Origin of the sequence: Thalassospira sp. GO-4, from assembly GCF_023588965.1 — a bacterium.
Taxonomy (GTDB): Bacteria; Pseudomonadota; Alphaproteobacteria; order Rhodospirillales; family Thalassospiraceae; genus Thalassospira; species Thalassospira povalilytica.
The window spans coordinates 807,400-865,070 of the sequence record NZ_CP097807.1 but is presented as its reverse complement, the minus strand read 5'-3'; the positions used below and the strand labels follow the sequence as shown (position 1 = coordinate 865,070).

Annotated in this window: 52 protein-coding genes and 1 tRNA gene (2 of these 53 only partly in view); 24 read left to right on the top strand and 29 right to left on the bottom strand. The window is 53.2% G+C overall.

Annotation, left to right across the window (positions count from 1 at the left end; all coding sequences use genetic code 11):
* From M9H61_RS04145 to M9H61_RS04135, 3 genes are all read right to left on the bottom strand, one after another.
* A protein-coding gene (locus M9H61_RS04145) for a septal ring lytic transglycosylase RlpA family protein (protein WP_250283560.1) crosses the window boundary here: on the bottom strand, window positions 1–845 show its 5' portion. Its footprint begins 202 nt before the window's first position; 845 of the gene's 1,047 nt are visible here — the first part of the coding sequence; the start codon lies at window positions 843–845; its stop codon lies off the left edge, out of view.
* 73 nt (window positions 846–918) lie between these two features.
* Window positions 919–1,923, bottom strand: coding sequence for a lytic transglycosylase domain-containing protein (locus tag M9H61_RS04140; RefSeq protein ID WP_068519064.1), 1,005 nt, complete (start codon window positions 1,921–1,923; stop codon window positions 919–921).
* 21 nt (window positions 1,924–1,944) lie between these two features.
* Window positions 1,945–2,769, bottom strand: a complete 825-nt coding sequence (locus tag M9H61_RS04135; protein WP_250283558.1) for a YdcF family protein — start codon at window positions 2,767–2,769, stop codon at window positions 1,945–1,947.
* Between the two features lie 162 nt (window positions 2,770–2,931).
* Between M9H61_RS04135 and M9H61_RS04130 the strand changes: the two genes are divergently transcribed.
* Window positions 2,932–3,021, top strand: a tRNA-Ser gene (locus tag M9H61_RS04130).
* 222 nt (window positions 3,022–3,243) lie between these two features.
* On the opposite strand, the gene M9H61_RS04125 is transcribed toward M9H61_RS04130, so the two are convergent.
* The gene (locus tag M9H61_RS04125) at window positions 3,244–3,468 is read right to left on the bottom strand and encodes a hypothetical protein (protein WP_068519066.1); all 225 of its coding nucleotides are present in this window, start codon (window positions 3,466–3,468) and stop codon (window positions 3,244–3,246) included.
* 339 nt (window positions 3,469–3,807) lie between these two features.
* Here M9H61_RS04125 and M9H61_RS04120 point away from each other — a divergent pair, with 339 nt between their 5' ends.
* Complete coding sequence (locus M9H61_RS04120) at window positions 3,808–4,146, top strand: zinc ribbon domain-containing protein YjdM (RefSeq protein WP_250283556.1); 339 nt, start codon at window positions 3,808–3,810, stop codon at window positions 4,144–4,146.
* A gap of 84 nt (window positions 4,147–4,230) precedes the next feature.
* Here the strand turns inward: M9H61_RS04120 and M9H61_RS04115 are convergent, their stop codons facing one another.
* Both M9H61_RS04115 and M9H61_RS04110 read right to left on the bottom strand, forming a co-directional pair.
* Window positions 4,231–6,471 (bottom strand): TRAP transporter fused permease subunit, encoded by a 2,241-nt coding sequence (locus M9H61_RS04115; RefSeq protein WP_250283554.1) that lies wholly within the window; start codon window positions 6,469–6,471, stop codon window positions 4,231–4,233.
* Window positions 6,472–6,584: 113 nt separating this feature from the next.
* Window positions 6,585–7,559, bottom strand: a complete 975-nt coding sequence (locus M9H61_RS04110) for a TAXI family TRAP transporter solute-binding subunit (RefSeq protein ID WP_206927595.1) — start codon at window positions 7,557–7,559, stop codon at window positions 6,585–6,587.
* A 297-nt stretch (window positions 7,560–7,856) separates the two neighbouring features.
* On the opposite strand from M9H61_RS04110, the gene M9H61_RS04105 reads away from it, so the two are divergent.
* The 9 genes from M9H61_RS04105 to M9H61_RS04065 all read left to right on the top strand — a co-directional run bounded on the left by M9H61_RS04105 (window position 7,857) and on the right by M9H61_RS04065 (window position 17,735).
* A complete protein-coding gene (locus tag M9H61_RS04105; protein WP_250283552.1) occupies window positions 7,857–9,803 on the top strand; it encodes a methyl-accepting chemotaxis protein in 1,947 nt (648 codons plus the stop codon).
* Window positions 9,804–10,228: 425 nt separating this feature from the next.
* Window positions 10,229–10,990: an ATP-binding cassette domain-containing protein gene (locus tag M9H61_RS04100; RefSeq protein ID WP_206927795.1), complete on the top strand. Its 762-nt coding sequence runs from the start codon at window positions 10,229–10,231 to the stop codon at window positions 10,988–10,990.
* A gap of 86 nt (window positions 10,991–11,076) precedes the next feature.
* Window positions 11,077–11,874 (top strand): lysine/arginine/ornithine ABC transporter substrate-binding protein, encoded by a 798-nt coding sequence (locus M9H61_RS04095; protein WP_068519072.1) that lies wholly within the window; start codon window positions 11,077–11,079, stop codon window positions 11,872–11,874.
* Between the two features lie 112 nt (window positions 11,875–11,986).
* On the top strand, window positions 11,987–12,679 hold the full coding sequence (locus M9H61_RS04090; protein ID WP_250283550.1) for an ABC transporter permease: 693 nt from the start codon (window positions 11,987–11,989) through the stop codon (window positions 12,677–12,679).
* Window positions 12,680–12,682: 3 nt separating this feature from the next.
* Window positions 12,683–13,426, top strand: coding sequence for an ABC transporter permease (locus tag M9H61_RS04085; protein WP_101246208.1), 744 nt, complete (start codon window positions 12,683–12,685; stop codon window positions 13,424–13,426).
* Window positions 13,427–13,551: 125 nt separating this feature from the next.
* Entirely contained in the window at window positions 13,552–14,691 is a 1,140-nt protein-coding gene (locus tag M9H61_RS04080; protein WP_250283549.1) for a succinylglutamate desuccinylase/aspartoacylase family protein, read from the top strand.
* 237 nt (window positions 14,692–14,928) lie between these two features.
* A complete protein-coding gene (gene deoC / locus M9H61_RS04075) occupies window positions 14,929–15,762 on the top strand; it encodes a deoxyribose-phosphate aldolase (RefSeq protein ID WP_250283547.1) in 834 nt (277 codons plus the stop codon).
* A 58-nt stretch (window positions 15,763–15,820) separates the two neighbouring features.
* Entirely contained in the window at window positions 15,821–17,044 is a 1,224-nt protein-coding gene (locus M9H61_RS04070; protein ID WP_250283545.1) for a phosphopentomutase, read from the top strand.
* A 4-nt stretch (window positions 17,045–17,048) separates the two neighbouring features.
* Window positions 17,049–17,735: a DsbA family oxidoreductase gene (locus M9H61_RS04065; RefSeq protein WP_250283543.1), complete on the top strand. Its 687-nt coding sequence runs from the start codon at window positions 17,049–17,051 to the stop codon at window positions 17,733–17,735.
* Window positions 17,736–17,790: 55 nt separating this feature from the next.
* Here M9H61_RS04065 and mfd read toward each other — a convergent pair whose 3' ends face one another.
* Complete coding sequence (mfd, locus tag M9H61_RS04060; RefSeq protein WP_250283540.1) at window positions 17,791–21,288, bottom strand: transcription-repair coupling factor; 3,498 nt, start codon at window positions 21,286–21,288, stop codon at window positions 17,791–17,793.
* Window positions 21,289–21,295: 7 nt separating this feature from the next.
* Window positions 21,296–21,568, bottom strand: coding sequence for a succinate dehydrogenase assembly factor 2 (locus tag M9H61_RS04055; RefSeq protein WP_068519078.1), 273 nt, complete (start codon window positions 21,566–21,568; stop codon window positions 21,296–21,298).
* 233 nt (window positions 21,569–21,801) lie between these two features.
* On the opposite strand from M9H61_RS04055, the gene recG reads away from it, so the two are divergent.
* Window positions 21,802–23,889, top strand: a complete 2,088-nt coding sequence (recG, locus tag M9H61_RS04050; protein WP_250283539.1) for an ATP-dependent DNA helicase RecG — start codon at window positions 21,802–21,804, stop codon at window positions 23,887–23,889.
* A gap of 60 nt (window positions 23,890–23,949) precedes the next feature.
* Here recG and M9H61_RS04045 read toward each other — a convergent pair whose 3' ends face one another.
* Complete coding sequence (locus tag M9H61_RS04045) at window positions 23,950–24,816, bottom strand: DUF502 domain-containing protein (protein ID WP_250283538.1); 867 nt, start codon at window positions 24,814–24,816, stop codon at window positions 23,950–23,952.
* A gap of 200 nt (window positions 24,817–25,016) precedes the next feature.
* Here M9H61_RS04045 and M9H61_RS04040 point away from each other — a divergent pair, with 200 nt between their 5' ends.
* Together M9H61_RS04040 and M9H61_RS04035 are read left to right on the top strand one after the other, a co-directional pair.
* On the top strand, window positions 25,017–25,292 hold the full coding sequence (locus M9H61_RS04040; RefSeq protein WP_114113258.1) for a hypothetical protein: 276 nt from the start codon (window positions 25,017–25,019) through the stop codon (window positions 25,290–25,292).
* Complete coding sequence (locus tag M9H61_RS04035; RefSeq protein WP_068519082.1) at window positions 25,273–25,725, top strand: NUDIX hydrolase; 453 nt, start codon at window positions 25,273–25,275, stop codon at window positions 25,723–25,725. Before M9H61_RS04040 ends, M9H61_RS04035 begins: the two co-directional genes overlap by 20 nt.
* A 121-nt stretch (window positions 25,726–25,846) precedes the next feature.
* On the opposite strand, the gene rpoH is transcribed toward M9H61_RS04035, so the two are convergent.
* Complete coding sequence (rpoH, locus tag M9H61_RS04030; RefSeq protein WP_068519083.1) at window positions 25,847–26,716, bottom strand: RNA polymerase sigma factor RpoH; 870 nt, start codon at window positions 26,714–26,716, stop codon at window positions 25,847–25,849.
* A gap of 621 nt (window positions 26,717–27,337) precedes the next feature.
* Here rpoH and M9H61_RS04025 point away from each other — a divergent pair.
* The gene (locus tag M9H61_RS04025; RefSeq protein WP_250283536.1) at window positions 27,338–27,871 is read left to right on the top strand and encodes a YchJ family protein; all 534 of its coding nucleotides are present in this window, start codon (window positions 27,338–27,340) and stop codon (window positions 27,869–27,871) included.
* On the opposite strand, the gene M9H61_RS04020 is transcribed toward M9H61_RS04025, so the two are convergent.
* The 11 genes from M9H61_RS04020 to M9H61_RS03970 form a co-directional block, all read right to left on the bottom strand.
* The gene (locus M9H61_RS04020; protein ID WP_250283534.1) at window positions 27,852–28,271 is read right to left on the bottom strand and encodes an NUDIX hydrolase; all 420 of its coding nucleotides are present in this window, start codon (window positions 28,269–28,271) and stop codon (window positions 27,852–27,854) included. The genes M9H61_RS04025 and M9H61_RS04020 overlap by 20 nt on opposite strands.
* A 356-nt stretch (window positions 28,272–28,627) precedes the next feature.
* Window positions 28,628–29,152 carry a single-stranded DNA-binding protein gene (gene ssb, locus M9H61_RS04015; protein ID WP_068519085.1) on the bottom strand — a complete coding sequence of 175 codons (525 nt, stop codon included), beginning with the start codon at window positions 29,150–29,152 and terminating at the stop codon, window positions 28,628–28,630.
* Window positions 29,153–29,210: 58 nt separating this feature from the next.
* The gene (locus M9H61_RS04010; protein ID WP_250283532.1) at window positions 29,211–29,684 is read right to left on the bottom strand and encodes a GAF domain-containing protein; all 474 of its coding nucleotides are present in this window, start codon (window positions 29,682–29,684) and stop codon (window positions 29,211–29,213) included.
* 143 nt (window positions 29,685–29,827) lie between these two features.
* On the bottom strand, window positions 29,828–30,898 hold the full coding sequence (locus tag M9H61_RS04005) for a sn-glycerol-3-phosphate import ATP-binding protein UgpC (protein ID WP_250283530.1): 1,071 nt from the start codon (window positions 30,896–30,898) through the stop codon (window positions 29,828–29,830).
* Window positions 30,899–30,956: 58 nt separating this feature from the next.
* Window positions 30,957–31,811: a sn-glycerol-3-phosphate ABC transporter permease UgpE gene (gene ugpE, locus M9H61_RS04000; RefSeq protein WP_068519088.1), complete on the bottom strand. Its 855-nt coding sequence runs from the start codon at window positions 31,809–31,811 to the stop codon at window positions 30,957–30,959.
* A gap of 10 nt (window positions 31,812–31,821) precedes the next feature.
* Window positions 31,822–32,700 carry an ABC transporter permease subunit gene (locus M9H61_RS03995; protein ID WP_068519089.1) on the bottom strand — a complete coding sequence of 293 codons (879 nt, stop codon included), beginning with the start codon at window positions 32,698–32,700 and terminating at the stop codon, window positions 31,822–31,824.
* Between the two features lie 83 nt (window positions 32,701–32,783).
* The gene (locus tag M9H61_RS03990; protein ID WP_068519090.1) at window positions 32,784–34,082 is read right to left on the bottom strand and encodes an extracellular solute-binding protein; all 1,299 of its coding nucleotides are present in this window, start codon (window positions 34,080–34,082) and stop codon (window positions 32,784–32,786) included.
* A 434-nt stretch (window positions 34,083–34,516) separates the two neighbouring features.
* Window positions 34,517–35,374: an ABC transporter permease gene (locus tag M9H61_RS03985; protein WP_250283528.1), complete on the bottom strand. Its 858-nt coding sequence runs from the start codon at window positions 35,372–35,374 to the stop codon at window positions 34,517–34,519.
* A gap of 9 nt (window positions 35,375–35,383) precedes the next feature.
* Window positions 35,384–36,265 carry an ABC transporter permease gene (locus tag M9H61_RS03980; protein WP_068519092.1) on the bottom strand — a complete coding sequence of 294 codons (882 nt, stop codon included), beginning with the start codon at window positions 36,263–36,265 and terminating at the stop codon, window positions 35,384–35,386.
* Window positions 36,262–37,371 carry an ABC transporter ATP-binding protein gene (locus tag M9H61_RS03975; protein ID WP_250283527.1) on the bottom strand — a complete coding sequence of 370 codons (1,110 nt, stop codon included), beginning with the start codon at window positions 37,369–37,371 and terminating at the stop codon, window positions 36,262–36,264. Before M9H61_RS03975 ends, M9H61_RS03980 begins: the two co-directional genes overlap by 4 nt.
* A gap of 123 nt (window positions 37,372–37,494) precedes the next feature.
* A complete protein-coding gene (locus M9H61_RS03970) occupies window positions 37,495–38,586 on the bottom strand; it encodes an extracellular solute-binding protein (RefSeq protein WP_068519094.1) in 1,092 nt (363 codons plus the stop codon).
* A 51-nt stretch (window positions 38,587–38,637) separates the two neighbouring features.
* On the opposite strand from M9H61_RS03970, the gene M9H61_RS03965 reads away from it, so the two are divergent.
* Window positions 38,638–38,871 carry a hypothetical protein gene (locus M9H61_RS03965; protein WP_068519095.1) on the top strand — a complete coding sequence of 78 codons (234 nt, stop codon included), beginning with the start codon at window positions 38,638–38,640 and terminating at the stop codon, window positions 38,869–38,871.
* A 20-nt stretch (window positions 38,872–38,891) separates the two neighbouring features.
* On the opposite strand, the gene M9H61_RS03960 is transcribed toward M9H61_RS03965, so the two are convergent.
* The 5 genes from M9H61_RS03960 to M9H61_RS03940 all read right to left on the bottom strand — a co-directional run bounded on the left by M9H61_RS03960 (window position 38,892) and on the right by M9H61_RS03940 (window position 44,207).
* Window positions 38,892–40,010, bottom strand: a complete 1,119-nt coding sequence (locus tag M9H61_RS03960; RefSeq protein WP_250283524.1) for an ABC transporter ATP-binding protein — start codon at window positions 40,008–40,010, stop codon at window positions 38,892–38,894.
* Between the two features lie 27 nt (window positions 40,011–40,037).
* Window positions 40,038–40,886: a carbohydrate ABC transporter permease gene (locus M9H61_RS03955; RefSeq protein WP_068519097.1), complete on the bottom strand. Its 849-nt coding sequence runs from the start codon at window positions 40,884–40,886 to the stop codon at window positions 40,038–40,040.
* Between the two features lie 12 nt (window positions 40,887–40,898).
* Window positions 40,899–41,837 (bottom strand): carbohydrate ABC transporter permease, encoded by a 939-nt coding sequence (locus tag M9H61_RS03950; RefSeq protein ID WP_250283522.1) that lies wholly within the window; start codon window positions 41,835–41,837, stop codon window positions 40,899–40,901.
* 173 nt (window positions 41,838–42,010) lie between these two features.
* Window positions 42,011–43,273, bottom strand: coding sequence for an ABC transporter substrate-binding protein (locus M9H61_RS03945; RefSeq protein ID WP_250283520.1), 1,263 nt, complete (start codon window positions 43,271–43,273; stop codon window positions 42,011–42,013).
* Window positions 43,274–43,319: 46 nt separating this feature from the next.
* Window positions 43,320–44,207: an N-acetylmuramic acid 6-phosphate etherase gene (locus M9H61_RS03940; protein WP_250283518.1), complete on the bottom strand. Its 888-nt coding sequence runs from the start codon at window positions 44,205–44,207 to the stop codon at window positions 43,320–43,322.
* Between the two features lie 274 nt (window positions 44,208–44,481).
* On the opposite strand from M9H61_RS03940, the gene M9H61_RS03935 reads away from it, so the two are divergent.
* The 7 genes from M9H61_RS03935 to uvrA all read left to right on the top strand — a co-directional run bounded on the left by M9H61_RS03935 (window position 44,482) and on the right by uvrA (window position 53,594).
* On the top strand, window positions 44,482–45,363 hold the full coding sequence (locus M9H61_RS03935) for a BadF/BadG/BcrA/BcrD ATPase family protein (RefSeq protein ID WP_250283516.1): 882 nt from the start codon (window positions 44,482–44,484) through the stop codon (window positions 45,361–45,363).
* Window positions 45,360–46,121 (top strand): GntR family transcriptional regulator, encoded by a 762-nt coding sequence (locus M9H61_RS03930; protein ID WP_114113245.1) that lies wholly within the window; start codon window positions 45,360–45,362, stop codon window positions 46,119–46,121. Before M9H61_RS03935 ends, M9H61_RS03930 begins: the two co-directional genes overlap by 4 nt.
* A 41-nt stretch (window positions 46,122–46,162) precedes the next feature.
* Window positions 46,163–47,206, top strand: a complete 1,044-nt coding sequence (locus M9H61_RS03925) for an SIS domain-containing protein (RefSeq protein WP_068519103.1) — start codon at window positions 46,163–46,165, stop codon at window positions 47,204–47,206.
* Window positions 47,206–48,342, top strand: a complete 1,137-nt coding sequence (nagA, locus tag M9H61_RS03920) for an N-acetylglucosamine-6-phosphate deacetylase (RefSeq protein WP_250283514.1) — start codon at window positions 47,206–47,208, stop codon at window positions 48,340–48,342. The genes M9H61_RS03925 and nagA overlap by 1 nt, the downstream gene beginning before the upstream one ends.
* A gap of 43 nt (window positions 48,343–48,385) precedes the next feature.
* Window positions 48,386–49,453 (top strand): Gfo/Idh/MocA family protein, encoded by a 1,068-nt coding sequence (locus M9H61_RS03915; RefSeq protein ID WP_228195443.1) that lies wholly within the window; start codon window positions 48,386–48,388, stop codon window positions 49,451–49,453.
* 20 nt (window positions 49,454–49,473) lie between these two features.
* Window positions 49,474–50,553, top strand: coding sequence for a class II fructose-bisphosphate aldolase (fbaA, locus tag M9H61_RS03910; RefSeq protein ID WP_068519106.1), 1,080 nt, complete (start codon window positions 49,474–49,476; stop codon window positions 50,551–50,553).
* Between the two features lie 212 nt (window positions 50,554–50,765).
* Entirely contained in the window at window positions 50,766–53,594 is a 2,829-nt protein-coding gene (uvrA, locus tag M9H61_RS03905) for an excinuclease ABC subunit UvrA (protein WP_250283512.1), read from the top strand.
* A 125-nt stretch (window positions 53,595–53,719) separates the two neighbouring features.
* Here the strand turns inward: uvrA and M9H61_RS03900 are convergent, their stop codons facing one another.
* The gene (locus tag M9H61_RS03900; protein WP_250283509.1) at window positions 53,720–54,685 is read right to left on the bottom strand and encodes a hypothetical protein; all 966 of its coding nucleotides are present in this window, start codon (window positions 54,683–54,685) and stop codon (window positions 53,720–53,722) included.
* A gap of 197 nt (window positions 54,686–54,882) precedes the next feature.
* Between M9H61_RS03900 and trmFO the strand changes: the two genes are divergently transcribed.
* The gene (gene trmFO, locus M9H61_RS03895) at window positions 54,883–56,229 is read left to right on the top strand and encodes a methylenetetrahydrofolate--tRNA-(uracil(54)-C(5))-methyltransferase (FADH(2)-oxidizing) TrmFO (protein ID WP_228195436.1); all 1,347 of its coding nucleotides are present in this window, start codon (window positions 54,883–54,885) and stop codon (window positions 56,227–56,229) included.
* A 59-nt stretch (window positions 56,230–56,288) separates the two neighbouring features.
* Here trmFO and M9H61_RS03890 read toward each other — a convergent pair whose 3' ends face one another.
* A complete protein-coding gene (locus tag M9H61_RS03890) occupies window positions 56,289–56,870 on the bottom strand; it encodes a hypothetical protein (RefSeq protein WP_250283506.1) in 582 nt (193 codons plus the stop codon).
* A 145-nt stretch (window positions 56,871–57,015) separates the two neighbouring features.
* Window positions 57,016–57,671, bottom strand: the 3' portion of a protein-coding gene (locus M9H61_RS03885) for a phytoene/squalene synthase family protein (protein ID WP_250283504.1). The gene runs 190 nt beyond the window's last position; only the last 656 of its 846 coding nucleotides appear in the window; its start codon lies beyond the right edge, outside the window; it ends in the stop codon at window positions 57,016–57,018.

The following is a 57,671-nucleotide window of genomic DNA, read 5'->3' as shown; positions in this document are numbered from 1 at the left end:
CGAAGGTTCAAGGCATTGTCATAAACTGAAAATGCACCGGCCTGAACGTAGATTGACGAATTGGCAACAGGCGCAACATTGACAACTGCGGCCTCTTCAACCGTTCCTTCCAGCGGGGACGACGATATGCTTGGTTCGGATGATGGCGGCGTCAGTTTGATCCGGGACGTTGTCGGCTGTCCGCTGTCGGTAATCGGACCATCATCAAGACGTACGGTTTCGACAACATCACGCGGTGCGGCCGATACGGTGTTCTGTTCGGCAACGGTGACCGCCGGTGCTGCTTTGCCCTGCGCAATTGCGGCGATCTGTCGGCTTTCGCTTTCGATCACTTCAACCATCACCTTGGCCGTGCCCTTTTTCTCGAAACCGAGCAACTGGGCCGCGCGGCGCGACATATCAATGATGCGCCCATGCGCAAACGGCCCGCGGTCATTGATGCGAACCTTAAGCGATTTGCCGTTTTCAAGGTTGGTTACACGAACAATACTTGGCAGTGGCAAGGTACGGTGGGCAGCCGATATTTCGTACTGATCAAAAACTTCGCCATTGGCTGTCCGTTTGCCGTGGAATTTAGGGCCGTACCAGGATGCGATACCGGTTTCGCTATATTCGTAATCAACGGCGGGGTAATACCACTGACCGGCAATTTCATAGGGATTGCCGATCTTGTAGCTTCCGACCTGAACCGGTTGTGTTTGTCCGCCGCCCAGACGTTTGACACCGTGAACGGCCAACTGGGTTTCGGCACAACCTGCCAGTAACATACCAAGTGCAACCACGGACAGTCCGAGGCGGCTTTTTGTCCGCAGGCGTGCGAATGCACTTTTTCTTGGTGATGGCATCAAGGTGTCCCCGCTTAAAGATGCTCTGTATCTGTCGGTGACGGGATTTTCCCGTCACCTGGACATTCAATGGTTACTGCCCCGCAATCGCGTCTGCCAACGTACCGACAGCAATCGCGAAATAGGTCGAACGGTTCCAATGCATGATGGTGTGGAAATTGTTATAAACCATATATGCCGGACCTTCACCGTCATTTACGGTAACAATTGATGCATCCATGTCGGCCTTTGGCAGATCCGCACCATTAGGCATGCGTACACCGGCTTTCTGCCATTCGGCGATTGGTTTGCGAATGTCGCGGCCAACCAGTGACTTGTCGAAATCTTTCGGGATGCTGACCTTGCGTCCCCAACGCTCGTCACCCTTCCAGCCAACGGTCGAAAGATAGTTTGCAGCCGACGCAAAGACATCTTCCTTTGCCCCCCACAAATCAATCTTGCCATCGCCATTTCCATCACGTGCATAGTTCAGGAATGTGGAAGGCATGAATTGCGCCTGCCCCATTGCACCGGCCCACGACCCTGACATGTTTTCAGGTGCTATATGCCCGGCATCAATAATGGTCAGGGCATTCATCAATTCCTTGCGGAAATATTCCGCCCGACGGCCTTCAAAGGCCAGGGTCGCAAGTGAATCAACCACGGAATACCCGCCGGTATGGCGGCCAAATCCGGTCTCAATTCCCCAAAAAGCCGTAAGATACTGACCCGGGACACCATATTTTTTTGCCGCGGCATCAATCACGGCGCGGTTTTCGGCGTATTTCCGACGTCCCTCATCAATACGGGACTGTGGCACCACGCGCTGGATATATTGTTCAAACGTCAGTTTGAATTCCGGCTGGCTGCGGTCATATTCGATGACTTTGGGGATCGGCTTGGTGTTGGCAAAGGCGACATCGAGTGTCGGCTGTGAAATGCCTTTGGCTGCTGCTTCTTTTTTGAAGTCAACAAGCCATTCATCAAACCCCTCTGTGGTAAATTCTGGAAGTTTTTCATCGGTCTGTGCGAAGGCAGGTGAATGCGCAGCCAAAACAGTCAACACCGAGGCGGCAGTCAGCAATTTCCAGAATTTCATCAAAAGGCCTCATCCAGGATTTTAGTTGTCAGGGGCGACCGGCATTGGGCCGGGGAACCACTCATTCGTTCGCCCGGTCAGGTAATAAGCGGTCAAACCGACCCATTCACGCAAACCACGGCTTAGAGATTTGATACCGCCTGAGACGTTAAGACTTGCTAAATGGATGTCGTCTGAGGTCAATCTGCCGACCGGATAGGGAATTACAGTCCATCCAACCTGTCGAAAAACACCAACCGCGCGCGGCATATGATCGGCCGAAGTGATTAAAAGCCAAGGTTTTTGTGCCAGTGCCGGCCAGTTGCCATACACAACCTTGTGGGAGTTCAGCGCATTCTCATATGTGTTGCGTGCTTCGGTCTCGAAATGCATGTTTGGCGTCAGAAGCTTCGAATCGTAAAGCCAGTCGCGCAGAACATTGGCTTCGCTGAAACCCCGATCGTTCAAAACACCATCGCCCCCGGTGAATATTACGGGTTTATCGGGGTGTTTGTTTGCAACGCGCAGCATTGTAAAGACCCGGTCCGGGGCACTGAGAAACTGCACGTCGCCACGCTGAAGGAAGCCGTTTGCATCGATGCTGCCTGACAGTGTGATGACGCCTGCAAATTCGGTTTTGTCCAGATCAGGCTTTTCGAACCGTGTTTCGAGCGTCCGGGACAAAACCGCACCGAGCGGAAATACTGTAATCAACAGTGATAAAACGGTAACGACAACCAGGCCGGCAAGAGCAAAGCGCCGCGTTCGGCGCAGGCAAATCAATGCGGTCAGCGCCAACAAGACAACCCCATGAACCAGCCCGATATTGACGATATAGCCCACTGTTTTTGACAGAAAATAGAACACGTGAATTCAATCCGACTGGTTGTTCGCCCTGTGGTTGCTGGTACCTTACTGAAAACAAATTATTTCGTCAGCATTCGATGCAATATCGGATTGACCTATTGACAGGGCAGCGCACCCAATTTATTGAAAGCGCCCAGAGCGAGATGCTCCGACCATTTTTGCGGAGAGGTGGCAGAGTGGTTGAATGCAACGGTCTTGAAAACCGTCGTGCCTTTACGGGTACCGTGGGTTCGAATCCCACCCTCTCCGCCATTTCCCAAGTCGTTGATTACGTTGTAAATTGCCGCTGATTATTGCGAATTGTGAACCAAAACTGGTTTCCGATTTAGCATTCAGATTGGCTTGTGCATGTCTTCCTCGCGCGGTCGCGGACATTGTTTTATCCGCCCGGCATCCGTTTGCTTTCTGGGCCATTTACCATGATGACGGCATGGCAGGCATCCCATACGGTATGATGCATTTCGGTTGTCGTGATCAGTAACTTAATTCCAGGCCGAGCATGCGGCTCAGCAATATGGCGACAAGTCCGACTGCGATCAATGCAACCAGGAAAATAGCGACCATCTTGGCGCCAGAGCGTATCAGGGCGCGGGTCTCGCCCTTTTCTCCCTGGTCGTAATGCCATTTGATGGAAAAGAACATGGCGGTGCATAACGCGACAATCTTGAACGTGCCGAAGATTATTGGGACCCAATCCATTTTATTCACTCATATCTGCATCAGCTGTGTGCGTTATGGCCGTGTTTTCGCCAAACGCACACTTCCTATTCTGCAACGCAGACATGTATCAGCGGGTGGGAATTGCACCAGCCCATGACGCGGGTACATTGCGGATACGGACGCCTGCGATTGCCGCGGCAACTTATATCCAAATACGCGCCGGAAAATGACAATTGTCGATTTCGCCGGGATTTCGGGGTTTTAAGCCATGGGATGCTGACTGCACGGATATTGTTTATCTTGACGCGGTCGTCACTGTTCTGCGAACTGTAGCCTCCTTTCGCAAGATTTTGAAACCGTCGTAATGAAAGTCCGCCAATGAGCGCGTTACCGCCCTGCCCCAAATGCCAATCGCCCTATGCCTATGAGGATGGCGAGCTCCTGATTTGTCCGGAATGTGCACATGAATGGTCTGCATCTGCCGATACTTCATCCGAGACAACTGTCAGGGATGCCAACGGAACGCCGCTTTCGGATGGTGATACGATAAGCGTTATCAAGGACCTGAAAGTCAAAGGGTCTTCGGCCGTTGTCAAGGTTGGCACCAAGGTCAAAGGCATTCGCCTGGTCGACGGTGATCACGATATTGATTGCAAAATCCCCGGGATTGGTCAGATGGGACTGAAATCCGAATTTGTGAAAAAAGTATCGGACTGATTTCACAAGGCCTGCATCTCAGACAAGAAAAAGCGCACCGTTTCCGGTGCGCTTTTGTCGTTTCAATATGATGTTGGGCGGTGCTTAGTCCGCACTTCCGGTACGGAAAGTCGCACCGGCTTTTGGTTTGACCACGCGCTGAACAAACCAGATCACCGCAGCCATTCCGACACCAATAAGATCGGTGACAAGACCGCCGGAAATCATGAACAACGCGGCAATGATCAGGGCAATACGCAAGAACCAGACCGCGTTGCGGCCAAGGAACCAGCCCTGAACACCCGCAGACAGCAGGAACACGCCGACAACGGCCGTAACCAGCGCCTGCCCGATCTGAAGGTATGTGCCCTCCATCAGGATTGCAGCGTTATAGAAGAACATGAACGGCACGATAAAGGCCGCAATGCCGATCTTGAATGACGCAACCGATGTTTCCATCGGATTGGCTCCTGAAATCCCGGCCGCGGCATAGGATGCCAACGCAACTGGCGGCGTGATTGCCGAAACCACAGCAAAGTAGAACACGAAGAAATGAGCGGTAAGTGGTTCAATTCCAAGCTCAATCAGGCCAGGCGCAACAACGGATGCCGCCACGGCGTAGGCAGCGGTTGTTGGCATGCCCATGCCAAGAAGAATGGCAATCAGCATGGCAAATACCAGTGCCAGAAGCTGGGATGCTTCTGCCAGACCAAGCAACAGGTTTGAGAACCGCGCACCAACACCGGTCAAGGCGATGACGCCAACAATGATCCCGGCACAGGCACAAACAGCAATGATCTGAATTGACATGCCACCGGCCAGCTCAAAGGCCTTGGCAACGGCGCGAACACCGACCCGGTTTGGTGTCAGCCAACTGACCACGACGGCCGCAACCGTCGCCAGCGTACCGGCACGAATAACCGAATATCCAAGGAACAGTGCAATGATCAATATGATGATCGGTAGGAACAGGTAAACCTGTTTGACCATCGTGTTGAAGCGCGGCAGTTCTTCTTCCTTCATGCCGCGCATACCGAGTTTTGCGGCTTCGAAATCGACCATGAAATAGATCGATACAAAATAAAGGATCGCAGGAATAACCGCGGCAATCGCAATGTCGGTATATGGAATACCGGTAATCTCGGCCATGATGAAGGCGCCCGCCCCCATGATGGGTGGCATGATCTGGCCACCAGTCGATGCTGCGGCCTCAATCGCACCGGCGGTTTTCTTGTGATAGCCGACCTTTTTCATCAACGGGATGGTCAAGGAACCGGTCGCAACAACGTTGCCTGCCGATGTGCCATTGATCATGCCCATCAAACCGGATGCAAAAATCGCGACCTTGGCCGGGCCACCCCGCGCCCGTCCGGCGACCGAAAAGGCAAAGTTCACAAAATAGTCGCCAACTTTGGAGGCCTGAAGAAAGGCTGCGAAGATGATGAACAGGATAATGTAGGTCGATGAAACGGCCGTCGTCGGTCCGAGAATACCGGCATCGGTATAGACCTGGCTAAAGAAGCGCTGCCAGGTGATGGCCGGTGATTGCAGGAATCCCGGCAGGAATTCACCGACAAAGACGTACACGAGGAAGATCGTTGCGATGATCACAAGCGCAAGCCCGGCGACACGACGGGTCAATTCCATAATCAGCAATGTTCCGGAAATCGCAGCAATCGAAATTCCGATTGGCGCAAACGGCGTTCCGGTCGAGTTGCGCATCAAGGTGCCATAAATCGTGATCAGATAGATGGCGACTGCAAGCCCGCATACCGTAAGGACAAAGTCCGGCGGCGAATAACGGTTTCTGGTGGTTTTGTGGAACCAGGACAAAACGATACCGCCGACTGTCGCAGCCATAAGCGGCGCGCCAAAGACCCAGGTTTCATTAAATTTGATGCGCGCATCAATGCCGTTCCACATCACGCCATTGTTGATTTCAAAGGCGAAACTGATTGCGGTTCCCACGGCAACAAAGGCCGGAACCAGCAGAATATAGGACAGATAACCCAAAAGCGGCGTCTGGCCGGTCGGGGCATCCGCAAATTTGTTGGCCGAATACCAAAGGAAACCAAGTGCCAGCGCACCGGCAACGTGAACAATTCGGAAGTTCCAGGTTTCGAGCGGAAAATCAGGCAGAAACGCAAGATTAACCAAACCACCGGTCATGCCCGACAGCGACACGCCATTAAGTGCCAGCATGTGAAACGCGGCATAAATCGCAGCAGCAATCGTAATGAAAGTAAGGCCGCGCCCTTCAAAAAGGCGTCGGTTTTGTTCAACCGGTTCCTCGTCAACGCCATCGGCGATGAGATGGTCGTCATCAGGTTTGTTGGGTTCGGTCATAAGGTTTCCCCGCACTCTTTGGTCATTTGTTTTTGGCAAGCTTCTTTACGGCGATTGAGCAAAGGCGGGTCACCATTGCGATGACCCGCCTTGCGATATCAGATCGGGCTGACTTAGTGGATCATGTCAGCCGGGATGGATGCGCCATGTTCATTGAACCATTTGGCTGCACCCGGGTGCCATTTCATGACTTTGTTCTTGTTCCAGTTTTCCGGAACCGTCGAACGGGCCGCACGGTGGATCGAAACCATGCGGGCGTTGTCCGACATCACAACGTCGGTTGCGGCATAGACGAAGCTTTCAGGAAGATCGCAGTTGGCAATCGCAAAGTTCCACATCGAAACCGAACGTGCCGGTGCGGTCAAAGTGGTGTAGGTATCAGCTGCGATGTCGAACTCGGATACCGGGAAGGCATCCATGATCTGTTTCTGTTCAGCTTCGGTGAACTCGATGATGTTCACTTTGGTCTGGACTTCCAGCTGGCTGACAGCCGGAACCGGGACGCCGGCGGCGAATGCGATAACGTCAAGCAGGCCATCCTGAAGCTGACCACCAAGATCAGACCAGCCGCCGTTACGGCGTTCGAATTTCACGCCGAGTTCTTCAAGCATCCGCGGGAAATAGGTATCGGACGTCGACCCGGCCGGACCGAAACCGATTTTCGCACCTTCCGGAATGTCGGCAACCGATGCGATGCCCGACGATGCCAATGCGGTGATCGAGAACGGCGTCTGATACATCGGGAACATTGCGCAAGCGTTGGTCATCTGGACGCCCGGTGCAATCGGGTTGGTCCCGGCCAGCGATTCTGCAGCCGGCCCCATCGTGGTCATGCCAAATGCGGCTTCACCAGTATGGACCAGTGCCATGTTCTGCATCGGACCACCGGTGACTTCACCACCACCGGAAATGCCGAGTTCTTCAGCGACAAGGTTTGCCCAGCCCGAACCATAGGCAAAGTATGTGCCGCCCTGAGAAGCGGTGCCAACGGTAAAGCTATCAGGCCAACCGGTGCGATCCTGCGCGACAGCAGCAGTGCTCCCAAACGCAAACGCGACCGCCATCCCTGCAATTAATGCGCGTTTCATCTATTTCCTCCGTTTATCGGTACTTATGTGACGTTGCCCCCAAGACAGTTCCACATATGGGGAAACCAAAGGTTGAAGGCAATGTGATCTATAATCAATAACTAAAACAAGGCACTTGGAAAGTGATGTTGGTCTCAGAACTTATGCGACTTTCGTTGAATGGTTCTATTGCGTGCATTTGACGCCACTAAAACACGTTATTCTGATTTAAATTTAAAGACCGCGATACAAACGCTTGTAATGAGATGAAGACGTTACAACGTCTCTAGAAACCATGGTGTCTCGGAGGGCGGCGCAGTGTCATTGAATATCGGCAGTAGAATCTTGCTTGCAGCGGCGATGATTGTCGTTGCGACGTTTGTTGCCTTTATCCTGTATTTTGATTACCAGCAGCGAACGTCGATCCAGAGCGCGTTGCAGTCAAAATTGACCGAAAGCGGATCGCTTGCGACGGCGGGGATTGCCAACTGGCTTGATGGCCGTCGTCTTCTGGTTGAAAGCCTTTCCAACAACATCGCTCGGGACAGCTCGCCTGAAGCCGTACGCGAAGTCGCCAGCGGCCAGGCGCTTGCTGAGTCGTTTATTTATGCCTATTTCGGCAGTGCCGACGGCGTAATGACAATGAACCCGCCCGACGAGCTGCCGCCCGATTACGATCCGCGCAAACGCCCATGGTATGGTGATGCGGTGGCAATCGGTGACAGTACCCTTACCGAACCCTACACCGATGCCTCAACCGGGCAGCTTATTGTTACGGCAACAACCCCGGTATTTGACGGTTCGAAACTGCTTGGCGTGGTGGGTGGTGATATCAACATCTCCATTCTTGGCGATCTGGTTCGCAGTATCGATCTGGGCGGGATCGGATACGGTTTCCTTGTCAATGATCAGGGCACCGTCCTGATCCACCCCAACGCAGATTTCACGCTTAAACCGATTGCCGAAGTTTTCCCGGAAAACACCCCAACCGTCGAAGAAGGCATGCAAAGCGTTCTTGAAGGAAGTGGTCCGCAATTGTTTACCTTCTTCAAGGTTGACGGATTGCCTTCAGTGAACTGGTATCTTGGCTTTGCCCTTGATCGGGATGCGGCATATGCATCGCTGACCGAGTTTCGCTATACCGCCATCATCACGGCGATCATTGCCGTACTGGCGATCATGGGGTTGATGGGGGTTCTGGTACGCACCTGGGTTTCGCGTCCGGTGCTGAGCATGACATCCGCCATGACCCGCCTAGCCAAGGGGGAAAAGGATGTTGATGTCCCCGGAACGGAGTTGAAAGATGAGATCGGGGCGATGGCAGCCGCAGTCCTTGTGTTTAAAAACAATGCGGCCGAGGTCGAGCGCCTCGCAAATGAAAACGAACAGGCAACACAACGTGCTGCGCTGGAACGCAAACGTGCACTTGATCAGATGGCCGACAATTTCGAAAAAAGTGTGCTTTCGATCGTTGAAACGGTTGCCGATGCGGCTGAACGAACCCAGTCGGTTGCGACCCAGCTTTCAGCCAATGCCGAAGAATCCACCAGTCGTGCTGCCGCGGTTTCAAATGCAGCCAATATCACGACCGAAAACGTTCAGGCTGTTGCCTCTGCGACAGAGGAACTGTCAGCAGCCATTCGTGAAATCGGCGCGCAGGTAACCCAATCGATTGATGTTGCGACCGAGGCCGTGAATGGCATCAACAATACCACGGCAACCGTAACAGAACTGGCAGAGGCCGCCGAACGCATCGGTCAGGTCGTCGGGCTTATTCAGGACATTGCCGGACAAACCAACCTTCTTGCTCTGAACGCAACGATCGAAGCCGCACGTGCTGGTGACGCGGGCAAGGGCTTTGCCGTTGTCGCCGGCGAGGTCAAGTCACTGGCCAATCAGACAGACAAGGCAACGGGTGACATTCAAACCCAGATTGACGGCATTCAGGGATCGTCCAACCGCTCGGTGACAGAAATCGGGTCAATTTCCACGACGATTGAACGGATTAACGAGTTCTGCAATGCCATTGCAGCCGCTGTTGAGCAACAAGGTGCAGCAACCCGTGAAATCGCCGACAGTGTCCAGCGTGCGGCATCGGGTACACAGGAAGTTTCGCAAAACGTTTCAGCGGTATCGGATGCGTCCAATATGGTCAGCACAGAGGCCGACTCCCTTCTGACATCATCGCGCGAGATGCGTGAATTGGCCCAGCGGCTTCGTGAAGAGGTCCTTGGTTTCCTGAAATCTGTTCGGGAAAACAAATAGGATCCGGACAGAAGTCTCCTGCCCGCGTATCAAATTGACGCCATCGTTCCTGATCCCGAACGATGGCGTTTTTTGTATGATCCGGTTGCCGTTCCTTGGGATTTTGTCGAGATATATCCCAAGAGTCTGGTGCAGGTGCACAAATGGTAAAATCGGACGTGGTGTTTTGTTGCGTGAAATGCGGGTGCGGCGCACGATGTTTGCGGGTGTTTGTCCAATTGGAATGGCTAAGCGTTTGAAATATTGCCTTTATTCATAAAACTGCAAAAAATCAGTGGAAATACGCAGCGCCGATAGGCAATTATTGTCGCGATGAGAGGCGCATTTATGGCGTGTCTTGTGGGGGAGCATCGTTTCGATGATGCTAAGACGAACAAAATTCAGACTCTCAACAGGGAAACTTTTCACTCGCTATGAGCAAAAACATACCCGCCCTGCAGGTCGAAGGGATGATCAAAAGCTTTGGGGATCACGAAGTCCTCAAGGGAATTGACCTGACGGCGCATACTGGGGACGTGATTTCGATTATCGGTTCCTCTGGCTCGGGCAAAAGTACGTTCCTGCGGTGCATCAATCTGCTTGAAACCCCGAATGCGGGTAAAGTCCATGTCCATGGCGAACTTATTCGCATGAAGACATTGAAGGACGGTTCGCAGGAAGCCGCAGACAAAAAACAACTTCAGCGCATCCGTACCAAACTGGCAATGGTGTTTCAGAGCTTCAATCTCTGGAGCCATTTGACCATTCTTGAAAATGTTATCGAAGCACCGGTGCATGTTTTGGGGGTGCCGAAAAAGGAAGCGATCGAGCGCGCGGACGCGCTGCTTCAGAAAGTCGGTATGTATGAGCGGCGCGATTATTACCCGGGCCATGTTTCAGGTGGTCAGCAACAGCGTGCGGCGATTGCCCGCGCCCTTGCGATCGAACCTGAAGTCCTGCTGTTTGACGAACCGACTTCCGCACTTGACCCCGAACTGGTCGGGGAAGTGCTTAAGGTAATGACAGATTTGGCCGAAGAAGGCCGCACGATGCTGGTGGTGACCCATGAAATGGGCTTCGCAAAGGGGGTATCCAGCCACGTGATGTATTTGCATCAGGGCCGGGTTGAAGAATTCGGAAACCCGACTGATGTGTTCGAGAACCCCAAATCGGAACGTATGAAGCAATTCCTTCAACGCGATTTCTGATATGGGCAGGCTGCCTCTGTTGGGGGCGGTCGCGTGAATGGGTGCAAGAGGTTGTGCGCCATTCCAATTTACAAGGGAGAATTTGAATGAAAAACTGGATAAAGGTTGCGTCGGCTGCCGCTATTGGTATTGCACTGAGCGCATCTGCAGCAAATGCGGCGTGGGAAAAGGTTGTGATTGCAACCGAAGGTGCCTACCCTCCGTTCAACATGGTTGACGAGAACGGCAAACTCATCGGTTTTGACGTTGATTTCGCCAACAAGCTTTGCGAAACCGCGAAAATCGAATGCGAAATCGTTGCCCAGGACTGGGATGGCATGATCCCGGGTCTTCTGGCGAAAAAATATGACGCGATCATTGCTCAGATGTCGATCACCGAAGAGCGCAAACGCTCTATCGACTTCTCCGACTATTACAGCAACACTCCGGCTGTTTTCGTTGGTAAAGACGGCATGAGCATCGAAGCGTACAAAGATGGTGAAGTCGTCGAAGACGCACTTGACGGTCTTGTCGTTGGCGTACAGCGTTCGACGACCCACGCAAACTTCCTCGAAGACAACTTCCCGTCTGTCGAAATCCGTATGTACGGCACCCAGGACGAAGCACTTCTTGACCTGACTGCCGGTCGTGTTGATGCCACCCTGGCTGACTCCGGTACGCTTGAAGACTGGCTGAAATCCGACGAAGGCAAAGGCTACGGCTTTGTTTCCAACCAGTTCGCACCGAGCGAATGGTTCGGCGATGGCGCTGGTATCGGTATCCGCAAGGAAGACCAGGATCTCAAAGAGATCTTCAACAAGGCACTGGCTGAAATGCTTGAAAACGGCTCCTATGCCGAGCTGAACAAAAAGTATTTCCCGACGATCAATCTGCACCCGAATTGATCTGTTGATTTTTCCGGGGCGGCATCACTGTGCCGCCCCGCCCTTATTGTTGTCTGGTGTTTCTTTTTAGGGGATTGAAACGCCTGCGACATCAAGGAAAGCTGGAGACACCATGCTCGATTTATACGGCCGCGGCTGGCAGATGCTTGAAGGGGGACTGGTTACAGTTCAGCTTTGCCTTACCGTTTTGCCATTCATGATCATTATTGGTCTGCTGGGCGCATCGGCGAAACTTTCACGCTATCGCTCGTTGCGCATTATCGGGGAAAGCTACACCGTTCTTATTCGCGGTATCCCCGAACTTCTTGTTATTTTATTGATCTATTTTGGCGGCACGATTGCCGTTCAGAACATTGCCGAACTGATTTCCGGCGAAGAAACCCGTGTCGATATTCCGGCATTCTGGTCCGGTGTCGCCGCCCTTGCACTGGTACAGGGCGCATTCGCATCCGAAGTTTTTCGTGCTGCCATGCAATCCATTCCGGTTGGCCAGATCGAGGCTGCCACGGCATGTGGCATGACACCACGGCAAATCTTTACGCGCATCAAGTTGCCGCAGCTTTGGCGTTTTGCGCTTCCGGGGCTTAACAACCTGTTCCAGGTGCTGATCAAGGACACCGCCCTTATTTCGGTTGTTGGTGTCGAAGAAATCATGCGCAAGGCGGCAATCGGGGCCGGAACGGACAAGGCACCCTTTACATTCTATCTTGTGGCGATGCTGATGTTTCTTTCATTTACAACAGTTTCGCTTATTGCCTTCAACTATCTTGAAAAGCGGGCTGCCCGCGGTATCGCGAGGGCCTAAGATATGTTTGAAGATCTGATTTACGTTCTTGGCAAATATGATACCTGGCTTTGGCGTGGCTTTTTGCTGACGATGGAGCTGCTGGTAATCTCGGTTACCTTTGGAACGATTTTGGCCATTCCGCTTGCGGTGGCGCGCGTGTCCAAAAAAGTCTGGGTCCAGGCCGTTCCTTTTGCCTTCATCTATGTGTTTCGCGGAACGCCCCTGATCGGGCAGCTGTTCATGATGTATTATGGCGTCGGACAGCTGATTTCGAACATTGACGGCATCCAGGATCATTGGAGCTGGGTCTATCTTCGCAATCCCTATTGGTACTGCCTGCTGACCTTTGTGCTCAATACATCGGCCTATGTTGCTGAAATCATGCGCGGTGGCATTCAGAACGTCCCAAGTGGTGAACTCGAAGCTGCGCGTGCATGCGGAATGACACCCTGGACCACCTATCGCCGGATTATCTTCCCGCGGATGTGGCAAATGATCTGGCCGGCTTACACCAATGACGTGATCTTTACCCTTAAGGCGACGTCACTGGCATCTACCGTGACCATGATGGAGCTTACCGGTGCCGCGCGTAAAATCGTTGCGCGAACCGCCCTTCCCTATGAGGCGTTTATTTCGGCTGGCGTGATTTATCTGATCATTGTTTATACGCTGACTTTCGGCTTCAAGGGCATGGAGCGATACCTGCGCCGGAACGAACGCCGAAAAGACAAGCATTCAGCAAATACCAAGGCGCTACCTACCTGACCTTGACTGAATTTGAATACTCAAACGGCCCGGAAGCCGGTAACAATCATATGCCAGAACTTTGGTGATGATCTGTTTCCGTCCGGGCTGTTTTGCCCCACGCCACCATTTTTCAGGAAACCAAAATGCAAGAAGAACGCATTGAACTCGTTCGCCCGCAAATGGGCACGTCACGCGCCCTTACCGTGCGCCGCTATGGCAAGGCCGGAGCCGGTCCGAAAGCCTATTTTCAGGCAGCATTGCATGCAGACGAGTTGCCCGGTGTCATCACCCTTCATCATCTTGAAGCATTGCTGAAAGAAGCCGATGCCAAGGGTGAAATCACCGGTGAGATTGTTGTTGTTCCGTTTGCCAACCCGATCGGTCTTACCCAATATGTCGATATGAAGCCGCTTGGCCGGTTTGAACTGCGCAGCGGCCAGAATTTCAATCGCCATTACCCGGATCTTAGCCCTGCGCTGATTGCTGCCGTTGACGGCAAACTCGGTCAGGATGCCGACGCGAACGTCAAACTGATCCGGGCCGAACTTCGCAAACTGATTGCGCAACACCGCAAAGATGTAAGTCCGCTGACCGATTTGCAGGATTTGCGCCTTACACTTGCCGAACTGGCGATCGATGCGGACTATGTCCTGGATTTGCATTGCGACTGGGAAGCGCCGATGCATCTTTATATCAGTGACCATAACTGGCCCGATGCCGCCGACCTTTCCGCACAGATCGGATCGGAATGTTCCCTCATTGCCGAAATCAGTGGTGACAACCCGTTTGATGAAGCATTCAGCCGCCCATGGGTCGAGCTGCGCCGTGCCTATGGTGATCAGTTCCCGATCCCGATGGCGACCCTAGCAACAACAATCGAATTGCGTGGTGACCGGGATGTTTATGATGAATATGCCATCCCCGATGCCCTGAACATGTTCAAGTTCCTGCAGCGCCGCGGCCTTGTTGCAGGGGATCCGGGTCCCCTGCCCGAACCGAAATGTGATGCGACGCCGCTTTCCGGTGTTGATCGTGTTGCTGCGGTTCATGGTGGCATGGTTGTCTTTTCCGTTGAAGCCGGCGCACAGGTTAAGGCCGGTCAGGAACTGGGTTATGTGCTGGATTGTGAAACCGGTCAGAAAACGCCGTTTTCAAGCCGCACGGACGGAATCCTCTATTCCCGCCTTGGTATCCGCCTTGTAGTGCCGGGGGGCTATTTGTGTTCGGTCGCCGGTGAAAAACCACTACCCGGCCGCGAAGGACAATTGCTGCTGTCGAAATAGGATTTTGGACGGCAGTTGTCAGGCAGTTCTGCTGTTTTGATTGAAACTGTGTTTTGGACGGATCGATTGATTGCCGGGGTAAGGTTGGATACCTTCTTGGCGATTGGACGATCCGTCTTTATCTTTAATGCCAGAAGCATTAAGTGAACCGACTTCTGCCACCATTCGATGCCAGATTGTCTGGTGTGCACACCTAAAACCGACAAGTCGCGCGATGCGCGTTGCAAGGATATTCCGATGTTCGACCCGAAAACTGTTTCCGACGTGATTGCCGCTGCCCGCAAAAAAGCAGTAGCTGACGCCGATACTGCACGTCGTGCCATTTCCGTTCTTGACCTGACCAGTCTGAATGACGATGACACGCCAGAGGTCATCGAAGCCCTGTGCAAGCGCGCCCAAACACCCGAGGGCAATACAGCCGCGGTTTGTGTCTATGCGCCCTTTATCGAAACGTCCTGGCGGGCGCTGGGGCAGTCCGGGGTCAAGACGGCCACTGTTGTAAACTTCCCCGAAGGTGGCACCAATGCCCAGCGCGTTGGCGATGAAACAGCCGATTGCGTTGCCAAGGGTGCGGATGAAGTCGATCTTGTTTTCCCCTATAAGGCCTTTATTGACGGGGATGCCGCGATTGCCGCCGATGTTGTTGATGCGACCCGGATGGCGTGCGGCACGATGACCACCATGAAGGTCATTCTTGAAAGCGGCGAGTTTGACGACCTTGCCAAGGTCTATGATGCCGCCCGCCTTGCGATCAGGCACGGGGCCAATTTCGTCAAAACCTCAACCGGGAAGGTTCCCGTCGGTGCCACGCCAGAAGCGGCTGTGGCAATGCTGACGGCCATCCGGGATGCCAAAGAAGAAGACGGCATTGACGCCGGTTTCAAGGCATCTGGCGGGGTCAAGACCACCGATGACGCCGCACTGTATATCGCAATCGCCGACCACATCATGGGGGACGGATGGGCAAAACCCGAAACGTTCCGTTTTGGTGCCAGCGGGGTTTTGACCGCCCTGCTTGAAACCTGCGGGTCGAAACCGTCGGATGCGCCCGCGGCGACTGGCAATTACTAAGACGACTGACTATCTGCGACACAGGTTTTCGCAGCTTCTGGTTTGAAGGAAAATATCCATGGCACGTGCCATCATCATCGTAGCGGACAGTTTCGGTATCGGTTCTGCACCGGATGCATCGAAGTTCGGGGATCAGGGATCTGATACGCTCGGACATATTGCCGAACATTGTGCCAAGGGGCTGGCTGATAATGATCAGCGCAGCGGTCCACTCAATATCCCGAACATGGTTGCACTTGGCCTTGGCGAAGCTGCACGCGACGCAACCGGTCGTGTGCCGCCGGGACTTGATCATGGCGGGGCGATGATTGGTGCGTTTGGCCATGCCAAGGAACTGTCGCGCGGTAAAGATACGCCAAGCGGTCACTGGGAAATCGCCGGTGTGCCGGTCGATTTTGACTGGGGCTATTTTCCGATGACGGTTCCGACCTTCCCGTCCGAACTGACCGATGCCCTGATTGAACAGGCCAATCTGCCGGGGATTTTGGGCAATTGTCACGCATCTGGCACGACGATCATTGCCGAACTGGGCGAAGAACACATCAGGACCGGAAAGCCGATTTGCTATACCTCGGCCGATAGCGTGTTTCAGATTGCCGCACATGAAGAACATTTTGGGCTTGAACGACTTTATGAAGTTTGCGAAATCGCCTTCAAACTGGTCGAGCCGCATAATATCGGTCGCGTGATTGCCCGTCCGTTTGTCGGCGAAAGCCCGGCTGATTTCAAACGGACTGCAAACCGCCGTGATCTTGCCGTTCCCCCGCACAAACCAACCCTTCTTGACCGGTTCAGCGATGCGGGTGGCAAGGTCATTTCAGTTGGCAAGATCGCCGATATCTATGCCCATCGCGGTATTGCCAAGAAGGTCAAGGCATCGGGCAATATGGCACTGTTTGACGCCATGATGACCGAAATTGCCGACGCACCTGATAACAGCATTGTGTTCACCAACCTGGTGGACTTCGATATGGAATTCGGTCACCGTCGCGATGTTGCGGGTTATGCCAACGCGCTTGAGGAGTTCGATAAACGAATTCCTGAATTGCGCGCAGCCCTCAAACCCGGTGATCTGGTGATTATCACCGCCGATCATGGATGTGACCCGACATGGCGCGGGAATGATCATACCCGCGAATTTGTGCCGATCATGGCCTTTGGTCCGGCGATCGCACCGGGGCCATTCGGTTTGCGGGAAACGTTTGCCGATATCGGACAAACGGTTGCCGATCACCTTGGTATTGCGCCACTTGCGGCGGGAACATCGTTTTTGAATGGATAGCATCATGAACTGGCAAATCGGACAAAGTGAAACAACAACGGCACCGATCCGGATCGAGGCCATTGTCGATACGATTTGCCCATGGTGTTACATCGGTAAAAAACGACTGGAAAAGGCGCTGGCACGCGAAAAGCTTGATCAGTTGATGATCACGTGGCGCCCTTTCCTTCTGAATCCGGACATGCCCAGTGGCGGCATCGACCGCAAACTGTATTTGTCGGCAAAGTTCGGCGGATCAGAAAGTGCTGCACGGGTCTATAAGGCAATCGAAGATGCCGGGGCAGCTGTCGGCATTGACTTCAAATTTGACCAGATCAAGGTCACACCCGATTCAACAGATTCCCATCGCCTGATTTACAAGATGTGTGCGGAACGCCCGGCTGTTGGCAATGCGCTGGTCGAAGATCTGTTTGTCGCCTATTTCCTGAAAGGCCAGGACATTGGCGATCATGAGCTTTTAGCCGATATCGCGGTTCGCCATGGCGAAGACCGAAATGAAATTCTTGAATATCTTGCCGATGATATGGATCGGGAATTTGTCGGACAGGAAAATCGTGTGGCCCATCAAATGGGTGTGACCGGTGTGCCCTGTTTCCTGTTTAACAGCCGTCATGCTTTGTCGGGGGCACAGGAACCCGACATTTTGCAACGGATGATCCGTCTTGCGCGACAGGAAGAAATACCGGCCTGATCAGCAAGTGAGAAATCAAAAAAGGCGGGATAACAGTTTGTTACCCGCCTTTTCTTTAAGTTGCGACGGCAATATCGGAAAGCCGCTTCATCAGCCTTTTAAGGCCTTCCAGTCGATCTGTCGGTCCATCCCAGCCAGCTGAATAGACAATCTTGTGGTCAGGACGCAGGCGGGCAACGCCAACCTGCTGCTGGATAAAGCCGATCAATCCGGCCGGGTTCGGGAATTCGTTATTGCGCAACGTGATCAGTGCGCCTTTGGGGCCCGCATCAAGCTTTTCGATATTGGCGACACGGCACCATTGCTTGATCGTGACAACATCCAGAAGGTTTTCGACTTCTTTGGGCAATTTGCCAAACCGGTCGATCATCTCGGCCGCGAACTGGTCGACTTCTTCGCGTGATCGCAATTCGGAAATCCGACGATAAAGACCCAATCGCACGCCAAGATCAGGCACGTAGCGATCCGGGATCAGAACCGGCATACCGATATTGATCTGCGGGACAAAGCTTGCATCTTCGGAAGCATCAATTTCGCCCTTGGCCTCGGCCACGGCTTCTTCGATCATTTGCTGATACAGCTCAATCCCGACCTCCTTGATATGACCGGATTGTTCTTCGCCAAGCAGGTTCCCTGCCCCGCGAATGTCAAGGTCATGGCTGGCAAGGTTGAACCCGGCGCCAAGGCTGTCGAGTGTCTGCATGACTTCAAGACGCTTCAGCGCCGTTGCTGTCAGTTTCTTGCCGTTCGGAAGTGTGAGATAGGCATAGGCACGCTGTTTTGAGCGGCCAATCCGCCCGCGCAACTGATAAAGCTGTGCCAGACCAAACATATCCGCACGATGGATGATCATGGTATTGGCGTTGGGAACGTCGATACCCGATTCAATGATGTTGGTCGCAAGCAAAAGATCAAATTTGCGATCGGTGAAATCAGTCATCACCTGTTCAAGATCGCGGGCGCCCATCTGACCGTGGGCAACATCGAACTTGATTTCCGGCACCAGATTTTCGAGTTCCTTGGCCACCCGGCCAAGTTCGTTCACGCGCGGACAGACATAGAAAATCTGACCACCACGATGACGTTCGCGAAGGATGGCTTCGCGGACAACCACCGGGTCATAGGGCGTGATGTATGTACGAACCGCCAGGCGGTCGACCGGCGGCGTGGCGATAATCGACAGTTCCTTGACCCCGGTCAGTGCCAATTGCAGCGTCCGCGGGATCGGTGTCGCGGTAAGGGTCAGCACATGCACGTCTGATTTCAGTTCTTTCAGGCGTTCTTTGTGTTTCACGCCGAAATGCTGTTCTTCATCAATGATCAGAAGACCCAGATCCTTGAAATGTACGCCATTGCCCAACAACGCATGGGTACCACAGACGATATCAACATGGCCGCTTTCAAGGTTGTCTTTGACCAGTTTGGCATTTTTGCCGGTGACCAGGCGCGAAAGCTGTTCGACCCGAACCGGAAGCCCGTCAAAGCGTTGCTTGAAATTGAGGTAATGCTGGCGGCACAACAAGGTGGTCGGTGCGACAATGGCGACCTGTTTACCAGACATTACCGCAGCAAAGGCCGCACGCATGGCAACCTCGGTCTTGCCAAAGCCGACATCGCCACAGACAAGGCGATCCATAGGCTTGCCAGCGGCAAGGTCATCAAGTGTATCGCGGATGGCACGCGCCTGGTCTTCGGTTTCGGCAAACGGGAAGCTTGCACAGAATTCGTCGTAACTTCCTTCGGGTGCCTGTAATTGCGCACCTTTGCGCAAATGGCGTTCGGCGGCAACCTTGATCAGCTTGCCGGCCATGTCGCGGATACGTTCGCGCAGCTTGGCCTTGCGGGCCTGCCAGGCAACACCGCCCAGTTTATCAAGGATTGATATGCCTTCGTCCGAGCCGTAACGCGACAGGACTTCGATATTCTCGACCGGGACAAACAGCTTGTCACCGCCATCATATTCAAGCTCAAGACAATCATGCGGTGCGCCACCCGCCGTCACGGTTTTAAGGCCAAGATAACGCCCGATACCGTGTTCAAGGTGAACAACAAGATCGCCTTCGGAGATTTCGGATGCTTCGCGCAGGAAGTTGTCCGCCTTGCGGCGACGACCGCCCGGACGGCTCATGCGATCCCCGAGGATGTCCTGTTCGGTTACAAACCACAGGCCCTGACGACGGAAACCGCGTTCAATATCAAGGATGACGACCGCAACATGTTCATGGGTCAAATCATCAGTGATATCTTCCCAGCATTCACATGTGACAACCTTGCCAACCCCATGTTCGCGCAGAAGCGATACCATACGATCACGTGACCCGTCGGAATAGGCCGCAATGACAACCTGATTTTCCTTGCCGCGCTGGGTCGTGATGAAATCGCGTAGTTCGTCATAAAGGTTGGTATCAGCACGCGCACGCACGTCACCAAAATCACGCCCCGCCCGTGCACCAAGGTCAAAGATGCCGCGCTCCGGGTTTTCATCGTCATAATATGGCGAATATTCAAGAACGACGCGATCTGCCAGCATCCGGTCAAATTCGGCCTGATCAAGATAAAGTCGTTCGGTCGGAACCGGCTTATAGACATTATCACCCGAAAGACCGCCGCCTTTGATATTCAGACGTGCCTGATAATAATCGTCAATCATTTCAAGGCGGTTTTCGATGACCTCGCCATACTGGTAATCCAGTGTGACGATGGTATCTGGCAGATAGGCAAAGATCGTATCAAGCCCGTCATGGAACAGTGGCAACCAGTGTTCCATGCCACCATATTTCAGGCCGTTTGAAATTGACTCGTATAGCGGATCGGTTTGCGAAACCGCGCCGAACAATTCGCGATACCCGCTTCGGAACCGTGAAATGCTGTCGGGATCAAGGAATACCTCGCCCACCGGCAACAGGGCGATTTCCTTGACCTTGCCAACGGTGCGCTGTGTTTCAACGTCAAAGCGGCGGATGCTTTCAATTTCATCCCCAAAGAAATCAAGGCGCACAGGTTCTTTCATGCCCGGTGCAAAGATATCGACAATGTCGCCGCGCACGGCATAGTCGCCGGGTTCCATGACCTGCTCGGCGCGGTTATATCCCATGCGTTCGAAATAGGCGGTCAGTTCAGACCGGTCATATTCCGATCCGGCCTTGAAGGCGAGTTTACCCTTGCGCATTACTTCAAGCCGCGGGACACGCTGGATGGCGGCCGCCGCGGTTGTAAGCACAATGCGACCCTGCCCGGCGGCCGGCTTTGTGCCCTCTGCCAGGGTGGTTAGGGTTTCGATACGCCGTGCGGTTACTTCCGCGATCGGGGATACCCGGTCATAGGGAAGGCAATCCCAGGCCGGAAGCGTCAATATGTCGACTTCGCCGGCAAAAAACCGAAGCGCCTCTGCCAATTGCGACATGCGTTTGTCATCGCGCGCAATATGAAGAACCGTTTGGTTGGTTCCGGCAGCGTCAAGCAACTCACGCAGGATCAGGGCGTCGGCCCCTTCCGGGACACCACCAACACGTTTCCGACCTTTGGTCGATATGATTTCTTTGATTTTACTCAATGCTTTATCAGGCGTTGCTAAGTTCCCGGATCATCCGCAGAACATCCGTGTCATATTGGGCTGGCGCTTGTTCCTTGCCGGTTGCCCATTTGAAGAAATCTGCATCCGGTACTTCGTTGATCAGTGCCTCGAACGTATCAAGCTGTTCTTCGGTCAGGGTGCTCAGGTGTTTTTCCATGAAACGCCCCATCAGGATATCGTTTTCCTTGGTGCCGCGATGGCCGCCCCGGAACAACAGTTTCTTGCGACGCATTTCGAGTTCCGAAATGTTGTCAGTCATGGTCGATCTCCTGATTTAACTCTTTGATAGCCGCCCGGCGGGAGGGCCGGCTGTCTGCAATTCTGTGGCATGGTTTTTACGGTAAAATACGATCCGGGTCCATGGTGCCGATCACCTGAATTTGCATCAATTGGTGACTTGCCGGTTGTCCCGCGATAATTTTGTTGTATACCCGTGCCATAAACGCAATTGTTCTATTAACGTTCTCATCAAAAGTTGCAACCAAAACCGTCATGCGCCCGGAAATTCTGTTCCCGCTTTTTGCTGAAATCGACACCCTGCCGGGCATTGGTCCACGGTTAAAGCCGCTTGTTGCCCGGTTGATTGGCGGAGAACATGTAGCCGATCTACTATGGCACTTGCCATCCGGGATCATTGATCGCCGCTTGTCCCCGCCGTTAAGCGAAACAATTGACGGGTCTGTCGTAACAATGGATGTGTGGGTCGAGCGGCATGATCCTTCCCCCAACCGCCGCCGTCCTTACCGTGTGATTTGCAAAACTCAAAGCGGCACGCTTGTTCTGGCGTTTTTCAATGCGCGCGCAAAATACCTGAATGACGTTTTGCCGGTGGGTGAAAAACGCATTGTGTCGGGAAAGATTGATCATTATCGCGGCGAATACCAGATCACGCATCCCGACCGGATCGGGACAGAGGCCGAACGTGACGAAATTCAAACGGTTGAGCCGGTCTATCCGATGTCTGCTGGCGTTACCGGCAAAACATTGACCAAAGCCGCGCGCGCAGCCCTTGGCACCCTGCCCGACTTGCCGGAATGGCATGATCCGGCACTTGTTGCGCGCCATAAATGGCCGGACCTTAAAACGGCCCTGAATATTGTTCATAATCCGCAAGATGAAACAGATCTGTCGCCCGATCATCCGGCGCGCAAACGGCTGGCCTATGATGAATTGCTGGCAAATCAGCTGGCCCTTGCGCTTATTCGCGCCAAAATGCGCAAGCTTGGCGGGCGTGTGACCAAGGGGGATGGCGGGCTTCGCGATGCGTTGGCGGGCCTCCTGCCCTTTGCCATGACAGGCGCACAGCAACGCGCGTTGACGGACATCTATGCTGATATGGCAAGCGAAGGTCGTATGTTGCGTCTTTTGCAGGGGGATGTTGGTTCGGGCAAGACGGTGGTTGCCCTGATGGCGATGCTGAACGCGGTCGAATGCGGGCGACAGGCCGCATTGATGGCTCCGACTGAAATTCTGGCCAGGCAACATTTTGAAACCATTGCCCCTTTGCTTGAAAAGATAGGGGTCAGTTGCGCAATCCTGACCGGACGGGACAAGGGAAAGTCCCGCAAGACATCGCTGGAAGGTTTCGCAAGTGGCGAAGTCCAGATTGCGGTCGGAACACATGCACTGTTTCAGGATGACGTGGTGTTCAGGGACCTTGCCTTTGCCGTGGTTGACGAACAGCACCGGTTTGGTGTGCATCAACGATTGATGCTGGCGGGCAAAGGTCAGGCCGTGGATGTGCTGGTGATGACGGCAACCCCGATCCCAAGGACACTGACCCTGACCGCGTTCGGCGATATGGAAGTTTCGCGTCTTGACGAAAAACCACCCGGTCGCAAGCCGGTGGATACACGCGTGCTTCCTATCGACAAGGTCGATGATGTGATTTCCGGCATTGGGCGCGCGATCCGTACCGGCACAAAGATCTATTGGGTGTGCCCGCTGGTGGAGGATTCAGAAGTGCTGGATCTGCAAGCAGCGGAAGAACGCTATCGTGTGCTGGTTGAGCTTTTTGGTGAAAGCCGTGTCGGCCTTGTTCATGGCAAGATGAAGGGCAAGGAAAAGGACGAGGTCATGGAGCGTTTTGCCCATGGCGAGACGTCCATCCTGGTTGCGACAACGGTTATCGAAGTCGGGGTGAACGTCCCCGAGGCGACCATCATGGTAATCGAGCATTCAGAACGTTTTGGTCTGGCACAGCTCCATCAGCTGCGTGGTCGCATCGGGCGTGGCGATGCGGCGTCCACCTGTTTGCTGCTATATGGCAGTCCGCTTGGTCCGGTGTCGAAATCACGCCTTAAAATCATGCGCGAAACCGAAGACGGTTTTGTAATTGCCGAGGAAGATTTGAAATTACGCGGCGCCGGCGAGGTTCTGGGGACGCGGCAAAGCGGTCTTCAGGAATACCGCCTGGCGAACCTTGAGCTTCATGGGGATTTGCTGGCGATTGCACGCGATGATGCAAGGCTGATTGTTGATCGCGATCCGGATTTGCAAAAGGCGCGCGGCGAAGCGTTGCGTTTGTTGCTGTATCTGTTTGAACGTGACGAGGCCGTACGCTATTTCCGGTCTGGCTAGAAATGACAAAGGGCGCCCGATATCTGGCGCCCTTTGTTTTGTTTGGCAAGCTGTAACAGGCTATGCGTCTTCGCGTGTTTTGCCATCCTTCGGGGATGTATCCGCATCCGGATCGATGCGCGCGGGAATATCGCGCGCAACCAAAATCGGGACATTTTCCTTTTCACGAAGCACATCCACATCTTCATAGGTCTTTGCCGCGACCTTTGGCTGGCTTTGTTCTTCGGGCGGGCGGCGGTCCGGCGGGGTAACGATACCCCCGGACATGACCATTTTGATCGCCTCTTCCACGGTCATGTCGAGAATGATGATATCGCGACGCGGCACGAACAACAAAAAGCCAGATGTCGGGTTCGGGGTCGTCGGCAAAAAGATGTTGATGACCGTGTCTTCGGTAAGGTTTTGCACCTCGCCCTTGGTCTGGCCGGTAATAAAGCCGATCGCCCACATCCCGCGACGCGGATATTCCAGCAACACCGCCTGCCGGAACGCATTGGACTGGTTGGCCAACACGGTTTCAAGAATCTGTTTTACCGCGCTATAGATGCTGCGCACGGCCGGAATGCGGCCGAGGATGCGCTCGTAAAGCTTGATCAGTGCCCGACCGGCAAAGTTGGTCGTAAACCAGCCGACAATGGTGATGAAGACCAGAACGACCAGAAGTCCCAGGCCGGGAATGCCGTAATCCTGATAGCCCGCCGGCAGATATGTTTCGGGATTGTAGTGTGACGGGATTAGTGGGATGACTTTGCTATCGACAAACTCGATAAACCACCAGGCCAGACCGAACGTGATTGCAAGCGGCGCGCTTACAAGAATACCTGTCAGAAAATATGCCCGCATCCGGGCGAAAAAGCCCGGGCTGGGAAGAACATGACCGGAACCCTGATTTTCCGTATCATTTGTGTCGTCGCGCTTGGCGTTCATTGATCACCTGTGCTGAAGTGCCGCAACCAGACAGCTATTGGTAAGAATAGCCTTTGGTATTTAGTATTTGTAAGTAAGAATATGGCATTGCTGCGACATCGGATCGGGTTTCCCCGTTCCTTGAAGTGATAGCAGTATTCAAGTTTGCGGCGCAACCAAACAAACCGCAAATAGGCAAACAGAACCGTTGTGGAGACGTTTTGAAGGTCTGGATAGTCGAATATATTTACGACAATGATGGCTCGGTCGGGGTGAAAACGGCCAAGGTCCGGGCCCCGGATTATGAAACCGCACGGCAATTCGCCCTTGGCGACGCGCCTGCGCGGGATTTCGTGATGTCCTTGCATCCGGAATCCGAAGACCAGTTTCTTGGTACAACCGGCATTCGTGCGCGCGAAATGACCGGTCAGGTAGTTCACGAAGTCCCTGATCCGGACGATGATTTGGAAGAAGATGATGACGATTTCCGAGCTTGACGAAAGAACGTTTTTACCGCGGCCGATGATCGGTGTTGGTGCGGTTGTCTGGCATCAGGATCATGTCCTGCTTATTCAGCGTGGCAAGGAACCCAATATCGGCAGCTGGAGCATTCCCGGCGGCGCGCAAGAGATCGGCGAAACCGTTCGCGACGCAGTATGCCGCGAGGTCATGGAAGAAACCGGTGTTAAAATTTCAAGTCCGATCCTGGTCGATACGGTTGATCTGATTTCACGAACCGAAGACGACAAGGTGGAATATCACTATACCCTGATTGATTTCGTTGCGGTTGCCCTTAACCCCGACATCAGTCTGGGGGGGGATGCGGCCGATGCAAAATGGGTCAAGGTTGGCGATGTCACGAAATACGGTTTGTGGAGCAAAACCGTCGACGTGATCGCGAAATCCCGTGCGGTCCTTGAAGGCCGTTAACTGCCAAAGTTCCCGAGACCCCAGGTCCCCAAGTCCCCAAGTCCCGAAACGGGGCTGCTGGCAGATACAAAAAAGGCGGCACATCAAGGTGCCGCCTTTTGATTGTTTGCTTCCCGCCCGATCAGGCTTGTGCATGCTGCATCAGAACGCTTTCCTGCAGCTTTTTGAAAGCACGGGCTTCCAACTGACGGACACGTTCGCGGCTGACACCGAAACGTTCACCGAGTTTCTCAAGCGTGATCGGATCATCGCTCAGGAAACGGGCCTTGATGATTTCCTGTTCGCGTTCAGGCAATTCACCAAGTGCGTTTTTCAGCATGCCGTTATGAAGAACACGTTCCTCGGCATCGGCAACGATTGCTTCCGGGCTTGGTGCATCCGATGACAGGGTATCGAGATATTCCATCCCCTCGTCTTTTGGCATCGGCGTATTCAGCGAGAAATCACGTGCCGCCAGGCGACGGTTCATTTCAAGTGCTTCACGGCCGGTTACGCCAAGCTTTTCGGCAACCTGATCAGCCTCATCGGGGGACAATTCGCCATTGTCATAGATATTGAGCTGACGTTTTGCCTTGCGCAGGCTGAAGAACAGTTTCTTCTGCGCGGCCATGGTGCCGAGTTTGACCATGGACCAGCTTTGCAGAATATATTCGGTTACCGCAGCACGGATCCACCACATCGCATAGGTCGACAGACGGAAACCGCGTTCCGGATCAAATTTCTGGACGGCACGCATCAGGCCGGTATTGCCTTCGGCAACCAGGTCGGCCATCGGCAAGCCATAGCCGCGATACCCGAACGCAATTTTGGCAACAAGACGCAAGTGGCTGGTCACAAGTTTGTGGGCGGCCGCGGTGTCATCATGATCCTGATAACGATGGGCCAGCATGTATTCTTCGTCCGCGGTAAGCATCGGAAACTTCCAAACTTCGCGGAGATAACCCGAAAATCCCTCATCCTGGGGAACGGCTGGTAATTTAATGGCGCTCATTCTATGTCCTCCTGAGAGGTTTACGCGTCGACATCTGTATTGAATACGGAGTCCGTCAAAGATTAGATGACGCGCAAACACTGTCGGTTGTGAATTTATTCACTTGGACGACCGGAACTTAATGGGAGATATCGCAAGTCCGGTCGCAATTTCATTCCATAGATGACTATGGAAGAGGACAGCAGACGCTAATAAGAAGTTCATTCATGGTGTCTCATCCTTACATGAAGCAAATCGACAAGTTACATGTCCGCCAATAGGCCGGACTTTGATCCGGCGGTGCCTTTGGGCCCCCACCCGCAATTCTTAATATATCTAAACCTGACCAAATCAGTCAAGAACTTCTGACCGGTATTTCAGTTATATTAATCATCCAATATCAGCATTTTACGATCGATAGCCGACAAACACTGTCGGGTACTCGGAATGCCAATAATTCACGGTAAAATCGATATGAGGCAAAACAAAGGCAAGCTGTCCAAATTCGGTGTCACTGATGACCCTTAGTCAAATACACGGTTACAAGGTGACCAAAAGGTAACCGTCGAAATCAAAGGAACTGGTATCCGCGAACCGCCTGATATAGGGTTGCGCACCACGCTTGATTACCGGGAATATCGTATGTCTGCTTTTCCATCGACAAATCCATGCCCCTGCGGCAATCGGGAAACCTATGGCGATTGTTGTGGCCGGTTTCATGCGGGCAACAGCATGCCGGAAACAGCCGAAAAGCTGATGCGATCACGCTATAGTGCATTTGTGGTTCGCAATGGTGACTACCTTGCGGCAACCCTTGCCCCGGAAAAACGGGCGGATTTCGATGCCGATGGGATCAGGGATGATCAAACCCAGTGGACCGGACTTGAAATCATCGACCGCGCAAAGGGCGGCCTCCTCGATCAGACGGGGATAGTCGAATTTGTCGCAAGCTTCATTGAAAACGGACAAACATATAAGTTGCATGAACGATCAAATTTCGTCCGGCGCGACGGCAAATGGTTCTATGTTGACGGCGTCTTTCCATCAGAAGACCAGTCGGCCGCTATTGCCACCCAGGGCACAAGTGCAGTTGCCACCGGTAAAGGAGGCAAAGCCGGCCGTAATGATCCCTGCCCGTGCGGATCGGGGAAAAAGTTCAAGAAGTGCTGCGGCTAGCAGAGCTGACAAATTCCAGTGCCCAGCGATGAAATGGTCTGATTAGACTGTCATGGGCTTCCTGATACGGCATCCAGACCAGTTCGTGGTCGTCTTCAAGCGGCGGGCCGAGTTTTTCTGTCAGTTCGCATTCAAAGAAGGTGCCGCGCTTAAGCCGGTATCTGCCTTTGGCGAAATTGTTCACATATTGTGATGCAAATCCCAGACGCGAAATAATCCGGATGCGATATCCGGACTCTTCATAGGCTTCGCGATAAAGCGCATCCTGTTCGCTTTCACCCGGCTCAACCCCGCCCCCCAGAAGAACGATCCCCTTGGGTGTGCGCGCAACAGCAACCTTGCCCTCGCCATTTTGAATAACGGCATAGGAGCAGTCCTGAACAACATAGCTTTGCCCCATGCGCGGGGTTCCAAAAACTGGGCCTACCAAATCGGATCTACTTGCCTTCTGAAATGTTTGCTGTTGCCAGCAAATATCCGGGTTTCTATTTGATTTGTAACGCGATAGCACGATCTAACAATGCTTGGCAACGCGTAGAAACACATGAACCATTGAGTTTCCAAACCTGCCAAACAGGTCTGGTTGTCTGATTGAAATCATCTTTGCACGAAAGTCACAATCTGTCTGTTGTTGATCATGTTACAAAAAAGGACCGTCAATAGAGACAGCGTACGGAATGAACTTACTGCTTTATGAAAACACCCCGAAACAGCTTTGTTCCGGGGTGTTTTGAAGATCATGTCAGTGATGAATTCTTAGAACGGAATTTCGTCATCCAGGTCCGGTGCGCCGGCCGGTGCGGAACCGCCGCCCGACGACCCGCCGTTACCCCAGCCCGCGTCAGAACCGCCGCCGAAGCCGCCATTGTCAGAGCCGCCATAACCGCCGCCGGATGATGAACCGCCACCCATGCCGCCGCCACCTTCGCCGCGGTTATCAAGCATGGTCAGGTTGGAGTTAAAGCCTTCAAGCACGACTTCGGTCGTATAGTTGTCCTTGCCGTCCTGTCCCTGCCATTTGCGGGTACGCAGCTGGCCTTCGATATAAAGCTTGCTGCCTTTTTTGACGAAGCGCTCGACAACGTCTGCAAGGCCTTCGTTGAAGACTACGATGCGATGCCATTCGGTACGCTCGCGGCGCTCTCCAGACTGACGGTCGCGCCACTGTTCGGAGGTCGCAATGCTGAAATTAGCGATTTTCTTACCGGCCTGGGTGAACCGGATTTCAGGATCGCGCCCGAGGTTCCCGACGAGAATGACTTTATTGACACTACCAGCCATGGGTTATCTTCCAAGTTTGTGTTGTCCGCTGTCCCGAATGATCAGGACTTGTGAATTATCATTGCGCAAAAATGCGCTGCATTAAAGTTTCAAGTGAAACGCGATCCGTTTCATCAAACGAGCCATACTCGACACTATCCACGTCAAGCACCGCAATCAACTGTCCATCACGATTGATGACCGGAACGACGATTTCGGAATTGGAACGGCTGTCGCACGCGATATGCCCCGGAAATGCGTGGACATCGGCAACAAGCTGGGTCTCGCGGGTGGCAGCAGCTGTTCCGCATACGCCACGACCGAATGGAATGCGCAAGCAGCCCAGCGTGCCCTGATACGGGCCGACGACCAGTTCATTTTCCTTTTGGGGATCAACCACGTAAAAGCCGGTCCAGAAGTAATAATCAAACTTCTCCGACAGGATGCACGATACGGTCGCCATCAATGCGGTGACGTCCGTTTCGCCCTCTGTGATGCTGATCAGTTCTTTTTCTGCTTCGGCATACAGGGATTTTTTAATGTCTGGCTGCACGGTGATCTCCATGTTCTTTGACGATACGAACTACCCCGTTCGCCCCCTGCGAGACAAGGGCAAATTGACCGATAGACGAAACAAAAATACCCCCGGCACAGGATATATGCCGGAGGTGTGTGACATCAGCTTGTAAACAGCGATTAAAGACGCTTGCCACTTTCCGTATCGAACAGATGAATTTTGTCGGCCGGCACTGTTAGACCAAGGGCATCATTTCTGGAAAAGTTGTGGGTCCCTTGTAGGCGAAGCGTGACATTGTCGGCCTTGCTTCCGAAATCCAGATAAACAAGGGTTTCTGCCCCAAGGGATTCCACCATGCGGACAGTTGCATTGATCGTTCCCTGCCCGGCTTGCGCGATGCTGAGATGTTCCGGGCGGATGCCCGCTACAACAGCCCGTCCACCAGTAATATTATGGTCGATATCAAGCATCACCCCGTCGCCGACAGTCACATGTTTACCATCGTCGGAAATAACGCCATCGAGGAAGTTCATCGCCGGTGATCCAATGAACCCTGCCACGAACCGGGTTGCCGGCTTTTCATATATGTCAATCGGTGTCCCGATCTGCTCGGCAACGCCGCCATTCATGACAATAAGACGATCGGCAAGGGTCATGGCTTCGACCTGGTCATGGGTGACATACACAGATGTAATGCCAAGACGCTGTTGAAGGTTCTTGATTTCAAGGCGCATATCAACGCGCAGCTTGGCATCAAGGTTTGAAAGCGGTTCGTCAAACAGGAAGACTTTGGGCTGGCGAACAATCGCGCGGCCCATGGCTACGCGTTGACGCTGCCCACCGGAAAGCTGACGAGGTTTGCGATCAAGGTGATCTTCAAGCAGAAGAATTCGGGCTGCTTCGCGAACCTTGTTTTCGATATCGGCCTTGCTATAGCCGCGATTGCGAAGGCCATAAGCCATATTGTCAAAATTGTTCATGTGCGGATAAAGCGCATAGTTCTGAAACACCATTGCAATATCGCGATCAGCCGGTGCCACTTTGTTGACGACCTTGCCATCGATGCTGATTTCACCGCCTGAAATGCTTTCAAGGCCGGCGATCATGCGCAGCAAGGTTGATTTTCCGCATCCGGACGGTCCGACAAGGACGGTAAATTCGCCATCTTCAATGGCAAGATCAATGCCATGAATGGCCTTGAAGCCGTTCGGATAGGTCTTTTCAGCCTGATTAAGGGTAACTGTTGCCATCGTGGTATCCTGTATTCGGATCAGTTGTTGTCAGCTCAGCAAGTGGCGGGAGACAGAATTATTTCTCTGTCTCGACCAGACCCTTGATGAACATGCGCTGGAAGATGACCACCACCAGAACCGGCGGAATGGTGGCCATGATTGTCAGGGCAAATGCCTTGGGAAACTGCGGGATTTGTCCGCCTTCATATAGCGAGTTATAGACCTGCTTGATGCCGATCACGATGGTATAAAGCTGATCATCGGTGGTCATCAGAAGCGGCCAGAGATACTGGTTCCAGCCAACGACAAACATGATGATAAAGATCGCAGCAATCATGGTGACCGAAAGCGGTACAAGAATATCGATAAAGAACCGGATAGGCCCTGCCCCGTCCAAACGGGCGGCTTCAAGCAGCTCATCCGGGACCGAGCGGTAAAACTGCCGGAAAAAGAAAGTCCCGGTCGCCGATGCAATCAGCGGCAGGATCAACCCGGTATAGGTGTTTAACAAGCCAAGGTTTGCCACCACCTCGTATGAGGGCACAATGCGTACCTCAAGCGGAAGCAACAGGGTCGAAAAGATCACCCAGAAAAGCGGCACCGCCAGCTTGAACCGGAAATAGACAATCGCATAGGCTGCCATCATCGAGATAATGACTTTGCCAATTGCAAAGCCAAGCCCCAGCACCATGCTGTTAAACAGCATTTCAAGTGCGGTGACCCTGCCCTTTGTGGCCGACGGATCAAACAGGATCGCCCCGTAATTATCGATCATATGTCCACCCGGCCAGAATTGCAGGCCGTTCTGGAAAATGAATTCACGGGTATGCGTCGATGACGCAAAGGCAATCCAGACCGGCATGATCATAAAGAGCGCGCCCAAAATCAGAATTGTGTGGTTGGTAAAAATTCGCCATTTCGACTGATACATCTGGGGCCCCCTAGTAATGCACTTTGCGTTCGATGAACCGGAACTGGAACACCGTCAGTACGCTGACCATGATCATCAGAAGCACCGACTGGGCCGAACTGCCGCCAAGATCCGCACCGATGAACCCATCGACATAGACCTTGTAAACAAGGGTCGCCGTGGCCCCGCCCGGCGAACCTTTGGTCGATACGTCAATGATGCCAAAGGTTTCAAAGAACGCGTAGGTCAGGTTGATCACCAGCAGGAAGAATGTCGTTGGTGCCAAAAGCGGGAATGTAATCGTCCAGAAACGCCGTTCAGCACTTTTGCAATCAAGTGTGGCTGCTTCCTGAACCGATTTCGGAATTCCCTGAAGGCCGGACAGGAAGAAAATGAAATTGACGCTGACCTGCTTCCAGACCGCAATCAGAATGACGACAAAAGCCGCATCATTGGCATTCTGGATATGATTGAATTCAAAGCCGAAACTGTTGAAGGCCTTGTAAAGATCGCCCATCAACGGGTTAAACATCATATTGCCCAGCAATCCGGCCACCGGCGGCGCAATCGCATATCCCCACATCAGAAGTGTCCGATAGGATTTTGCCCCGCGAATGACCTCGTCTGCACGAACGGCCAGGAAAAGTGAAATTGCGATCGAAATAACCGCAACCAGTACCGAAAAGATCACTGTAAAGATCGCAGACCGGCTCCAAGACGCGCTTGACAGTACATCCTCGAAATTGCGGAACCAGACGAACTGCGACGACATGCCAAACGCGTCTTCAAGCAGGAAGGACTGGTAAACCGCCTGTGCGGCAGGCCACAGGAAAAATATCGAAATAATCAAAATCTGGGGTGCAATAAAAAGATACGGCACCGCGCTATGTTCAAATTGTACGCGCTTCATCGCTCACGCCACCATTAATCACGTCCGGAAAATGCAAAACAGGGCGACCAGCAATGGGCCGCCCCGCATTTGCGTAAGGCTGTTTAGTTGGAATAGGTGTCGTTGAAGCGCTTCAGAAGGCCATTGGCTTCTTCTTCGATCGTGTTGAAGGCTGCATCAACGGTTTCTTCGCCGTTCATGATTTTGTCGACTTCACGATAGATGACTTCGCGGATCTGGACATAGAAACCAAGACGGTACCCTTTGGTCCAGTCGCCACCTTCTTCAGACAGCTGCTGAATGCCGACTTCTGCATCCGGGCTTTCTTTGTAATAGCCGTCTTTTTTCGCCAGTTCATATGCCGCATTGGTGATCGGCACATAACCGGTTTCCTTGTGCCAGTAATACTGGGTTTCCGGCTTGGTCAGGAATTGGAAGAATGCAGCAACGCCTGCATCTTCTTCCGCGCTATGGCCCGAGAAAGCAAACAGCGAAGCACCACCGATGAAGGTTGATTTCGGGGCATCACCAACGCCTTTCCAGTACGGAAGGGTCGACGTACCAAAGTCAAACTGGGCCGACTTGCGAAGGCCACCGAAGGAGCCGGACGAACCGATCCACATGGCAACCTGCTGCTGAACGAAGGCGTCCTGGTTCGCGCCCCATGCACGGCCGTAATAGCCATAATATCCGGCGTCTTTCCAATCCTTGACGTGCTGCCAATGATCTTTCAGCGCGTCGTTGTTATAAAGGATTTCAACGTCAGTGCTGTCATAACCGTTATTGGCAGTGGCCATCTGCAAGTTGTGACGGGACATGAAGTTTTCAAAGAAGATCCACGGGCTGTGCGACTGGGCAAGCGCGATATAGCCAGCTTCTTTAAGCTTCGGAGCTGCTTCTTCGAATTCCTGCCAGGTCTTCGGCACATCAACACCGGCTTTGGCAAGGGCTTCCTTGTTGTAATACAGAAGCGGGGTCGAGCTGTTGAACGGCATTCCGATCATCTTGCCGTCAGAATCGGCATAGAAATAACGAACACCCGGGATGTAATCATTGATGTCAAATTTGACGTTGTTTTCTTCAAGCAGGTCCTGAACCGGCTTAACAGCGCCTTTTGCGTTAATGATCGTTGCCGCACCGGCGTCGAAGATCTGGATGATGTTCGGCTGGTTTTTCGCGCGGAATGCAGCGATACCGGCGGTCATGGTGTCTTCGTAGCCACCCTTGTTCACGGCTACAAGGTGGTAGTCGGACTGGCTCGCATTGAAATCTGCGGTGATCTGATCAACCACACCGCCAAGCGCGCCGTCCATGGCATGCCACCAGGTGATCTCCGTTGCTGCTTCTGCGGTGTTGCCAAGTGCAAACACAGCAGCCGCTGCCATAAGCGTCTTGCGAAACATGATTTGTTAGCTCCCAATTAAAAAGACATCTGCGTCAAACCGCCTGTTGCCCGGTTCGCCACAACGCATTTGTTTTCTGTCGGGAGACCTGTTTCCTCAAGTGACAGTTTTCGGAAATTTACTTTTTGAACGCGCAAATGATCAATATAACGCCGCATTGCCGTCTAAAAACTCACAAACTGATGCATGGTTATGTTCACATGAACAGTAGAGAATGGTGAAGTGTACGGCCATTTTTCCACTTGTCGTGGCTCGCTTCCTTGCGAAACCAAGTTCGCCACTGCCGTCAATGTTAATCTTTTATTGCGGTTTAATGACAATTGTTAAAGCGGCGATAATCAATACTTTGGACTAAAAACGGCCACAACAAAACAAAGGGCGGCATTTCTGCCGCCCTTTCATTTTGTTCGCAACTGAACGGACATGTGCCCCGATCAGTTTTTGCTGTCGCGCTGGACAAAGACCGACAGCAACGCCAACCCGCCGGAAATAACCATCAGAAGCAGTGATAACGCATTCAGAACAGGTGTTGACCCCTGTTTCAAGCGGTCAAACATGGCAATGGTCAGCGGCGCGTCAGAACCGACCAGCATCAAGGTCGTATTGAAGTTTTCAAATGACATCAGAAACGCGACGATCCCGGCGCCGATCAATGCCGGCTTCAGGAAGGGAATGGTGATCGTCCACAGTGCGGCCCGCCGTGTCGCCCCAAGGTTCAAGGCGGCTTCTTCAAGACTGACGTCGAATTTGCGAAGGCGTGCGGATATCACAAGCGTCGTGATGGTCGTGACAAAGGCGAACTGGCCAATAATCACCAGAAACAGCCCCGGACGCAGAAATTCGAGGTCCCAGCCAATCGCCTCTTCGATGCCATTGGCAATCGCGTTCGAGAACACCAGAATGGATATCCCCAGAATAACCCCGGGGATGACCAAAGGCGATAACGAAACAATATAAAGCAGATTCTTGCCGGGAAACTTGCTGCGTTCGAACAGAAACGCGTTACATGTTCCGACTGTTACGGACAGAACCATAACCCAGAAGGCAACAAACGCCGAAACGCCGACACTTTCAAGAAGCTTGGTGTCATTGAAGATGCCGATATAGGGATCTTCATTCCCGAAAAACCACGCCAACGTGCCGCCTTCCCACGGCATTGACGGAAACAGACTGTCATTGAAGGCAAATACGCCAACGACAATCAGCGGTGCGCTCAGATAAACAAAGAACAACGCGATATAGGTTGAATACAAGCCCTTGTAGAATTTGGGCTGCGGAATGCTTGGTATCATGTCTTCCCCCTAGCCCACGGTTTCCGAAAGCGTCTGTTTGCTGAGTTTCAGGCCAACCCATACAATTACGGACGACAATATCAGCAACAGGAACCCAAACGCGGAGCCGGATTCCCAGTTAAAGCGTGTGATGAACTGGGTATAGATCTGCTCTGTGAACCACAGGCTGTCTTTTCCACCCAAAAGATTTGGGGTCAGGTAATTACCCAGCGTCAGCATGAAGACCACGATACAACCGGACGCAATACCGGGCATTGCATGCGGGATAACGATATCGCGGGTCACGGTAAATGCATTCCCGCCCAGGTCATAACCGGCCTCAATCAGGCTGTCATCCAGACTGTCGAGAACCGACACAAGGGGGACAACCATGAACAACATGGATGTGTAAACAAGGCCAACCATGATAGCCGCATCGTTATAAAGCATTTCAACCGGACCATCCGCAAGGCCGGCCCATTGCAGGAAGTTGCTGATGACACCGCTTTCACGCAAAAGGATCATCCAGCCGAAGGTCCGCACAAGCTCTGACACCCAGAACGGGATAAGGCACATCAGGAACAGAACGTTCTTGCCTTTGCCTCGCATCACTTTGGCGATGTAATAGGAAACCGGAAAACCGATAATCAGGGTCAAAGCCGTTGCGAAAATAGACATGACCGCAGTGCGGACATAGGTGTTCCAATACAGGGGTTCAGCAAAGAATTCGATATAGTTGATCAGGCTGAATTCATATTTCCCGTACGAAATACGTTCACGCATCGACACCAGAAAAAGATCAACATGCGGAAGAATAACCAGCAGAAACAGCCACAGCAGCAACGGCATTGCCAAAAGCAGTAAGCCGAAGCGGAAAGTGCCGCCCGCGGTTATGGACGCGGATTTGTTCATGCCCCTGCTCCGCTTTGGTTAGCAGCAAAGCATCGGGTATTTTCAACAGTCCAGCCAAGTGTGATTTCGTCACCGGCCCGCACCGACGCATACGCACCGGTTTGCGGTAGTGCCACCGTCATCTCGTGACCGGTTGCAACATCACGAACCTGCAGGCTGCTTGCCGCACCATTAAACAGAACGTTCTCCACCTTGGCGGAAATGGTGTTTTCAGCATCACTGGCCCCGTCAATTGCGATGGCTTCGGGGCGGACAAAGATTTCGACATTCTGACCTTCGACCAAGGGCATATGCACATCGCGTTTGGCCAACACCTTGCCGCCAGTCGGAAGGATGACTTCGACCTTGTTGTCATCACAGCTACCGATTGTTCCGGTCCACCGGTTGCTTTCTCCAACGAAGCCGGCAACGAATGCTGTTTTCGGGTTGTAATAAAGATCTTGTGGTGCGCCCACCTGCTCAAAACGGCCGGCATTCATGACGGCAACCTGATCCGACATCACCAGCGCTTCGGACTGGTCATGGGTGATATAGACAAAGGTGGTGCCGATCTCGTGCTGAAGCTGTTTGAGTTCGACTTTCATATGTTCGCGCAACTTAAGATCAAGCGCGCCCAATGGCTCGTCGAGAAGAAGCACAGCCGGGTCAAGCACCAGACAGCGGGCAATGGCGATGCGCTGTTTCTGACCGCCGGAAAGCTGATTGACCTGTTTGGGCCCGGTATCGGGCAACCCGACACGGGCCAAGGTTTCGTTGACCTTTTTGGCAATCGTTTGTTTGTCAACACCGCGCCGTTTCAGACCATAGGCAACGTTTTCCGCGACATTCATCATCGGAAACAGGGCCAAATGCTGAAACACCATATTGACAGGCCGACGGTTTGGCGGAACGCCAAGCACCGATGATCCCTTGATCAGGATGTCACCGGATGTTGGCGCCTGAAACCCTGCCAGCATCCGAAGAAGCGTCGTCTTGCCACATCCGCTTGGACCCAGGATCGAGAAAAAAGAACCCTTCGGGATCGCAAGGGAAATGTCATCGACGGCGGTAAAGTCGTCAAAGGTTTTGACCACATTGCGGCATTCAAGGTCAAATTGGTCAGCCATAGGAGCCCTGTTCACGTTATTTTTGTTGGTGGAGCCTGTTGAACGGTTATTGCCGTTCCTGAAAGCACGATATCCCCGGCACATAAATATGCCGGGGATAAAGGTGTTTGGAAACGTGTTCCGTTAGTTCGACTGTGCTGCTTTCACACGGTCAAGGGTCTTGCCTTCGAGCACTTCCAGACCAGCCGGAACAGTCGGATACCACTTGATGTTGTCAAGATCAGCAGGCGGGAAGCTGCCCTGGAACTGAGCTTTCAGCTTGTCATCTGCAAACTCGTCGGCACCTTTGGACGCGGTGAAGTTACCCGCACTTGCAGTGATCTTGGCCGCGATTTCCGGCTGCATCACAAAGTTGATCCACTTATAGGCGGCATCTTCGTTTTTGGTCTTGCGCGGCAAGGCAAAGGTATCGATCCAGCCAAGTGCACCAGACTTCGGTGCAACAAAGGTGATGTCGGCATTGTCGTTATTGAGTTTCCAGCCGCCGGTATCCCACGCCATTGCGGCAACAACTTCACCCGAACGCACCAGGTTAAGCAGCGCATCGCCGCCTTCCCAATAGGTTTTCACGTTGGCTTTGCACTCGATCAGCTTGGCTTCGACGGCATCAAGGATTTCCTGATACTTGGCTTCGTCACCATAAGCGGCGAACGGATCCATACCCATTGCATAGGCAAAACCGATCAGCGTCGGGCGTTTCAGACGATAGGAAACCTTGCCTGCCACTTCCGGTGCGCAAAGATCGGTATAGTCTTTGACAGCCGCGGCTTTTGAAGTGTCAACGATCAGGCCGCTCGTACCCCATACGTGGGGAACACCGTACACTTCGCCGTCAACGGTAGTGTTTGATTTGGTTGCGTCGAGCATCGACGGAATGAATTTGTCGCTGTCAATTTTGCCAAGATCAATCGGCTTGTAGATGCCATACTCAAGCTGTGCACCTGCAATGCGGTCCTGGGACGGCTGAGCAAGATCGAAACCGCCGCCGCCAGTAGCGCGCAATTTCGAGATCATGTCTTCGTTGTTCGACAGCGTCACTTCAACATCAATGCCGGTTTCTTTTTCGAACAGCTCGACAACTTCGTCAGGGGCATAGCCACCCCAGGTCAGCAGACGAAGTTCTTCAGCCTGAGCAGCCGAAACAAGCGAAACCATTCCTGCAAGTGCTGTAAGGCTGAGCAAGGAACCACGCAATGCGCCGTGTTTTTTTGACATTTTGAACCCTCGTAATAAACGTGATGGCATTTCCCTGTAGCCGGACCGCGCATGCCATTTGGCTTTTGTTTCGTTCCGGCACGGAGCAATATCGCAAACATTGTTGTTGATACGAAAGAAAAAAGGTCATTTTTTCTTTCTTTTGAACAAATCACGTTCATTTTTGCGCCGACACCCGCATCAGGGCAAGTTAAAGTTCTGCAACAATTAATCGACCTTGACGGTCGGTGCGCCCCCAAACGCCAAAAGGCGCCGGTTGTGGCGCCTTTTGATCCGAAGTCCTGAGATTGGAAGCTTTGTGAAATCTATTCTTCCGCGCTGAATTCAGCCGGACAATCGACTTTCTGGTACGCTTTGCCCTTGTCATTGAAAAGATGCGCGGCACCGGCTGGTGCGGATGCTGTAACGGTTTCACCGATTTTGACACGGCTATGGCCCGGCGCGCGAACTGTGACCCGGTCACCATTGGCAAGCTTCAAATACAAATAGGTAGAGTCGCCCAGCTTCTCGACCACATCGACCATGCCATTGACAGTAAGCGCGCCTTCGTCACCAAGTCCCAGATGTTCGGGGCGAATGCCAAGCTCAACCTGTTTGCCGATATCCGCCTGATCAACATTAAACGGCAGGACCGATTGCATGCCCCCGGGGACGGAAACTGTGGCCTGCCCCTGCCCGACGGCATCAATTGTGACTTTGGTGAAGTTCATGGCCGGTGACCCGATAAAACCGGCAACAAAGCGGGTTTCCGGATGATGATAAAGTTGCATCGGCGATCCGACCTGCTCGACATTCCCGCCATTCATCACAACGATCTTGTCCGCCAGTGTCATGGCTTCGACCTGATCGTGCGTGACATAGATAATTGTCGATTTCAGGTCCTGATGCAGCTTGGCAATTTCAATGCGGGTCTGGACACGCAATGCGGCATCAAGGTTGGACAACGGTTCGTCAAACAGGAAGACCTTGGGTTGGCGCACGATCGCACGGCCAATCGCAACGCGCTGGCGCTGACCACCCGAAAGCTCGGACGGACGCCGGTCAAGAAGCTGATCAAGTTGCAGGATGCGGGCGGCTTCGCGTACCCGGGCATCGATTGCCGCCTTGTCCTGTTTGTCGAGCTTAAGCCCGAAGGCCATGTTTTTGTAAACTGTCATGTGCGGATAAAGTGCATAGGACTGGAACACCATGGCAATACCGCGATCGCGCGGGCTTTTGGTGTTTACCACCTCTCCATCGATCATCAGATCGCCGCCCGTGATGTCTTCAAGGCCTGCAATAATTCGCAACAAGGTTGATTTGCCGCAGCCCGAAGGGCCAACAAACACGACGAATTCACCGTCTTTGACATCCAGATCAATGCCGTGCAGCACATCCACAGCGCCATAGCTTTTGCGAATCTGGTCAAGTTTCAAGTCAGCCATTTATTCAAAGCTCCTATCAGCCAACAGTTACTTCACCGCGCCGGATGTCAGGCCGCGAATGAGTTGTCGGGAGAAAATCAGATAAAGGATAAGGATCGGAATGATCGCAAGGCTTAGCGACGCCAGAACCGCATTCCAGTCTGTCACATACTGGCCAATGAATTGCTGCACACCAAGGGTGATGGTCTGCTTGCCGTCACCGGGTGCAAGGATCAGCGGGAACCACAGATCATTCCAGATCGGGATCATTGTAAATACAGCAACCGTCGCAACAGCGGGCCGGATCAAAGGCAAAATGATCGCAAAGAAAATCTTGAACTCCCCGACCCCGTCGCATCTTGCGGCTTCTTTCAAATCCTTGGGAATTTGATGCATGAATTCGGTCAGGATAAAGATTGCCAAGGGCAAGCCTTGTGCGACATAGACCAGCACCAGTGCCGTCAGGGTGTTGACCAACCCCATATCGACAATCAGGTTCAGGATAGATACCGATCCCAGACGGATCGGCACCATGATGCCAATCGCAAGATACAGGGCCAATGCGGTGTTGCCCGGAAACTTGTATTCCGACAGTGCCCATGCCGCCATTGCTGCCAACAGCAGAACAATAACGATGGTCACGATGGTCACGGTAAAGCTGTTATAGAAAAACAGTTCGAAATTGGATTTCGCCAGAACCTTGGTGAATCCTTCAAGACTGAAGGTCTCTGCATTCGGCAAGCCCATCGGATCGCGAAAGATCCCTTTGCGCGTCTTGAAAGCATTGATGACCACAAGAAAAATCGGATAAAGCGCAACCAGGGTATAGGTCAGCAAGATCGCGTGCACGATGACTGCGCGGCTGGCGTCTTCTCTGCGGATGTTTGCAAAACTCATATTCGCCCCCGACTACAGCTGATAGCGCGCCAGTCGGCGCTGAATGGCGAACAGATAGAACAGAACGCCTGCCAGAATGATCAGGAACATCAAGGATGCAACGGTGGCACCCAAATGCGGATCGCCCAGCTGCAACTGATAACCAAAGAATGTGCGATAGAACAAGGTGCCCATAATGTCGGTCGAAAAGTTGGGGCCGGCCAACGCACCCTTTACCGCATATATCAGATCGAATGCATTGAAATTACCGACAAAAGTCAAAATCGACACCATCGCGACAGTCGGCAAAACCAATGGCAGTTTGATGTGAATGAAGACTTCGAAATGGGTCGCGCCATCAACAATGGCCGCATCCACCAGATCGTCCGGAATGGCCAGCAAGGCCGCATAGATCAGCATCAAAGGAATGCCGACCCACTGCCAGACCGAAATGAAGGAAAGCGTAATCAGTGCACTGCCTTCTTTGCCAAGCCACGGCCCAAACAGCGACTTCAGGCCAATAATATCAAGAAGGTCCGCACCAACTCCCCAAACCGGGCTCAGGATCAACTGCCAGATGAAGCCGACAATCACGACTGATAACATGGTCGGCATGATCATCATGGTGCGATATGTGTTGCGGAACCGCAATTGCGGCAGGCTCAGAATACCGGCCAGCGCGATACCGATCGGGTTCTGGATCAGCATATGAACCGCAAAGAACTTCATATTGTTCCAGAAGCTGTTCCAGAAGGTCGCAGACCAGTCCGGATCCGCCAAAATCGTACGGTAATTGTCAAGGCCGACAAAAGCCGCCTCACCGCCGCTTGGCGTTGCGTAGAAGCTTAACCGGATGGAATCAAGCAGCGGATAGATCATAAACAGTGTGTAAATGATCGTTGCTGGGGCCAGAAAGGCAATCACAGGCAGTTTTGCCTTGCGCCAATCGGTCATGGGGCCGGAATGCGCCATACCCTGTCCTGTTATCCAAGATTTGAAAGAATGAAGACCTGCTTGGATCTTCTGTAATCAGTGAACCGCATTTTCGCCCGGCGGTCGGGCTGCTTGCCTGCAATGTCACGGCAAACATCAACGATGAATGAAGGATGGCAGAAACCGGTCGTTCCCGCCATCCTTTCAGTTCTTTACTGGTGCGGTGCGTACCATTTCGCCAGACCAGCTTCCGCAGCGCCGGCTGCTTCTTCCGGGGTCAGCGTACCGTTGATAACCTGGGCGGAAAGGTTCCACAGGTCGTTTTCAAGGTTCGGCGTGCCACGCGAAAGGATCTGGTAAGAGTTACGAATGGTGGACTCGCACTTCTGGCGCCAGCTTACAAACTCGCTGGCAACCGGATCGGTTACTTCGACCGTGTGGTTCGACAAGGAGAAGAAACCCGGCAGCGCGTTGGAATAAAGCTCGGCAAATTCCGAACCGGTCATCCATTCAAGAAACAGCTTTGCTTCGGCTGCGTTTTTGGAATCCGCATTCAGACCAAGTGCAATATCGGTGTGGTCACTGATATAGCAGGTGTCTGCACCGGCTGCTGCGGGCGGCGGGAATGCTCCGAACTCGAAATCGGCCTGGTTGTTAAACAGCGAAATATCCCAGGAGCCGGCCGGATAAACGGCGGCACGACCAAGCGAGAACAGGTTCTGTGCATCCGGATAGGAAATGGCTTCATAGCCGTCCGGAAGGTAGTTTTTCCAGCTTGCCAGTTCCTTGAACGTGTCGACATAGTCGGCATCGGTGAATTTTGCGCTGCCATCGATCAATGCCTTGCGACCTGCTTCACCGTCCCAGTAGTTGGGGCCGATATTCTGGAAGCCCATGGTGGCTGCTTCCCACTGGTCCGCGGTGCCCATCGCCATCGGGATGTAGCTGCCGTCTTCCTTGATTTTATCAAGGGCAGCATAAAACTCTTCGCGGGTTTTCGGGACTTCAACGCCAACTTCTTCAAAGGCTTCCTTGTTATAGATGAAGCCATGAATGACCGATGCCATCGGCAAGCAGAAAGTGACTGCGCCATCGTCGGTCTGCCAGGCAGATTTGGCAACGTCCGAGAAGTTGTCCATGCCTTTAAGGTCGTCAAGAGCGGCAAGATTGCCCTGCTTGTAAAGTTCAAGCGATGCATCAAACGGACGGCACGTGATCAGGTCACCCGCGGTACCACCAGCCAGTTTTGCGTTTACCGATGCGTTATATTCGGTCGGCGGGGTCGGCTTGAACGATACCTTGATGTCAGGGTGAACTTCATTGAAAGCCGGAATGATTTTTTCATTCCAGATATCAATATCGTCATTGCGCCAGCTTTCAATTACGAGTTCGCCAGCAGACGCCATCAACGGAACCAGGGCGACACTTGCCGCCAGGGCCCCGGCCAGGCCTTTTGCTAAGACTTTATTCGACATTTATGCCTCCTCTGATCAATGTCGGCGGACTGGCACCGTGTTGATGTCAGTTCCTGTACTCAAGTGCCGCCCGGAGATTTCCATTAGACAGCGCAAGAATTTCTTTTGCCCGGTCGGGGCTGTGGCCCTTGGTCACCAGCACCGCCACGCGGATATCGAAATCGGATTTTTCAAGGGCGTCTGATGCAAGTTCGGCGTCGCAAGATGCAATATGCGACACGATCCGAACCGCCCGGCCCCGAAGTTTGATGTTCTCGGCGCGCATGCCAACCATCAGGTTGTCGAACAATCGGCCCAACTTGTTCATCACAAGGGTCGACAGAATGTTCAGGGCTGCTTTTTGCGCGGTACCGGCCCCCATGCGGGTGGATCCGGCGACCACTTCCGGCGCGCTATCAAGAAAGATACCGGTTTCTGCGACGCCAAGAATTTTGCCATCCTGGTTGTTACAGATGCCCACCGTAAAGGCCCCGCGACCACGGGCAAGTTCGAGCGCGCGCACCGTATAAGGGGTCGCGCCGCTGGCAGCGATCGCAATTACTGCATCATTTTCTGAAATGTTGTTCTGGGAAATTTCACGTTCGGCAAGGCTGGTATCATCCTCGGCACCATTGAATTCGTTCGGCGCACTTTGAACCCCGCCAGCCAGCATCACGATGGTATGGCTTTCCGGCCAGCCAAAGGTGCCGCCAAGTTCTTTGGCATCTTGCCAGGCGACAGTGCCTGATGTTCCGGCTCCGACGTAAACGAGACGCCCGCCGCCCCCCAGGCGGCGCGCTATCCCATTGGCGGCTGTCGCCAAATCCCCCAGGATTGGACCAACCGAGGCCACAGCGCGCATCTGGCCTTCCCACAAGGCCATAAGGAAATCGGCGTCGGACCATTGATCCAACCCGGCAAATCGCGAATCAAAATCTTCTGTGCGTGATGCCATTTTTCCGTCTCCCTCTGCAAATTAAATACCATTGTGATACCAGCAACGCAAGCTGCTTGATGAATAATTTGCGCCACAGCTCGGATATCGGGAGATATCTCTAGTTAAAACAAAGAATTGTATAGGGATATCAATTTTGCACAAAAGCTTCTGCGTATATGTACGGACTCCAAACTCAGACCAGTAACAGTTTTAGTGGCGTTATATTGGTATTGCTTTTTAAGATACCACTCTGCTATGCTCGCCCCATGAATGAGAAGGCAGTTGCTTTGAGATGAAAAACGAACAGCTTTATCTTGGTGTTGATGGCGGCGGAACGCAGTGCCGCGTTCGGATTGCAGATGCATCCGGACGGATCCTTGGTGAAGCTGTGCGTGGTGGTGCGAATACGCGACTTGGAGTCGATTACGTATTTGGCGAAATCATCGCAGCGGCGAAAATGGCCCTTTCCAATGCCGGACTTGATGAAAAATACCTTGGCGATCTGCATGCGGGCCTTGGGCTTGCGGGACTTCCGCTAACGCGTGATCGTCAACTTGTGCAGTCCTATAATCACCCGTTCGCCGACATCTGCTTTGCGACTGATGCCTACACAGCATGTCTGGGTGCGCATGATGGCCAGAATGGCGCCATCCTGATTGTCGGGACCGGAACATGTGGTCAGGCAATCATCGGGGATCGCCAGTTGTCTGTTGCCGGTTGGGGGTTCGAGGTTTCCGATCTTGGAAGCGGTGCGAGAATTGGACGCAATGCCATTGAAACCGCCCTGCTTGCCCATGATGGTCTGGCAAAGAAAACGGACCTGACCGTAGCGGTCATGGCCCGGTTTGATAATGACCCCGAAAATATCGTCATATTTGCGGAAACAGCAAAGCCGTCCGACTATGGAAAACTCTGCCCGATGGTGTTTGATGCCGAAGCGGCTGGTGACAGTGTGGCGATTGACCTGATCCAGATCGCCGTCGACGCCAATCTGGCAATCTTGCGCCGGCTGGTTGATTTCGGTGCGCCGCGACTGACCCTGATGGGCGGACTGGCAGAACAGATGGCCCGGCACATGCCACCCGAAATTGCCGAATTGCTGGTTCCCGCGAAATTTGACGCCATGCATGGGGCTATCTTGATGGCCAAGCAACATGAAAGAGCCGCCGCATGATCGCAACGTCGGACGTCATTGCCAATCTCAGAACCCGCGACATCGAAAATAACGGAAATGGTCCTTTGTACCGTCGGCTGCAATCGGCGTTGAAGGCTGTGATTGATGATGGAATTTTGCAGGTCGAAGATGCCCTGCCCAGCGAGCGCGATCTGGCAACCGAACTTGGCATTTCACGCGTAACTGTTCGCAATGCGATGCGCGCCCTTGTCGAAGAAGGTGTTCTGGTTCAACGCCACGGTGCCGGCACGTTCGTTGCGCCGCGTGTCGAGCAAGCCCTGTCACGCCTGACATCCTTTACCGAGGACATGATCACCCGTGGCATGGATCCCGGGGCCGTCTGGATCGAAAAAACACTTGGTCATGCCTCACCCGAAGAAGCCATGGCGCTTAATCTGTCGCCGGGGACCGAAGTTACAAGGCTGCGTCGTTTGCGTACTGCCAATGACAAGCCGATGGCACTTGAATATGCGGTAATTCCGCGCGCCTTCCTGCCCAGCCCGGATGAAGTCGACAAATCGCTTTATGACGCGCTGGCGAAATACAACAAAAAGCCTGAACGCGCCCTTCAGCGGCTTCGAGCAGAACTTTTCGATGGCGAAACCGCCAAAATTCTGGGCGTTCCGGAAGGCAGTGCCGCGCTCTATATCGAGCGGCGGTCCTTCCTGGCAAATGGAACCCCGGTTGAGTTCACCCGGTCCTATTACCGCGGTGACAGTTACGACTTTATTGCTGAAATGCAGGTGGATGCCCGTTGACCAGATCAACGCATCCACCGGAAACCAAGGGAATACGGCATATGACAACGAATTGGCGCCCGCAAACACAGATGGGCCGCGAATTGGCAGAGGCCCCGGAAGTCGTTGCAACGCAGCTTGCTGGCAACAAGGACGCAATTGCCAAACTTGCTGATGACCTGCGCGCCAATCCGCCGAAATTTGTTGTGACCTGTGGTCGGGGTAGCTCGGACCACGCGACCCTTTATGCCAAGTACCTTATAGAAAGTCAGTTGGGCATTCCGGTGGTATCGGCCGCACCCTCGATCGTATCGATCTATAACCGGTCGATCGCCTCAAAAGATGCACTGTTCATTGCAGTTTCCCAATCAGGCAAGAGTCCCGACCTTGTCAAAAATGCCGAGGCGGCCCGTGACGCAGGTGCGCGAACCGTCGCACTGGTCAATGTGGTCGATTCCCCGCTTGCCGAAACTGTCGATCATGTCATCCCCCTGATGGCTGGTCCGGAAACAAGTGTTGCGGCAACCAAATCCTATATTGCCACATTGTCGGCGATTGCCCAGATCGTCGGTGCATGGACACAGGACGACGCATTCAACAAGGGTCTTGGCAATCTTCCGCAATCCCTGCGTACGGCTCTTGAAAAGGATTGGCTGGGGGCCTCGGAAACCATCGCCAAATCAAACGGGCTTTATGTCATTGGCCGCGGACCTGCCTTTGCAATCGCCCAGGAAGCCGCCCTTAAATTCAAAGAAACCAGTAGCTTGCATGCCGAAGCTTTCAGCGCGGCTGAAGTGAAGCATGGCCCGATGGCGCTGGTAACGCCGACCTTCCCGATGCTGGTCTTTTCACAGCAAGACGCATCGCGTGACAGTGTCGAGGACTTCCTGGCGGAAATGCGTGCCAAGACCGACAACCTGTTTGCAGCCGAAACCGGATATGCGGACGTAAAGGGACACCTTCCGGTGGTCGAGGATATCCATCCGTTGCTTGCCCCGATTACGATGATCCAGACCTTCTATACACTTGCTGAAAGTGTTGCGCTGGCGCGCGGCTGTAATCCGGATGCCCCGCCGCATCTTTCGAAAGTGACGGAGACGCACTAATGACCAGTTTTGCCATTGCCAATGCCCGTATTTTCGACGGGACAGAATTTCTCGACGGAATGGCGGTTGTTATACGCGATGGCAAAATTGATGCCATTTGCCCGGATAACGCCCTGCCCGACGGGATTGATGTTGTCGATGGCAAGGGACAGGTTCTTGCCCCCGGACTAATTGATGTTCAGGTCAATGGTGGTGGCGGTGTTCTTTTGAATGATCACCCGGATGTCGCTGGTATTCGCGCCATCATGGCAGCCCATCGCAAATTTGGCACCACGGCGATGCTACCGACCCTGATCACGGATTATCGTGACAAGATGGAAGCAGCCATTGCGGCGGTTGAGGACGCGATTAACGCAAACGTCCCAGGCATCGTCGGTATTCATCTTGAAGGGCCGTATCTGAACAAAGAACGCAAGGGTGTGCATTCAGCCAACATCATCCGCCCGATGGAAGATGACGCAATCGATCTTCTAAGCCGTCTTCCAAATGGCCGGATACTGGTAACAATGGCACCGGAAAAGGCCACCAGCGGGACGATCAAAAAGCTTTCTGACAAAGGTATTCTTGTCTGTGCCGGGCACACGGCAGGTACCTATGACGACATTCAAAAGGCGATCAGCGAAGGTTTGCGCGGCTTTACGCATCTGTTCAATGCCATGAGCCCCCTTACCCACCGTGAACCCGGTGTTGCCGGGGCTGCGATGGCCGATGATGCAACATGGTGTGGCCTGATTGTTGACGGTTATCACGTTCATCCGGCCGCGGTGAAGATTGCTGTAAACGCAAAGGCAACCGGCAAGATCATGCTGGTCACTGATGCCATGCCGACTGTCGGGGCTGCGGACAAGCGATTCAATCTTGGCGGGGAAGAAATCATTGCCACGGATGGCCGTTGCGCCCTTGCGGATGGGACACTGGCGGGCTCCGACCTTGATATGATTGGTGCGGTTCGAAATTGCGTGGAAATGGTCGGGATTGAGCTTGGCGAAGCCCTTCGCATGGGGTCTCTTTACCCGGCTGCGTTCTTGAAACTGGATCATAAAATGGGGCGTATCGCCCCGGGTTATCAGGCGGACATGATCCTGTTTGATGGCGAATACAACGTGACCAGAAGCTGGATCAATGGCGCCGAATAACCGGCACAATCAATAATTTATCAGGTATTTCAGGAGGCACAAAATGAAGCCGGTTCGCATTCTTGTCATTGGGCTTGGCAATATGGGCATGTCCCATGCTAAGGCCTATCACGCCCTTGACGGGTACGAGATTGTCGGCATCTGTGCCCGGTCGCCCATTCCTGCTGATAAATTGCCGGACGGTTTTGCAAACTATCCTCAGTTTACCGACTTTCACACTGCCCTTGCCGAAACGAACCCGGATGCAGTTTCGATAAATACCTATACCGAGACCCATGCGGACTTTGCGATTGCAGCCTTTGAAGCTGGTGCGCATGTCTTTATTGAAAAGCCGCTTGCAGCCACTGTGGAAGATGCCGAACAGGTTGTGGCAAGCGCACGCAAACATGACCGCAAGCTCGTGATTGGCTATATCCTGCGCCATCATCCATCCTGGGAAAAGTTTGTTGAAATTGCCAAGACCCTTGGCAAGCCGCTTGTGATGCGCATGAACCTTAACCAGCAAAGCAGTGGCGCATTCTGGGAAACCCACAAACGTCTTCTGAACAGCGTATCGCCCATTGTCGATTGCGGTGTTCATTATCTTGATATCATGTGTCTGATGACCGGGGCCAAACCGGTGTCGGTCAATGCAATCGGTGTTCGCCTGTCTGAGGATGTCGCGCCCGACATGTATAATTACGGGCAGTTGCAAGTTCGCTTTGATGACGGCTCGGTTGGCTGGTACGAAGCCGGCTGGGGCCCGATGATCAGCGAAACCGCTTTCTTTGTGAAAGATGTTATTGGCCCGAAAGGCAGCGTATCAATCACCGATGTCGAAGAAAAAGGTGCTGGATCGGCGGACATCGACACGCATACCAAGACAAATGCATTGCGCCTGCATCATGCGGAAACAGACAGTGCCGGTGAATTTACCCGCACAGACGAGATTATCCGCACCGATGACGAACCTGATCATGATGGTCTTTGCCTGCGCGAACAGCAATTTTTCCTAAAGTCTATAACAGAAAATCTTGACCTGACGCAGCATATGGAAGATGCATTGGGCTCTCTACGGATTGCCCTTGCCGCGGATCAGTCGGTTCGCACGGGGGCACCTGTTTTACTCTGACCCCCAGGAGGAGTACCCACATGCCTTCCGTTAAACCCGGTGTTGTTACCGGTGCTGCCTATCGTGACCTTGTCGCTGCCTGCAAGCAGGACGGTTACGCCCTTCCCGCTGTGAATATTACATCGTCAAGCACGATGAACGCAGCCCTTGAAGCCGCTGCGAATGCCGGTTCTGACATCATCATTCAGCTTTCGAATGGTGGCGCACAGTTCTTTGCTGGCAAGGGCATCAAGGACGCCGATGCGGCCCGTGTCGTGGGCGCAGTTTCGGCTGCCCGTCATGCGCAGCTTCTTGCTGAATATTATGGTGTTGCTGTTGTCATGCATACCGACCACGCGAACCGCAAGTTCGTTCCGTGGGTCGATGAAATGCTGAAATGGAGCGAAAAGGCCTATGCCGAAACCGGCAAGGCGCTTTACAGCTCCCACATGCTTGATCTGTCCGAAGAATCGCTTGAAGACAACCTGTCGACTTGCGAAACCTTCCTCAAACGCATGTCCGCCATCGAAATGAGCCTGGAAATCGAACTGGGTGTAACCGGTGGCGAAGAAGACGGCATCGGTCACGAACTTGATACTTCAAGTGACGAGATCGACCCGCGTCTTTACACCCGTCCGGAAGAAGTCGAAGAAGCCTATCGTCGCCTTTCGCCGCTTGGCCATTTCTCGGTCGCAGCTGCATTTGGCAACGTCCACGGCGTCTACAAGCCGGGCAACGTCAAACTGCGTCCGGAAATCCTTCTGGAAAGCCAGAAGTTTGTCGCCGAGAAGCATGGTCTTGATGACCGCCCGCTGGACTTCGTGTTCCATGGCGGTTCGGGTTCGGAAAAAGAAAAAATCGAAGAAGCCGTCGGCTATGGCGTCTTCAAGATGAATATCGACACCGATACCCAGTTTGCCTATGCCCGTCCGGTCGGTGAGTATGTTGAAGCAAATGCACGTGCTTTCAAATACCAGGTCGATCCGGAAACGGACAAACCCTACAAGAAAAACTACGACCCGCGTGTCTGGATCCGCGAAGCTGAACTGTCGATGGCAGCGCGCCTCGAAGAAGCCTTCAAGGATCTTGGTGCCACCGGTCGTTCCGTGACCAAAGGCTAAGCCATCTTTTGCTTTGTCTGACCCGTTGGGTCACAGGATTTATGAAACCCGCCGGACTTGTTCGGCGGGTTTTTTCATGCATTTTGGGGTGCGGTGATTGTGTAATGTCAGTCTCCTGACAAATACTGACAGGAACTGTCAGGGGTGCGCTTGCGTATAGTGTTTGCGTCCTCTATACACTTTCCGAACAATTCAGGAACAAAAGGCCCGACATGCTGACGAAAATTTCGGTTCGCGGTGCGAAAGAACACAATCTTCAGAACATTGATGTTGAATTGCCCCGCGATTCACTGGTGGTCATTACCGGCCTGTCGGGATCGGGTAAAAGTTCGCTTGCCTTCGATACGATCTATGCCGAAGGCCAGCGTCGCTATGTCGAAAGCCTGTCTGCATATGCCCGTCAGTTCCTTGAACTGATGCAAAAGCCGGATGTCGAATATATCGATGGTCTGTCGCCGGCCATTTCCATCGAACAAAAAACCACGTCGCGTAACCCGCGTTCGACCGTGGGGACCGTGACCGAGATTTATGACTATATGCGATTGCTTTGGGCGCGTATCGGCATCCCCTATTCGCCAGCGACCGGCCTTCCGATTGTCAGTCAGACCGTGTCGCAGATGGTCGACCGTGTGATGGAAATGGAAGAAGGAACACGGTTGTATCTTTTGGCGCCGATCGTCCGTGGTCGTAAGGGTGAATACAAAAAAGAACTGCGTGATTTGCGCTCGCGCGGGTTCCAGCGCGTCAAAATTGACGGCGAAATGTATGACATCGATGATGCGCCGGAACTGAACAAAAAGCTGAAGCACGACATTTCTGTTGTTGTCGATCGGTTGATCGTGAAAGACGGCATCGCAACCCGCCTGGCCGACAGTTTTGAAACCGCTCTTGAATTGACTGACGGCATTGTTCTTACCGAAGATGCAAAAAACGGCGAAACAACCGTATTCTCGGCGAAGTTCGCCTGCCCGGTTTCCGGCTTCACGATCGAGGAAATCGAACCGCGCCTGTTTTCATTCAACAACCCGTTTGGCGCCTGTCCGGCCTGTGACGGTTTGGGAACCCAGATGGAGTTTGATCCGATGCTGGTTGTTCCTGATGAAAGCAAGACGCTTGAAGATGGGGCCGTCGCACCATGGGCCAGCACCACGTCGAAATATTACCTGCAGACCCTGAAATCAGTCGCAAAACATTTCGGTTTTAAAACCAATGTTGCCTGGGAAAAATTGCCCAAAACGGCGCAGGACATCATCCTGCATGGGTCGGGTGACGAAGAAATCACTGTCACCTATGACGATGGATCGCGCAGTTACAAGGTTTCGCGCCCGTTCGAAGGTGTCATTCCGAACATGGCGCGACGCTGGCGCGAGACAGACAGTCAGTGGGCCCGCGATGAACTGGCCAAATATCAGATGGTGTCACATTGCCCAACCTGTGCGGGCAAGCGTCTGAAGCCTGAAGCATTGGCTGTTAAAGTCGATGGTTGCGACATCTCGCAGGTGACGGATCTCTCAATTGCCAAAGCCGGTGACTGGTTCATTGCCCTTGAAGGCAAGCTGAACGAAAAGGAAACCGAAATCGCGCGCCGTATTCTGCGCGAAATTAATGACCGCTTGCGCTTCCTGCGCGATGTCGGGCTTGATTATCTTTCCATGTCACGCACATCAGGCACCCTTTCGGGTGGTGAAAGCCAACGTATCCGTCTGGCGTCGCAAATCGGCTCGGGTTTGACCGGTGTTCTGTATGTGCTGGATGAACCGTCCATTGGTCTGCATCAGCGCGACAATGACCGCCTGCTCGATACTCTTAAGCGGTTGCGTGATCTCGGGAATACGGTTCTGGTCGTTGAACATGATGAAGACGCCATTCGTGCGGCGGATTATGTGATTGATATGGGCCCGGGTGCCGGCATTCATGGCGGACGCATCGTTGCCCAGGGCACCCCGGAAGAAATCCAGCAAAACCCCGAAAGCCTGACCGGCAAGTATCTGGTTGGTGTTGAACAGATTGCCGTTCCAAAGGAACGTCGCAAAGGCAACGGCAAGTCCATCACGATCAAGGGGGCCAAAGCCAACAACCTTCAGGGCATTGATGTCGACTTCCCGCTGGGCAAGTTCATCTGTGTTACCGGTGTGTCAGGTGGCGGGAAATCCAGTCTTGTGATCGAAACGCTATATAAGGCGCTGGCAAAACGGATGCATAGTGCCCGCCATCATCCCGGGGCACATGATGCAATTACCGGGATCGAGCTGATCGACAAGATCATTGATATCGACCAAAGCCCGATCGGGCGAACCCCGCGTTCGAACCCGGTGACCTATACCGGTGCCTTTACCCCGATCCGTGACTGGTTTGCCCAACTGCCAGAAGCCAAGACCCGTGGTTACAAGCCCGGACGTTTTTCATTCAACGTCAAAGGTGGTCGTTGCGAAGCCTGTCAGGGTGACGGTGTCATCAAAATCGAAATGCACTTCCTGCCCGATGTTTATGTCACATGCGATCAGTGCAAGGGCAAAAGATACAACCGCGAAACATTGGAAATATCGTTTAAAGGCAAATCGATATCTGATGTTCTTGACATGACGGTGGAAGAAGGCGCGGACTTCTTCAAGGCCGTTCCATCGATCCGTGACAAGATGGAAACCCTTAAACAGGTTGGTCTTTCCTATATCCATCTGGGTCAACAGGCCACAACCCTTTCGGGCGGTGAAGCACAGCGCGTGAAGCTTGCCAAGGAACTGTCAAAACGGGCGACCGGGCGAACAATCTATATTCTGGATGAACCGACCACCGGTCTTCATTTTCATGATATCCGCAAATTGCTTGAGGTCCTTCATACCCTTGTTGACCAGGGCAACACCGTGGTTGTGATCGAACATAACCTTGATGTCATCAAGACTGCCGACTGGATCATTGATATCGGCCCCGAAGGGGGCGACGGTGGTGGCCAACTGGTCGGCACCGGCACGCCCGAAGCCATCATGGCCAATGAACGAAGCTATACCGGGCGCTATCTTAAACGGCATTTGGGGCTTGAATAACCAAAGGGCTGCTTTCACCAGCCGCCGTTACAAAAGCCGCCACGATACAAAGAGAGGCGCGAACATTTTCTATGATGTTCGTGCCTCTTTTTCTTTGCGTGCCTGTGTGAGCAGGCATCCTTGTCCTAACTGTTGCTTGCCACCCGGTTTTCGACCCGCCGGACAAGTGCAGTGCTTAGTCGTTCACTAAACCCGGAAAGAAAGGCAAAAACCAGCACGATTGACAGTTGCCGTCCGGCCGGTGACGAACTGCTGATCTGGTCGAGATCGTCAAGATTATGCAGATCGTCAAGCGGAATGGGCAACATCCCTGCCCGCAGCGCGAAAAGCACAATCAGGGCGAAACAAAATCCCATGCATGGACGGAACAGAAAATTGAAAAAGACCGATGATGGCTCCATCTCGGCCCATGGTGTCTGTTTGCCAAGTCGCATCATCATGCTGGTCAGAGCCCCGATCGCGCCAAAGCTGCCCACAAAGAACAAAAGATCATAGCTGAACCCGAAAAGCTTGCCGTTTCCGGTACTGATGATGGTGTCAATCTGAACAAACAGCAGCACGGCAAAAATCAATACGATCGGCGACAGGGCAAGTGCCAGTGCGGCAATACGCAGACTTTTGTTGAATGCCTTTCGTATGGTTGTTTGCGGTGATGACGGTTTCGGGTGTTCTTTGGCCTCGTCTTGCAGGTCATGCAAATAGCCATGAACGAACCCGTCACGGCCCTGGTTAAGCGCAAGAAGCATCAAAATGGCGTCTGACTGCTTGCGCTCCCGGCCGGGATCATCAAGGGTTTCGTCTTCATTGCGCCACCAACGCAAAAACGCCCGTGTAACAAGGGATGCGCGCCATCCCTGACGTGTTGCAACCACATATTCGATCATGCTTTCGATGTCGGTGGCAGTGAAATTGCCGTCATTAAAACCGCCGAATGGAAAACCGACCCTGCGTTCACTGTTATCGGGCTTTTCATTGTCCTGCGCGTCGCATCTGTCCTTACCATCAATGATGACGGGGCGCCGCCGCGGCACCAGACCGATAACCGGGCAATGTGTGGGTTCGTATCCATATGGGTGATGCGGGTAGCTCATGTCGGCCCCAGTTTCACATATGTTTGACAGAACGGGTCTGGCATTTATGACGGGGAAGATGTGGTTTTGTGAATTAATCATGCCTGCATGCACAAAGCCAACGGGCACTATGGCGCAAATCACTTGAAATCTTCCCCCATGCACCGCTATGTGTGTGCCACGCATTCAAACACATTCTTCGCGAGGAGTTCGCACACGTGAATACGGTGAAACCTGTTCATATCATTGGCGCCGGTCTGGCGGGCAGTGAAGCCGCCTGGCAACTGGCCGAGGCCGGTGTGCCGGTGGTTCTGCATGAAATGCGCCCGGTTCGCCCGACAGACGCGCACCATACCGACAAATGCGCCGAACTCGTTTGTTCAAACTCGTTCCGGTCCGATGACAAGGAATATAATGCCGTCGGCCTGATCCATGACGAAATGCGCCGTGCGGGTTCGATCATCATGCGGTGTGCCGATCAGCACAAAGTCCCCGCTGGCGGTGCCCTTGCCGTTGATCGCGAAGGTTTTTCGCAGGCGGTCACCGATGCGCTAGAAAACCATCCGTTGATCACAATGGAGCGCGGCGAGATTGATGGTCTTCCCCCCGAGGAATGGGAACAGACCATCATTGCCACAGGTCCTTTGACGTCAGGTGCGCTGGCCGACGCCATCCGCAAGGTTACCGGCGAAGAAAGCCTGGCCTTCTTTGATGCGATTGCACCGATTGTCTATAAGGAAAGCATCGATTTCGACAAGGCCTGGTTCCAGTCGCGATATGACAAGGGCGACGGCAAGGATTACATCAACTGCCCGATGGATGCGGACGAATATAACCGCTTTATCGACGCCCTGATCGAAGGCGAGAAAACCGAATTCAAGGAATGGGAAAAAGACACGCCCTATTTCGACGGCTGTCTTCCGATTGAAGTCATGGCCGAACGCGGTCGTGAAACCTTGCGCCATGGGCCAATGAAGCCGGTAGGACTGACCAACCCGCACAACCCGACTGTAAAGCCACGCGCGATTGTTCAGCTTCGCCAGGACAATGCCCTTGGTACGCTTTACAATATGGTCGGTTTCCAGACCAAACTGAAATACGGTGCGCAGATCGACGTTTTCCGCACCATTCCGGGGCTGGAAAATGCCGAGTTTGCCCGCCTGGGCGGCATTCATCGCAATACGTTCCTGAATTCGCCACGTTTGCTTGATGCGACACTGCGTCTTAAAGCCCGTCCTGATCTGCGATTTGCCGGTCAGATTACCGGTTGCGAAGGCTATGTTGAAAGTGCTGCGGTCGGCTTGATGGTTGGTCGGTTCACGGCTGCGGAAAAAGCAGGTGTTGCCATCCCCACCCCGCCGCTGGCGACCGCGATGGGCGCCCTTTTGAACCACATTACCGGTGGCGCTGATGAAAGCACCTTCCAGCCGATGAATGTCAATTTTGGTCTGTTCCCTGATCTGGAGCTGACCAAACGGGTCAAGGGCCGCGACCGCAAAAAGCTTTATACAGATCGCGCCATTCCGTTGTTTGATGAATGGCTAAGTGCGATCAATGCCGCCTGATATGACAAAAGCCGCATCTTTGGATACGGCTTTTTCATTGGCACCAGTGCAATTCGCGACTAGTAGCTTTTTTTCTGACGGGTCAGTTTTCCGGTAACATCGCGAATTTGCTCGCCATCGCGGAACCGCCGGAAAATCAGATCCATATTGCCGTCTTCGTCGAGTTTCCGTTCATAGACCTGCATCTCGTAGCCGCCCTCGTCCGTGATATAAAGGGCATGAATGGTCAAGGTCTTGTCAACGATACGGGCCCAAAAGAACGGCTCGCCCTTTAACGGGTCATTGGGAATGCGTTTCCCGAACAATCCCGAACGCATGGCACTGCCATAAATGTCGGGACGTTCGGTCGAATAAAACTCGATGCTTAGTGATACATTCTTTTCGCGGCCATCGGCCTTGTGGATGACAGTCGCCCAATCAACGTTGAAACCGCGTTCTGTCTTGGCGATTGTAACGTCAAGATCACGTGCCTGCAGCTCACCTTCGGCATGTTCAATGGTCACCCCGTGATAGACCCCGACAAACGGATCAATGCTGGCGGCCTGGCCAATTGATGGCAACAATCCCATCAGGCAAATCACCCCGGCCAGCATCAGCCGGGTCAGCCAGTCACGTCCGGGTCTGGAATGCGGATATGCCATATGAGCCCTCATTCTGGGTGGCTACTGAACGTTACGCCGCGAAATCAACGCGTTAATCACGCTAGCACGGACAGAACAAACCTGTCTTATCCTTTATCGTTAATGTAGATGATATTTTTGCAATATCCAGTCTATCCGATGAAACCTAATATCGTTTCAACAGACCATTCACCATCAGACGGACACTGGCCGGGCGCGCCAAACCAAATTCGGCCGAGAACGGATCGAATTTCGCCTTGGCAAGTTTGCGCAAATATCCATCGGCCAGCACCATCGGCAGGACTGCGGCATGTGCGCCCTTTGGAACAGCGCGGCGATGTTTGCGTGCTTCTTTGATGCGGCTTTGCGCGAGTTCGGCCAGTTCACGGGTCAGATTGCGAACTTCATCCTTCTTACGAAATTCGAAAATGTCACTTTGTACGACATTGTGGTGTTCCATCCGGTCCTTGGGCAGATAAAGCCGTTTGGCGCGCCCGTGAAACACCATGGCGCGCAGGATCCCGACCAACCCATATGCGTTGCCGGCAAGGCGCACGGCCTGTTGACCCGCTTCATCCGTAACACCCAGTATACGTGCTGCAAGAACCGCCATCTGACCCGATGTTTGATCAATATATCGGTCAAGTTCGGCCTGATCTGCCGGTTGGCGATCCTCTAGATCGAATTCACGTGCGGCCACAACCGTTTCCAGATCGTCGATGGACAAAGCCCCGGTTTGCACCAGATCTGCCAGCGGTTCGACGACCTCATGCTTGCGGACCTTGCCTTCGGCGATTTCCGAAAGCGTATCGCGCCACCATT

Excerpts from the sequence above, each read along its gene's own strand:
- M9H61_RS04140 (WP_068519064.1), bottom strand. The coding sequence starts at position 1,923 with ATGAAATTCTGGAAATTGCTGACTGCCGCCTCGGTGTTGACTGTTTTG.
- M9H61_RS04125 (WP_068519066.1), bottom strand. The coding sequence starts at position 3,468 with ATGGATTGGGTCCCAATAATCTTCGGCACGTTCAAGATTGTCGCGTTA.
- M9H61_RS04120 (WP_250283556.1), top strand. The coding sequence starts at position 3,808 with ATGAGCGCGTTACCGCCCTGCCCCAAATGCCAATCGCCCTATGCCTAT.
- M9H61_RS04115 (WP_250283554.1), bottom strand. The coding sequence starts at position 6,471 with ATGACCGAACCCAACAAACCTGATGACGACCATCTCATCGCCGATGGC.
- M9H61_RS04110 (WP_206927595.1), bottom strand. The coding sequence starts at position 7,559 with ATGAAACGCGCATTAATTGCAGGGATGGCGGTCGCGTTTGCGTTTGGG.
- M9H61_RS04095 (WP_068519072.1), top strand. The coding sequence starts at position 11,077 with ATGAAAAACTGGATAAAGGTTGCGTCGGCTGCCGCTATTGGTATTGCA.
- M9H61_RS04090 (WP_250283550.1), top strand. The coding sequence starts at position 11,987 with ATGCTCGATTTATACGGCCGCGGCTGGCAGATGCTTGAAGGGGGACTG.
- M9H61_RS04085 (WP_101246208.1), top strand. The coding sequence starts at position 12,683 with ATGTTTGAAGATCTGATTTACGTTCTTGGCAAATATGATACCTGGCTT.
- M9H61_RS04080 (WP_250283549.1), top strand. The coding sequence starts at position 13,552 with ATGCAAGAAGAACGCATTGAACTCGTTCGCCCGCAAATGGGCACGTCA.
- deoC (WP_250283547.1), top strand. The coding sequence starts at position 14,929 with ATGTTCGACCCGAAAACTGTTTCCGACGTGATTGCCGCTGCCCGCAAA.
- M9H61_RS04070 (WP_250283545.1), top strand. The coding sequence starts at position 15,821 with ATGGCACGTGCCATCATCATCGTAGCGGACAGTTTCGGTATCGGTTCT.
- M9H61_RS04065 (WP_250283543.1), top strand. The coding sequence starts at position 17,049 with ATGAACTGGCAAATCGGACAAAGTGAAACAACAACGGCACCGATCCGG.
- M9H61_RS04055 (WP_068519078.1), bottom strand. The coding sequence starts at position 21,568 with ATGACTGACAACATTTCGGAACTCGAAATGCGTCGCAAGAAACTGTTG.
- recG (WP_250283539.1), top strand. The coding sequence starts at position 21,802 with ATGCGCCCGGAAATTCTGTTCCCGCTTTTTGCTGAAATCGACACCCTG.
- M9H61_RS04045 (WP_250283538.1), bottom strand. The coding sequence starts at position 24,816 with ATGAACGCCAAGCGCGACGACACAAATGATACGGAAAATCAGGGTTCC.
- M9H61_RS04035 (WP_068519082.1), top strand. The coding sequence starts at position 25,273 with ATGACGATTTCCGAGCTTGACGAAAGAACGTTTTTACCGCGGCCGATG.
- rpoH (WP_068519083.1), bottom strand. The coding sequence starts at position 26,716 with ATGAGCGCCATTAAATTACCAGCCGTTCCCCAGGATGAGGGATTTTCG.
- M9H61_RS04025 (WP_250283536.1), top strand. The coding sequence starts at position 27,338 with ATGTCTGCTTTTCCATCGACAAATCCATGCCCCTGCGGCAATCGGGAA.
- M9H61_RS04020 (WP_250283534.1), bottom strand. The coding sequence starts at position 28,271 with ATGGGGCAAAGCTATGTTGTTCAGGACTGCTCCTATGCCGTTATTCAA.
- ssb (WP_068519085.1), bottom strand. The coding sequence starts at position 29,152 with ATGGCTGGTAGTGTCAATAAAGTCATTCTCGTCGGGAACCTCGGGCGC.
- M9H61_RS04005 (WP_250283530.1), bottom strand. The coding sequence starts at position 30,898 with ATGGCAACAGTTACCCTTAATCAGGCTGAAAAGACCTATCCGAACGGC.
- ugpE (WP_068519088.1), bottom strand. The coding sequence starts at position 31,811 with ATGTATCAGTCGAAATGGCGAATTTTTACCAACCACACAATTCTGATT.
- M9H61_RS03995 (WP_068519089.1), bottom strand. The coding sequence starts at position 32,700 with ATGAAGCGCGTACAATTTGAACATAGCGCGGTGCCGTATCTTTTTATT.
- M9H61_RS03990 (WP_068519090.1), bottom strand. The coding sequence starts at position 34,082 with ATGTTTCGCAAGACGCTTATGGCAGCGGCTGCTGTGTTTGCACTTGGC.
- M9H61_RS03985 (WP_250283528.1), bottom strand. The coding sequence starts at position 35,374 with ATGATACCAAGCATTCCGCAGCCCAAATTCTACAAGGGCTTGTATTCA.
- M9H61_RS03980 (WP_068519092.1), bottom strand. The coding sequence starts at position 36,265 with ATGAACAAATCCGCGTCCATAACCGCGGGCGGCACTTTCCGCTTCGGC.
- M9H61_RS03975 (WP_250283527.1), bottom strand. The coding sequence starts at position 37,371 with ATGGCTGACCAATTTGACCTTGAATGCCGCAATGTGGTCAAAACCTTT.
- M9H61_RS03970 (WP_068519094.1), bottom strand. The coding sequence starts at position 38,586 with ATGTCAAAAAAACACGGCGCATTGCGTGGTTCCTTGCTCAGCCTTACA.
- M9H61_RS03965 (WP_068519095.1), top strand. The coding sequence starts at position 38,638 with ATGCCATTTGGCTTTTGTTTCGTTCCGGCACGGAGCAATATCGCAAAC.
- M9H61_RS03960 (WP_250283524.1), bottom strand. The coding sequence starts at position 40,010 with ATGGCTGACTTGAAACTTGACCAGATTCGCAAAAGCTATGGCGCTGTG.
- M9H61_RS03955 (WP_068519097.1), bottom strand. The coding sequence starts at position 40,886 with ATGAGTTTTGCAAACATCCGCAGAGAAGACGCCAGCCGCGCAGTCATC.
- M9H61_RS03950 (WP_250283522.1), bottom strand. The coding sequence starts at position 41,837 with ATGGCGCATTCCGGCCCCATGACCGATTGGCGCAAGGCAAAACTGCCT.
- M9H61_RS03945 (WP_250283520.1), bottom strand. The coding sequence starts at position 43,273 with ATGTCGAATAAAGTCTTAGCAAAAGGCCTGGCCGGGGCCCTGGCGGCA.
- M9H61_RS03940 (WP_250283518.1), bottom strand. The coding sequence starts at position 44,207 with ATGGCATCACGCACAGAAGATTTTGATTCGCGATTTGCCGGGTTGGAT.
- M9H61_RS03935 (WP_250283516.1), top strand. The coding sequence starts at position 44,482 with ATGAAAAACGAACAGCTTTATCTTGGTGTTGATGGCGGCGGAACGCAG.
- M9H61_RS03930 (WP_114113245.1), top strand. The coding sequence starts at position 45,360 with ATGATCGCAACGTCGGACGTCATTGCCAATCTCAGAACCCGCGACATC.
- M9H61_RS03925 (WP_068519103.1), top strand. The coding sequence starts at position 46,163 with ATGACAACGAATTGGCGCCCGCAAACACAGATGGGCCGCGAATTGGCA.
- nagA (WP_250283514.1), top strand. The coding sequence starts at position 47,206 with ATGACCAGTTTTGCCATTGCCAATGCCCGTATTTTCGACGGGACAGAA.
- M9H61_RS03915 (WP_228195443.1), top strand. The coding sequence starts at position 48,386 with ATGAAGCCGGTTCGCATTCTTGTCATTGGGCTTGGCAATATGGGCATG.
- fbaA (WP_068519106.1), top strand. The coding sequence starts at position 49,474 with ATGCCTTCCGTTAAACCCGGTGTTGTTACCGGTGCTGCCTATCGTGAC.
- uvrA (WP_250283512.1), top strand. The coding sequence starts at position 50,766 with ATGCTGACGAAAATTTCGGTTCGCGGTGCGAAAGAACACAATCTTCAG.
- M9H61_RS03900 (WP_250283509.1), bottom strand. The coding sequence starts at position 54,685 with ATGAGCTACCCGCATCACCCATATGGATACGAACCCACACATTGCCCG.
- M9H61_RS03890 (WP_250283506.1), bottom strand. The coding sequence starts at position 56,870 with ATGGCATATCCGCATTCCAGACCCGGACGTGACTGGCTGACCCGGCTG.